This is a genomic window from Paenibacillus sp. 1182, assembly GCF_017833915.1.
GTDB classification, from domain to species: Bacteria; Bacillota; Bacilli; order Paenibacillales; family Paenibacillaceae; genus Paenibacillus; species Paenibacillus polymyxa_D.
Genome location: NZ_JAFICR010000001.1, coordinates 57,672 through 115,342 on the forward strand (window position 1 = coordinate 57,672; position 57,671 = coordinate 115,342).

Annotated in this window: 63 protein-coding genes (2 of these 63 cut by a window edge); 55 read left to right on the forward strand and 8 right to left on the reverse strand. The window is 46.1% G+C overall.

Annotated elements, in window-relative coordinates:
• The 5 genes from JOD82_RS00265 to JOD82_RS00285 all read left to right on the forward strand — a co-directional run.
• A protein-coding gene (locus tag JOD82_RS00265; protein WP_029517236.1) for a copper amine oxidase N-terminal domain-containing protein crosses the window boundary here: on the forward strand, positions 1-871 show its final stretch. It extends 1,352 nt beyond the left edge of the window; only the last 871 of its 2,223 coding nucleotides appear in the window; its start codon lies beyond the left edge, outside the window; the stop codon is at positions 869-871.
• A 253-nt stretch (positions 872-1,124) separates the two neighbouring features.
• Entirely contained in the window at positions 1,125-1,616 is a 492-nt protein-coding gene (locus JOD82_RS00270) for a Fur family transcriptional regulator (protein WP_209947326.1), read from the forward strand.
• 1 nt (position 1,617) lies between these two features.
• Positions 1,618-1,908: a membrane protein insertion efficiency factor YidD gene (yidD, locus tag JOD82_RS00275; RefSeq protein WP_029517238.1), complete on the forward strand. Its 291-nt coding sequence runs from the start codon at positions 1,618-1,620 to the stop codon at positions 1,906-1,908.
• A 414-nt stretch (positions 1,909-2,322) separates the two neighbouring features.
• Positions 2,323-4,341 (forward strand): methionine--tRNA ligase, encoded by a 2,019-nt coding sequence (gene metG, locus JOD82_RS00280; protein ID WP_069012736.1) that lies wholly within the window; start codon positions 2,323-2,325, stop codon positions 4,339-4,341.
• Positions 4,342-4,505: 164 nt separating this feature from the next.
• A complete protein-coding gene (locus tag JOD82_RS00285; protein WP_069012735.1) occupies positions 4,506-5,222 on the forward strand; it encodes a cytochrome c biogenesis CcdA family protein in 717 nt (238 codons plus the stop codon).
• Here JOD82_RS00285 and splB read toward each other — a convergent pair.
• Entirely contained in the window at positions 5,215-6,279 is a 1,065-nt protein-coding gene (splB, locus tag JOD82_RS00290; protein WP_023989268.1) for a spore photoproduct lyase, read from the reverse strand. The two genes, JOD82_RS00285 and splB, sit on opposite strands and share 8 nt — an antisense overlap.
• A gap of 252 nt (positions 6,280-6,531) precedes the next feature.
• Here splB and mntR point away from each other — a divergent pair, with 252 nt between their 5' ends.
• The 3 genes from mntR (at position 6,532) to JOD82_RS00305 (ending at position 9,921) form a co-directional block, all read left to right on the forward strand.
• A complete protein-coding gene (gene mntR / locus JOD82_RS00295) occupies positions 6,532-6,957 on the forward strand; it encodes a transcriptional regulator MntR (protein WP_029517241.1) in 426 nt (141 codons plus the stop codon).
• Positions 6,958-7,093: 136 nt separating this feature from the next.
• Positions 7,094-8,836 (forward strand): family 10 glycosylhydrolase, encoded by a 1,743-nt coding sequence (locus JOD82_RS00300; RefSeq protein WP_209947328.1) that lies wholly within the window; start codon positions 7,094-7,096, stop codon positions 8,834-8,836.
• A gap of 95 nt (positions 8,837-8,931) precedes the next feature.
• A complete protein-coding gene (locus JOD82_RS00305) occupies positions 8,932-9,921 on the forward strand; it encodes a patatin-like phospholipase family protein (protein ID WP_029517243.1) in 990 nt (329 codons plus the stop codon).
• A gap of 119 nt (positions 9,922-10,040) precedes the next feature.
• Here the strand turns inward: JOD82_RS00305 and JOD82_RS00310 are convergent, their stop codons facing one another.
• The 3 genes from JOD82_RS00310 to JOD82_RS00320 form a co-directional block, all read right to left on the reverse strand.
• The gene (locus JOD82_RS00310; RefSeq protein ID WP_029517244.1) at positions 10,041-10,361 is read right to left on the reverse strand and encodes a hypothetical protein; all 321 of its coding nucleotides are present in this window, start codon (positions 10,359-10,361) and stop codon (positions 10,041-10,043) included.
• A gap of 7 nt (positions 10,362-10,368) precedes the next feature.
• A complete protein-coding gene (locus tag JOD82_RS00315) occupies positions 10,369-11,361 on the reverse strand; it encodes a DUF1385 domain-containing protein (RefSeq protein ID WP_069012733.1) in 993 nt (330 codons plus the stop codon).
• Positions 11,362-11,526: 165 nt separating this feature from the next.
• Positions 11,527-12,525, reverse strand: coding sequence for an ABC transporter substrate-binding protein (locus JOD82_RS00320; RefSeq protein ID WP_069012732.1), 999 nt, complete (start codon positions 12,523-12,525; stop codon positions 11,527-11,529).
• 285 nt (positions 12,526-12,810) lie between these two features.
• Here JOD82_RS00320 and JOD82_RS00325 point away from each other — a divergent pair, with 285 nt between their 5' ends.
• The 33 genes from JOD82_RS00325 to JOD82_RS00490 all read left to right on the forward strand — a co-directional run bounded on the left by JOD82_RS00325 (position 12,811) and on the right by JOD82_RS00490 (position 42,782).
• A complete protein-coding gene (locus JOD82_RS00325; RefSeq protein ID WP_069012731.1) occupies positions 12,811-13,392 on the forward strand; it encodes a YqhR family membrane protein in 582 nt (193 codons plus the stop codon).
• Between the two features lie 81 nt (positions 13,393-13,473).
• Complete coding sequence (locus JOD82_RS00330; RefSeq protein WP_029517248.1) at positions 13,474-14,547, forward strand: M24 family metallopeptidase; 1,074 nt, start codon at positions 13,474-13,476, stop codon at positions 14,545-14,547.
• Positions 14,548-14,580: 33 nt separating this feature from the next.
• The gene (gene efp / locus JOD82_RS00335) at positions 14,581-15,138 is read left to right on the forward strand and encodes an elongation factor P (protein WP_029517249.1); all 558 of its coding nucleotides are present in this window, start codon (positions 14,581-14,583) and stop codon (positions 15,136-15,138) included.
• 193 nt (positions 15,139-15,331) lie between these two features.
• Positions 15,332-16,585, forward strand: coding sequence for an aspartate kinase (locus JOD82_RS00340; protein WP_069012730.1), 1,254 nt, complete (start codon positions 15,332-15,334; stop codon positions 16,583-16,585).
• Positions 16,586-16,998: 413 nt separating this feature from the next.
• The gene (gene spoIIIAA / locus JOD82_RS00345; RefSeq protein ID WP_069012729.1) at positions 16,999-17,994 is read left to right on the forward strand and encodes a stage III sporulation protein AA; all 996 of its coding nucleotides are present in this window, start codon (positions 16,999-17,001) and stop codon (positions 17,992-17,994) included.
• A complete protein-coding gene (spoIIIAB, locus tag JOD82_RS00350) occupies positions 17,987-18,505 on the forward strand; it encodes a stage III sporulation protein SpoIIIAB (protein ID WP_069012728.1) in 519 nt (172 codons plus the stop codon). Before spoIIIAA ends, spoIIIAB begins: the two co-directional genes overlap by 8 nt.
• Positions 18,506-18,517: 12 nt before the next feature.
• The gene (gene spoIIIAC, locus JOD82_RS00355) at positions 18,518-18,721 is read left to right on the forward strand and encodes a stage III sporulation protein AC (protein ID WP_010345636.1); all 204 of its coding nucleotides are present in this window, start codon (positions 18,518-18,520) and stop codon (positions 18,719-18,721) included.
• 8 nt (positions 18,722-18,729) lie between these two features.
• Positions 18,730-19,119 carry a stage III sporulation protein AD gene (spoIIIAD, locus tag JOD82_RS00360; RefSeq protein ID WP_013310826.1) on the forward strand — a complete coding sequence of 130 codons (390 nt, stop codon included), beginning with the start codon at positions 18,730-18,732 and terminating at the stop codon, positions 19,117-19,119.
• 12 nt (positions 19,120-19,131) lie between these two features.
• The gene (gene spoIIIAE / locus JOD82_RS00365; RefSeq protein WP_209947330.1) at positions 19,132-20,322 is read left to right on the forward strand and encodes a stage III sporulation protein AE; all 1,191 of its coding nucleotides are present in this window, start codon (positions 19,132-19,134) and stop codon (positions 20,320-20,322) included.
• Between the two features lie 39 nt (positions 20,323-20,361).
• Positions 20,362-21,132, forward strand: coding sequence for a stage III sporulation protein AF (gene spoIIIAF, locus JOD82_RS00370; RefSeq protein ID WP_209947332.1), 771 nt, complete (start codon positions 20,362-20,364; stop codon positions 21,130-21,132).
• A gap of 16 nt (positions 21,133-21,148) precedes the next feature.
• Complete coding sequence (gene spoIIIAG, locus JOD82_RS00375; protein ID WP_029517255.1) at positions 21,149-21,790, forward strand: stage III sporulation protein AG; 642 nt, start codon at positions 21,149-21,151, stop codon at positions 21,788-21,790.
• A gap of 62 nt (positions 21,791-21,852) precedes the next feature.
• Positions 21,853-22,677, forward strand: coding sequence for a SpoIIIAH-like family protein (locus JOD82_RS00380; protein ID WP_029517256.1), 825 nt, complete (start codon positions 21,853-21,855; stop codon positions 22,675-22,677).
• A gap of 138 nt (positions 22,678-22,815) precedes the next feature.
• On the forward strand, positions 22,816-23,307 hold the full coding sequence (gene accB, locus JOD82_RS00385) for an acetyl-CoA carboxylase biotin carboxyl carrier protein (RefSeq protein WP_029517257.1): 492 nt from the start codon (positions 22,816-22,818) through the stop codon (positions 23,305-23,307).
• Between the two features lie 61 nt (positions 23,308-23,368).
• Positions 23,369-24,712 (forward strand): acetyl-CoA carboxylase biotin carboxylase subunit, encoded by a 1,344-nt coding sequence (gene accC / locus JOD82_RS00390; RefSeq protein WP_029517258.1) that lies wholly within the window; start codon positions 23,369-23,371, stop codon positions 24,710-24,712.
• Positions 24,713-24,837: 125 nt separating this feature from the next.
• The gene (locus JOD82_RS00395) at positions 24,838-25,251 is read left to right on the forward strand and encodes an Asp23/Gls24 family envelope stress response protein (RefSeq protein ID WP_029517259.1); all 414 of its coding nucleotides are present in this window, start codon (positions 24,838-24,840) and stop codon (positions 25,249-25,251) included.
• 73 nt (positions 25,252-25,324) lie between these two features.
• Positions 25,325-25,864, forward strand: a complete 540-nt coding sequence (amaP, locus tag JOD82_RS00400) for an alkaline shock response membrane anchor protein AmaP (protein ID WP_029517260.1) — start codon at positions 25,325-25,327, stop codon at positions 25,862-25,864.
• Positions 25,865-25,879: 15 nt separating this feature from the next.
• Positions 25,880-26,113 (forward strand): DUF2273 domain-containing protein, encoded by a 234-nt coding sequence (locus JOD82_RS00405; RefSeq protein ID WP_023989248.1) that lies wholly within the window; start codon positions 25,880-25,882, stop codon positions 26,111-26,113.
• A gap of 136 nt (positions 26,114-26,249) precedes the next feature.
• On the forward strand, positions 26,250-26,699 hold the full coding sequence (gene nusB / locus JOD82_RS00410; RefSeq protein WP_013310817.1) for a transcription antitermination factor NusB: 450 nt from the start codon (positions 26,250-26,252) through the stop codon (positions 26,697-26,699).
• Between the two features lie 37 nt (positions 26,700-26,736).
• The gene (folD, locus tag JOD82_RS00415; protein WP_029517261.1) at positions 26,737-27,594 is read left to right on the forward strand and encodes a bifunctional methylenetetrahydrofolate dehydrogenase/methenyltetrahydrofolate cyclohydrolase FolD; all 858 of its coding nucleotides are present in this window, start codon (positions 26,737-26,739) and stop codon (positions 27,592-27,594) included.
• 12 nt (positions 27,595-27,606) lie between these two features.
• The gene (xseA, locus tag JOD82_RS00420; RefSeq protein ID WP_081317622.1) at positions 27,607-28,971 is read left to right on the forward strand and encodes an exodeoxyribonuclease VII large subunit; all 1,365 of its coding nucleotides are present in this window, start codon (positions 27,607-27,609) and stop codon (positions 28,969-28,971) included.
• The gene (gene xseB / locus JOD82_RS00425; RefSeq protein ID WP_013310814.1) at positions 28,961-29,221 is read left to right on the forward strand and encodes an exodeoxyribonuclease VII small subunit; all 261 of its coding nucleotides are present in this window, start codon (positions 28,961-28,963) and stop codon (positions 29,219-29,221) included. Before xseA ends, xseB begins: the two co-directional genes overlap by 11 nt.
• Positions 29,193-30,116 (forward strand): polyprenyl synthetase family protein, encoded by a 924-nt coding sequence (locus JOD82_RS00430; RefSeq protein ID WP_069012726.1) that lies wholly within the window; start codon positions 29,193-29,195, stop codon positions 30,114-30,116. The genes xseB and JOD82_RS00430 overlap by 29 nt, the downstream gene beginning before the upstream one ends.
• Positions 30,117-30,223: 107 nt before the next feature.
• The gene (dxs, locus tag JOD82_RS00435) at positions 30,224-32,122 is read left to right on the forward strand and encodes a 1-deoxy-D-xylulose-5-phosphate synthase (protein WP_029517266.1); all 1,899 of its coding nucleotides are present in this window, start codon (positions 30,224-30,226) and stop codon (positions 32,120-32,122) included.
• A gap of 76 nt (positions 32,123-32,198) precedes the next feature.
• Complete coding sequence (locus JOD82_RS00440) at positions 32,199-33,050, forward strand: TlyA family RNA methyltransferase (protein WP_029517267.1); 852 nt, start codon at positions 32,199-32,201, stop codon at positions 33,048-33,050.
• 155 nt (positions 33,051-33,205) lie between these two features.
• On the forward strand, positions 33,206-33,682 hold the full coding sequence (locus JOD82_RS00445) for a hypothetical protein (protein WP_029517268.1): 477 nt from the start codon (positions 33,206-33,208) through the stop codon (positions 33,680-33,682).
• A gap of 16 nt (positions 33,683-33,698) precedes the next feature.
• Positions 33,699-34,148, forward strand: a complete 450-nt coding sequence (gene ahrC / locus JOD82_RS00450) for a transcriptional regulator AhrC/ArgR (protein WP_013310809.1) — start codon at positions 33,699-33,701, stop codon at positions 34,146-34,148.
• Positions 34,149-34,206: 58 nt separating this feature from the next.
• Complete coding sequence (gene recN, locus JOD82_RS00455) at positions 34,207-35,925, forward strand: DNA repair protein RecN (RefSeq protein WP_069012725.1); 1,719 nt, start codon at positions 34,207-34,209, stop codon at positions 35,923-35,925.
• A 123-nt stretch (positions 35,926-36,048) separates the two neighbouring features.
• On the forward strand, positions 36,049-37,209 hold the full coding sequence (gene spoIVB, locus JOD82_RS00460) for a SpoIVB peptidase (protein ID WP_069012724.1): 1,161 nt from the start codon (positions 36,049-36,051) through the stop codon (positions 37,207-37,209).
• 216 nt (positions 37,210-37,425) lie between these two features.
• Complete coding sequence (spo0A, locus tag JOD82_RS00465; protein WP_029517271.1) at positions 37,426-38,229, forward strand: sporulation transcription factor Spo0A; 804 nt, start codon at positions 37,426-37,428, stop codon at positions 38,227-38,229.
• Positions 38,230-38,609: 380 nt separating this feature from the next.
• Positions 38,610-39,359, forward strand: a complete 750-nt coding sequence (locus JOD82_RS00470; protein ID WP_069012723.1) for a class I SAM-dependent methyltransferase — start codon at positions 38,610-38,612, stop codon at positions 39,357-39,359.
• Between the two features lie 301 nt (positions 39,360-39,660).
• Positions 39,661-41,361 (forward strand): methyl-accepting chemotaxis protein, encoded by a 1,701-nt coding sequence (locus JOD82_RS00475; protein WP_209947333.1) that lies wholly within the window; start codon positions 39,661-39,663, stop codon positions 41,359-41,361.
• 113 nt (positions 41,362-41,474) lie between these two features.
• Entirely contained in the window at positions 41,475-42,029 is a 555-nt protein-coding gene (locus JOD82_RS00480; RefSeq protein ID WP_245248875.1) for a hypothetical protein, read from the forward strand.
• Between the two features lie 348 nt (positions 42,030-42,377).
• A complete protein-coding gene (locus JOD82_RS00490; RefSeq protein ID WP_209947335.1) occupies positions 42,378-42,782 on the forward strand; it encodes a hypothetical protein in 405 nt (134 codons plus the stop codon).
• A 106-nt stretch (positions 42,783-42,888) separates the two neighbouring features.
• On the opposite strand, the gene JOD82_RS00495 is transcribed toward JOD82_RS00490, so the two are convergent.
• Entirely contained in the window at positions 42,889-43,665 is a 777-nt protein-coding gene (locus JOD82_RS00495; RefSeq protein WP_209947337.1) for a sporulation protein, read from the reverse strand.
• A 170-nt stretch (positions 43,666-43,835) separates the two neighbouring features.
• Positions 43,836-44,432 carry a thymidine kinase gene (locus tag JOD82_RS00500; RefSeq protein ID WP_023989232.1) on the reverse strand — a complete coding sequence of 199 codons (597 nt, stop codon included), beginning with the start codon at positions 44,430-44,432 and terminating at the stop codon, positions 43,836-43,838.
• A 208-nt stretch (positions 44,433-44,640) separates the two neighbouring features.
• On the opposite strand from JOD82_RS00500, the gene JOD82_RS00505 reads away from it, so the two are divergent.
• The 6 genes from JOD82_RS00505 to lipB all read left to right on the forward strand — a co-directional run bounded on the left by JOD82_RS00505 (position 44,641) and on the right by lipB (position 50,804).
• Positions 44,641-44,874, forward strand: coding sequence for a hypothetical protein (locus JOD82_RS00505; protein ID WP_013310799.1), 234 nt, complete (start codon positions 44,641-44,643; stop codon positions 44,872-44,874).
• A 126-nt stretch (positions 44,875-45,000) separates the two neighbouring features.
• Positions 45,001-46,422 carry a dihydrolipoyl dehydrogenase gene (lpdA, locus tag JOD82_RS00510; protein ID WP_209947339.1) on the forward strand — a complete coding sequence of 474 codons (1,422 nt, stop codon included), beginning with the start codon at positions 45,001-45,003 and terminating at the stop codon, positions 46,420-46,422.
• Positions 46,423-46,562: 140 nt separating this feature from the next.
• The gene (locus tag JOD82_RS00515; RefSeq protein ID WP_025723034.1) at positions 46,563-47,591 is read left to right on the forward strand and encodes a thiamine pyrophosphate-dependent dehydrogenase E1 component subunit alpha; all 1,029 of its coding nucleotides are present in this window, start codon (positions 46,563-46,565) and stop codon (positions 47,589-47,591) included.
• Between the two features lie 2 nt (positions 47,592-47,593).
• Positions 47,594-48,580 (forward strand): alpha-ketoacid dehydrogenase subunit beta, encoded by a 987-nt coding sequence (locus JOD82_RS00520; protein WP_039270974.1) that lies wholly within the window; start codon positions 47,594-47,596, stop codon positions 48,578-48,580.
• Between the two features lie 88 nt (positions 48,581-48,668).
• Positions 48,669-50,060: a dihydrolipoamide acetyltransferase family protein gene (locus JOD82_RS00525; RefSeq protein ID WP_209947341.1), complete on the forward strand. Its 1,392-nt coding sequence runs from the start codon at positions 48,669-48,671 to the stop codon at positions 50,058-50,060.
• Positions 50,061-50,105: 45 nt separating this feature from the next.
• Positions 50,106-50,804: a lipoyl(octanoyl) transferase LipB gene (gene lipB / locus JOD82_RS00530; protein ID WP_039270978.1), complete on the forward strand. Its 699-nt coding sequence runs from the start codon at positions 50,106-50,108 to the stop codon at positions 50,802-50,804.
• A gap of 120 nt (positions 50,805-50,924) precedes the next feature.
• On the opposite strand, the gene prli42 is transcribed toward lipB, so the two are convergent.
• Complete coding sequence (gene prli42, locus JOD82_RS00535) at positions 50,925-51,029, reverse strand: stressosome-associated protein Prli42 (protein WP_023989226.1); 105 nt, start codon at positions 51,027-51,029, stop codon at positions 50,925-50,927.
• Positions 51,030-51,114: 85 nt separating this feature from the next.
• On the opposite strand from prli42, the gene JOD82_RS00540 reads away from it, so the two are divergent.
• The gene (locus tag JOD82_RS00540; protein WP_039270980.1) at positions 51,115-52,248 is read left to right on the forward strand and encodes a tripeptidase T; all 1,134 of its coding nucleotides are present in this window, start codon (positions 51,115-51,117) and stop codon (positions 52,246-52,248) included.
• A gap of 71 nt (positions 52,249-52,319) precedes the next feature.
• Here JOD82_RS00540 and mciZ read toward each other — a convergent pair whose 3' ends face one another.
• Complete coding sequence (gene mciZ / locus JOD82_RS00545; protein WP_076159536.1) at positions 52,320-52,463, reverse strand: Z-ring formation inhibitor MciZ; 144 nt, start codon at positions 52,461-52,463, stop codon at positions 52,320-52,322.
• A 125-nt stretch (positions 52,464-52,588) separates the two neighbouring features.
• Between mciZ and JOD82_RS00550 the strand changes: the two genes are divergently transcribed.
• The 7 genes from JOD82_RS00550 to JOD82_RS00580 all read left to right on the forward strand — a co-directional run.
• Complete coding sequence (locus JOD82_RS00550; RefSeq protein WP_028540610.1) at positions 52,589-53,200, forward strand: NUDIX domain-containing protein; 612 nt, start codon at positions 52,589-52,591, stop codon at positions 53,198-53,200.
• A gap of 4 nt (positions 53,201-53,204) precedes the next feature.
• Complete coding sequence (locus JOD82_RS00555) at positions 53,205-54,401, forward strand: endonuclease Q family protein (protein WP_209947342.1); 1,197 nt, start codon at positions 53,205-53,207, stop codon at positions 54,399-54,401.
• A 188-nt stretch (positions 54,402-54,589) separates the two neighbouring features.
• On the forward strand, positions 54,590-55,243 hold the full coding sequence (gene spoIIM, locus JOD82_RS00560) for a stage II sporulation protein M (protein WP_209947344.1): 654 nt from the start codon (positions 54,590-54,592) through the stop codon (positions 55,241-55,243).
• A 99-nt stretch (positions 55,244-55,342) separates the two neighbouring features.
• Positions 55,343-55,840: a ferric iron uptake transcriptional regulator gene (fur, locus tag JOD82_RS00565; RefSeq protein ID WP_039270985.1), complete on the forward strand. Its 498-nt coding sequence runs from the start codon at positions 55,343-55,345 to the stop codon at positions 55,838-55,840.
• Between the two features lie 166 nt (positions 55,841-56,006).
• On the forward strand, positions 56,007-56,249 hold the full coding sequence (locus JOD82_RS00570) for a YqzK family protein (RefSeq protein WP_043882230.1): 243 nt from the start codon (positions 56,007-56,009) through the stop codon (positions 56,247-56,249).
• A gap of 105 nt (positions 56,250-56,354) precedes the next feature.
• Positions 56,355-57,299, forward strand: a complete 945-nt coding sequence (xerD, locus tag JOD82_RS00575; protein ID WP_209947346.1) for a site-specific tyrosine recombinase XerD — start codon at positions 56,355-56,357, stop codon at positions 57,297-57,299.
• Between the two features lie 72 nt (positions 57,300-57,371).
• On the forward strand, positions 57,372-57,671 hold the start of the coding sequence (locus tag JOD82_RS00580) for a purine-nucleoside phosphorylase (RefSeq protein ID WP_209947348.1). 525 nt of this gene lie beyond the right edge of the window; 300 of the gene's 825 nt are visible here — the first part of the coding sequence; the start codon lies at positions 57,372-57,374; the stop codon falls past the right edge of the window.

Genomic DNA, 57,671 nt, shown 5'->3' on the forward strand with positions numbered 1-57,671 from the left:
CGGAATTGTGTATCAGGAAACCGGATCAGGAAGCACGCGCATACTCGTCCATCATGTGAATGAAACGGGTCGAGATGTGAAAATGTACGTGATTGCAACCAACAACAATATTACTCCTGCCAACATGAATGTCGAAAATTCCGGTTTTGCCGGACCATCTGAATTTGCAACGGCTGCGGGTAAAGTCTCGATTCAACGATATTTTCAATCCATGCAGGATGGAAGCAAGCGTTCTAGCACAGTTCTAAATCCTGGCGAAAGCCGCGTTATTTTACAGGATCTGAACGCACAAAAAATCAAGCAAAAACAAGTCATTTCTCTGTTATCCGATTTATATACGGATCAACCTATTCAATACACGGTTATTGTGTTAGATGCAAATACAGATCCGTTGACCGTGTTGCCTACTTTGGCAAAACTGCCTAAGGACGGTATTCATAACCGTGGAACGTACGCTAATTCGGATATCTCACTCAATTATACCGAAGAGGTTGGTAAAACAGCTCAACGTATCGTTCTTGGCGATAATAAGGTAGACCCGAACCTGATTGGTACGGATGGTCTGGACGGCTCTTCTGCTTCCAATGCCGGTAATTTTGGTGTTGTATATAAAGTTAAATTGGATCATGTAGCGCCGTATTCACTGATTACGTTCAACCCGCGTGGAGGCGAATATTCCGGCTATGCGATGGTAAACAATCAGGTTGTGGGTATCCCGACAAACGGCTCGGTATGGGCTCCAAATGAGATGAGTGTGCTGTATCGCACAGGGCATATCGAGGAAAGTGTAGAGATGTATTTCACTGCTGCTGCAGGAAGTAACTTGCCGGTTTCCGTAGTAGTTATGCCTTTACCAGCTATTAAAAATTAATATGAATTAACCGGTACTGTTTACCGGCTTAGACCTTGGGTCTCGTCATTCACCGTTTAAAAGTCGATGTCACTTGCAGAATATAGGCGTTCTCCTGCTGCGAATTTGATCGTAGCGCTGGAGAGCGTCTTTTTCTTATGTATAGATGCGAATATCTCTTATAATATTGACTTTAATCGTGGTATAATAAATAGATGCAAGCCTAAGCCTGCATCAGAAAACCTGAAACTACAGACAGGGGAGGGTGAAACGCATGCTGACAAAGGATGAGATTATTGCAACAATGTCCGCTCAGGGGCTGCGTATTACAGATCAGCGCAAAACGTTGGCCACGTTATTTTCCGAGAATGAAGGGTATCTGTCCCCCAAAGACGTTTATGAATATATGGGTAAGAAGTACAGTGGACTTAGCTTTGATACAGTTTATCGTAATTTGCGTGTAATGCAGGAATTAGGTGTGCTGGAACAGGTATCTTTTGAGGATGGAATGAAGTTCAAGGTGAGCTGTAATGAGCATCATCACCATCACCATATGATTTGCTTGAGCTGTCAGAAAACATTACCGATTTCTTTTTGCCCAATGCAAATGACGGATACAACGGATCAATTCCAAATCGTCGAGTACAAGTTTGAAATTTTTGGTTATTGTAAAGAATGTCAACAGAAGAATGGACATACTGATAGTAATTCGGATGGGGGATTCAGACAGACGAGCAGTCACACTCACAGCCACGGGGGCTACTGAAATGAAAATCACCACACGCAGAGTGGTACAGGCTCCGATTAAGTTTTATCGTTCCTATATTTCACCGTTAAAGCCGGCTACCTGCCGATTCTATCCAACGTGTTCAGCGTACGCGTTGGAGGCGGTAGAAGTGCATGGTGCGCTCAAAGGTTCATGGCTTGCTACTAAGCGTATAGCCAAATGCCATCCCTTTCATCCAGGAGGCGTAGATTTGGTTCCTCCTGCAAAAAAGGAGACAGACAGGTCTAGCGAAGATCGTTTGGCTACTCATTCCGAGAAGAGTCTGACTTGACAGCGCTATGCGGATTTGGTTATATTTTGGTTAATATTGTTTTCCTGCGAAGGGATGAGTAGGGTGAATTGTCCAGTACAGAGAGCCGGGGTTAGCTGCAAACCGGTCTGGAGCGAAGCCTGAATATGGTCCTGGAGGAACCTTTTTCGAGCGTATTTGCCACAGTTATTTGTGCACGGGAGGCAAACGTAAGGGGGAGGCGTGTTCCAGCGTTAATGGGCGGTCAGATGTGACCGGTGAAGCCTGTAGTCTGCGAGGATACAGGAAAATTGGGTGGTAACGCGTGAGGTGACTCTCGTCCCATAGGGGCGGGGGTCTTTTTTGTGCCCAATTTGTTCCAAATTCATAAATTGGAGTACCATCATGTCAGCAGGTCTTATCGAGCTGCCGTGAACAAAACAGGAGGCAACATACATGTCCAATGAGAACACATTTTACATTACGACACCGATCTATTATCCGAGCGACAAGCTACATATAGGTCATGCTTACACGACAGTTGCGGGAGATGCAATGGCCCGTTACAAGCGGCTACGCGGTTATGAAGTGCGTTATTTGACAGGAACGGATGAGCATGGTCAGAAGATTGAGCAAAAGGCAAGTGCAGCTGGCAAAACGCCACAACGTTTCGTAGATGACATTGTGGCAGGCATCCAAGACCTGTGGCGGAAGCTCGACATTTCCAATGACGATTTTATCCGTACTACGGAGGAACGTCATAAGGCTGTCGTACAGGAAATTTTTGATCGTTTATTAAAACAAGGCGATATTTACAAGGGAGAATACGAAGGCTGGTACAGCATCCCTGACGAGACGTACTACACAGAAACTCAGCTGGTTGACGTGGTGAAGGACGCTAAAGGCAATGTGACTGGAGGTAAGAGCCCGGATAGTGGACACCCTGTAGAATTGGTCAAGGAAGAGAGCTACTTTTTCCGCATGAGCAAGTATGCTGATCGGTTGCTGCAATTTTATGAAGAGAACCCGCAGTTTATCCAACCGGAATCCCGGAAAAAAGAAATGATTAACAACTTCATCAAGCCGGGGCTAGAGGATCTGGCTGTTTCCCGTACAACTTTTGACTGGGGTGTTAAGGTCAAGGGGGACCCGAAGCATGTCGTATACGTTTGGATTGACGCACTTTCCAACTACATCACAGCCTTGGGATATGGTTCTTCTAATACTGAGCTGTACGATAAATTTTGGCCAGCAAATGTGCATATCGTGGGTAAAGAGATTGTACGGTTCCACACGATATATTGGCCAATCATGCTGATGGCATTGGATCTTCCGTTACCTAAAAAAGTATTTGCACATGGTTGGTTACTTATGAAAGATGGTAAAATGTCGAAATCTAAAGGCAATGTGGTAGACCCGGTAACGTTGATTGACCGTTATGGTCTGGACCAACTTCGATACTACTTGCTGCGCGAGGTGCCTTTTGGGGCAGATGGAACATTTACACCAGAAAGTTTTGTAGATCGAGTTAATTCGGATTTGGCAAATGATCTGGGCAACTTGTTGAATCGTACCGTGGCGATGGTAGATAAATATTTTGACGGCAAGGTTCCGGCTTATGAAGCAAATGTAACAGAATTCGACGGAGCTCTTGAAGACATGGCAACATCGACTTATAGCAAAGTAGAAGAAGCCATGGAAAACATGGAGTTTTCCGTGGCATTAACGGCGATTAGCCAATTTATTAGCCGTAGCAACAAATATATTGACGAGACGCAACCATGGAATTTGGCTAAGGATGAGGCAAAACGTCGTGAATTGGCATCGGTTATGTTGCATTTGGTAGAAAGCTTGCGCATCGCTTCCATCTTACTTCAGCCATTCTTAACCCGTGCTCCTCATAAAATTTGGGAACAGCTCGGTATTAGCCAAGGTGAGCTGACTACATGGGATAGCGGCAAGCAGTTTGGTCGTATTCCGGAAGGAACACAGTTGGTCAAAGGTAATCCGATCTTCCCACGTCTGGATTCAGAGCAAGAGGTTGCTTTTATCGTGGAAGCAATGACAGGAGGTAAGAAACCAGAGGAAGCTACGACACAAGTTCAACCACAGAATGCATCTGAGGCGAGCCAGGAAGCGCCGGAGGCAAAGGAAGAGATTGGCATTGAGGATTTTGCCAAGGTGGAACTGCGCGTTGCTCAGGTCGTCGCCTGCGAGCCTGTAAAGAAGGCCGATAAACTGTTAAAGCTCCAACTTGATCTTGGTTATGAGCAACGGCAGGTAGTATCAGGGATTGCGAAGTTTTATACACCTGAAGATATCATTGGGCGCAAGGTGATCTGTGTGACCAATCTTAAGCCAGTAAAACTTCGGGGAGAGCTGTCGCAAGGTATGATTTTGGCAGCTTCACATGGAGATCAGCTTACGCTCGCCACCGTACCGGAAGGTATGCCGAATGGTGCAGTAGTAAAGTAGTACGCTAGTTAAATAAAAGAACGTAATGAGCGTATGTCCGGGAATCATTCTTCCTGGGCATGCGCTTTTTGGCGTGCATCATATTTTGCTCCCGCTATACGTATGTTTTAGTAGGCAGGGCTTGTTTGCTCGTGTTCACTTAAGACAGGTGGGAGGAAATGAGGATGACAGATATTAACGCCGGATTGGCGATCGTAGCCGGACTGTTTTCTTTTTTTTCACCGTGTTGTTTACCACTGTATCCATCTTATTTATCGTATATGACAGGGATGTCTGCGCGTGAACTGGCTGAAGGACGGCATAAGGCCGAGGTTCGTTATCGTACGATGGGGCATACACTTGCTTTTGTACTGGGCTTTTCGGTCGTTTTCTATTCACTGGGTGCAGGTGTCGGGTTGCTTGGAGAATGGTTTGCCAATTATGGGGATACGCTAAGAGTGGTAGCAGGGTTACTTATTTTACTAATGGGACTGGTATCTCTTGGTGTGGTAAGTCCTTTGATTCTAATGAGGGAGCATAAGCTTCGCTGGACATGGAAGCCTGCCGGGTACGCCGGTTCCTTTGTAATCGGAATTGGGTTTGCGGCAGGCTGGTCGCCCTGTATTGGTCCCATGCTAACAGCTATTATCGCTTTGGCTGCAGTAGAGCATCACATTTGGTTCAAACTGATTACAGGCTATGCGCTTGGGTTTGCGATTCCATTTTTTGTATTAGCTTTGCTGGTAGGCTCTGTTCGGCTATCCTCTCGCTATACCTCCATCCTCATCAAAACAGGTGGCATACTACTTGTTATCACTGGCATTTTACTGGTAACGGATCATATGACCGATGTAACGCTATTTTTACAACGGATTACCCCGGGTTGGATGCTAGTTATGTGAAATACTCAATACGACTTAAAGGAAAATGTTCAAAAATACGCTCTGTGATAAACTCTCGCAGTGCATTTTGCTGTTCATCGGGATAAACGTATTTGTTTTGTCCCCAGCGTCCCCATTTTTTCTTGCGTTTCTCTATGTCCATCTCCAGCTTGGTTTTCGGATAACGTTTCTCGATGACAGCTTTGGATGTTTTGGTGAAGCGATGCTGTATTAATTCGAACGTCAAATCTTTTGTAGCATGCTGGGGCAAGGTTTCTCCCAATTTGCGTAGTAACTCGCCGTAACCTTCTTCCCAGCCGTCATACCAGATGATGGGTGCAATGATGAACCCAAGCGGATAACCGGCTCGTGCGATTTTGCCCGCGGCTTCAATACGTTCCTCGAAGCGGGAAGTTGCAGGTTCAAACTGTTTAATAACATAATCGGAATTAATGCTAAAGCGGATGCGAGTATGACCATTATGTTTAATATCCAGCAATGGATCAACATGATGATATTTAGTAACAAAACGCAGACGGCCAAATTCCTCATCTGCCATGAAACGAATCAAGTCTCCAAGCGTTCCGGTGATATGCTCCAAACCAACCGGATCGGAGGTGCAAGCTGCTTCAAAACGGGTAATTTCAGGCGCACGCTCCTCGATATAAGCTTTAGCTGCTGATAAGATATCGTCAGTGTTGACATATACACGAATATACGGCTTTGCTCCCAAGGTTGTTTGTAAATAACAGTAGTGACAATGCCCCATGCAACCAGTCGAAATGGGGATGGCATATTCAGCAGAAGGCTTGGATTGATCAAAAGTTAACGTTTTACGGATACCAACTACCAAAGTTTTTTTTGCCATTCGGTACTTTTCAACTTCAGTTTCACCTGGTAAATTGGTAATTCGGTTGTGAGAGGTAGTCATCCGGTACGGAATATCCTTGGCTTTAACCCAATCCATAATACGCTGGCCCTTGGGATAATTTAGTGCGTCTGGCTCAAAAAACACCAGGTCAGGCAAAAATGGCTTGGTTCCTCTGGTTTGGACAGGAGTACGCTCAAGCGTAGACATGGCTAACGCTCCTTTCAAAATAAATCCACAGTGCTCTGGTGTCCAACTTTAACATATTGCCGCAGAAGTAAACGATACAGGGACGACGATATTAGTGTACCCGGCTTAAATTGAACAAATCGTGGCAATAGATGTGAGTGAAGGGATGAGACTTGCCAATGGGCAATGATAACATGTATCATTACATAGTAGGTTTAACGCAGGAAATGAAGGCGGTAAGCGCCCGTTCAATAACAGAAAAGAGGGAAACAAGTGCCAACGCCAAGCATGGAAGATTATTTGGAACGCATTTACCAACTGATTGATGAGAAGGGATATGCTCGTGTCTCGGACATCGCAGAGGGTTTAGAGGTGCATCCTTCGTCCGTCACCAAAATGATTCAGAAGTTGGATAAGGACGATTATCTTGTATATGAGAAGTATCGGGGACTGATTTTGACACCAAAAGGGAAAAAGGTCGGCAAACGGTTGGTTGATCGCCATCAGTTATTAGAGCAATTTCTGGATATGATTGGGGTTGAGAAGGACCTGATATATAAAGATGTGGAAGGTATTGAGCATCATTTGAGCTGGGATTCCATCACCCGTATCGAAACATTGGTTGAATATTTTCGTCGGGATGAAGATCGCTTGCGCCAGCTTCATGACATACACAAGGAATTGAGTGGAGATTCCTAAAAGCATCTGTCCTTATGGACGATGCTTTTTTATTTGTCCCGACCGCAACAAATATCCGGTGATTAGCGTCTATCCATTATATAGCAGGACAAGATAGGGGTTAAAATTAACAGGGTTAGCGGAGGATTGTAATAATATGAATCGAAAGAAAATAGTGGCATTGGCTGCAGGCCTACTCTTAGCAGTGCAGACTGCCATCGTTCCTGGAGTTCAAGCAGCTCCAACTGGTGATATTGAAATTATATTGGACGGACAGTCCCTGCAAAGCGACGCGTCACCGTATATTGTACAGGGAGCCAATGTTACGATGGTTCCTTTGCGCGTGATTAGTGAGGGAATGGGCGCTCAGGTCAACTGGTCGGAATCGTCCGGTATGGTAACGATTACGGCTCAGAACAAAAATATATCTATGGAGAACGGTGCACAAAGCGCTACGGTGAATGGCAAGTCAGTTCGACTGGATGCATCTGCCCGTATGACAAGCGGGAGAGTCATGGTGCCTCTGCGTTTTGTTGGAGAAGAGTTGGGATTAAAAGTGGATTGGCAAGCTTCAGAGCGAGTCATTACGTTAAGCAGTGGTAAGGAAGGTGTCTCAACGGGTGGGAGTAGCTCAGCGGGAAACAGTGCTTCCACATCAGATACGTCTGCATCTGGCAATCAGGAGAGTGTAAGTACGGATCAGGGAGCCAGCGATAATGAGCAGACGGTTGTCACTTCACCGTCAACGTCTACTAGTGAGGACGGTTCAAGTTCTTCACAGGCAAATGTTGTTCAGGTAAAGGCTTCAACTTCCATGCGTGGGGCATGGATTTCTACCATCAATGGAGATTGGCCTTCTTCCGCTGCCCGAAGCAGCTCCGAGAAGCAAAAGCAGGAGTTTACTAAAATGCTCGATGATTTGCAGGGGATGGGCATCAATGCGGTATTTGTTCAGGTTCGTGCCAGCGGTGATGCGATCTACCCGTCGAGTCTCGTACCCTGGAGCAAGTATTTGACCAACACCCAAGGTAAAAATCCAGGCTATGATCCCTTGAAATTTATGATTAGCGAATCGCATAAGCGAGGGATGGAATTCCATGCCTGGTTTAATCCGTTCCGTGCGAATTCTACAGGAACAACCAGCGGTTTGGCTGCAAACCATGTGGCTAATCAGCACCCGGACTGGATTGTTAAGAATGGTAGCCAATTGTACATCAATCCAGGAATTCCGGCTGCACGTCAGCATGTCATTGCGGCGATTATGGAGGTCGTGGACGGATATGATATTGACGGCGTCCATTTGGACGATTATTTTTATCCTTACAGCGGGACTTTTGATGATGATGCGACCTTCAAAGCATATAATGCCAACAAAATCTCTAATAAGGGCGACTGGCGGAGAGATAATGTGAACAGTTTTGTTCGCGATTTGGGCAAAAGCATTCATGCCAGCAAGTCTAAAGTTCAATTCGGAATTAGCCCATTTGGAGTGTGGCGCAACAAATCTCAGGACTTAACGGGTTCAGACACGAAGGCAGGCGTTACAGCGTATGATACGACGTTTGCGGATGTGAGAACCTGGATTAACAAAGAATGGATTGACTATGTAGCTCCACAAATTTACTGGAGTATCGGTTTCCCTGCGGCTGGATATGACAAGCTTGTCGCATGGTGGTCCAATGAGGTCAAAAATTCAGATGTTAAGCTATATATCGGTCATTCTCCGTATAAAATCGGCACCCCTGAAAAGGGCTGGCAAACGGCTCAAGAGCTAATTAAGCAGCTTGAACTGAACAAAGATTATAAACAGGTCAAAGGGGATATTTACTTTAGTGCACAGCATTTGCGTAAAAATCCATATGGACTCATTCAGCTTCTTCAAAATTATTATCAAATGTGATATAAATTGGATCATATAGGTTCTATTTGGGCCTCCGTTCTCATAGATAAGCAGTAGAACTGCTTACTCCCAAGAGAACGGAGGTTTTTTGATCTATGCTGATCAATGCTGTGTTCCAGGGTGGAGGGGTTAAGGGAATTTCGCTGGCGGGTGCAGTTAAGGCTGCGGAGGAGCATGGAATTGTATTCAATCGTTTAGCAGGTACATCATCAGGTGCTATTGTAGCTGCTTTATTGGCTGCGGGATACTCTGCGGATGAAATGAAAGCCGTAATAGAGAAAACCCCCTTGGTTAAGTTGTTACGACGTTCTCCAGTGTTCAATATTAAGTGGGTTGGACCAGCAGCTCGTATCTTTCTTAAAAAAGGTCTCTATTCAGGGGAGGCACTGGAGCACTGGGTACGTGAGCTGTTACGAGCTAAGGGAGTGCGTACGTTTGCGGATTTACCTCCTGGCAAACTGCGCATTATTGCATCAGATATCACGAATGGACGCATTCTGGTGCTTCCTGAGGATATCAAACGTTTTGGTATAAATCCTTCTTCACTGGAGGTAGCAAAGGCCATTCGGATGAGCACAAGTATCCCTTACTTTTTTGATCCCGTTATGTTAAGACTTGATTCTGCACTTGCCAAGGGAAAAACCTTTTCCCAGCAATTTGTATTTGTAGTTGATGGGGCTTTACTAAGCAATTTGCCTTTGTGGCTTTTTGATGAGCCTGTAAATGAACGTGAGGCCAAAACGATTCCAACGGTAGGGTTTCAAATGGTGGGCAAGACGGGTACGGAGACCAAAGTTTCTTATATACGGGGTCCTTTGACCATGCTGCAGGCTATTTTCGATACCATGCTATCAGCACACGATGAACGATATATTGAGCAGGAGAATCGGTATCGGACGATTAAAATTCCAACATTGGGGATCCGCACTGCACAATTTAACATTTCTACAGTGCAAAGTGATTTGCTGTATGCTTCCGGTGTGCAGGCAGGGGATGCTTTTTTCCACAAATGGAGCATCACTTCTTACCAGCAGCAGTATAGCAAATACCAATTGATGAAGGATACCATGTACGCTATGAAATGAACACTAATTGGCAGTTAAAGTAATTTAAAAGGGTGTGAAAAAAGGAGCCTCTTCCCGTCATATTTTAATACGCGGGTGACGGCTCCTTTGTGTTGCATTTTAAAGGATGATTATTATCGTTAATGATATTTAGGTTGTTCTTCTTCATTTTTGCCCTTGGAACCTTCAATCACATGAAAAGGATACGCTTTGCGCTTGCCCGTAGTCTGCTGCTTACGTGCGTTGGCTGTTTTGGCCATGGTGCGCACAGAGGGTTTGATTTTGGGAGTACGATTGCTTTGTCCTGGCAGGTATTTGTATAGCAGAAATATAACTGCAAAAACAAGGACGGGAATGAGTAAACTCATGAGAAAGCCCCAACTTCCTCTCCACAGCATATCCACAATCCCATATGCACCCAAAGCAAGGGTAAGCCAGAAAATAACAGCATGTCTGTTCATTATTCACTCATCCTTTCACAGGATCAAGGGCAGGACTGTTGAAGGTCTCCTTTACAGGTACATTTTCCAACTCAGCATCCAATTCAAGCATACGCTTAAATGAGGCAATGGATACCTCCACTTGATCATCAGTCGGTTCTTTGGTGGTAAGTAGTTGCAGCCACAGACCGGGGTAACCTAAATAACGAAGTACCGGAATTTCACGAAGAGCATTGGTCAGCTTGAGAAATTCAAAAGAAAGCCCCAGTACGATCGGAAGCAGTAGAAGCCGTTGCCCCATACGCTCCCACAGATTATCGTAGGTGAATAGGGAATAGACAAGTACCCCGATGATCACGGTCAGCATAATAAAGCTGCTACCGCAGCGGTAATGCAGACGGCTGTATTTTTGCACATTGGCCGGAGTTAGTTCTTCCCCAGCTTCGAATGCCGTAATTACTTTATGCTCTGCACCGTGATATTGAAACAATCGTTTAATTAACGGAGTTTGGGAAATACCCCATAAATAAGCCAGCAGCAGAATCAGCTTAATGGCTCCTTCGGCGAGGTTATGCAAAATTTGGCTGTGAAATAAGCTGCCGAACAGGAAATTCTCTACAATAACCGGAACGAGGGTTAACACAATTTTGCCGAACAAGAAGGAGATAATCCCGACTGCCGCTACACCGATCATCATACTCAGACTCCAGCGAGATTCTTCTTTTTTCTTTTGCTCAGCGCGTTCTTCCGGATCTACTTCATCATCAGCATACGCATCGGCTGAATAGTTCAAATGCTTGGTACCTTTGGCGCTGGAGTCGATGATGCTTACAATCCCCCGCAATAAAGGAATTCTGCGGAATTTGGATACCCAGGATTGCTCCTTGCGTGGTACTTCCAAATATGTGATTTCGCCAGTTTTGCGGCGAACTGCCGTGACATTGACACGCTTGCCGCCGAACATGACACCTTCAATGACTGCCTGACCACCGTAGCTCACAGGCTTGGATGCTTGTGACAACCGTCTCACCTCTCTTAATACATGCTTTTTTGTATATTGTATCGAATTTGGAAGGGAATATCTAGTTAGATGAAACTGGTGTAACCACAGGCTTATAAAAAAAGCATTTATGGAGCGTCAGACTGCTCACATAAATGCTACTCATTATAAAACTTCGGAAACAACCTATTGCGTAATTGCCCCAACAACCTGATCAACCAGTCCTTTTGATGAGAGAGGGCCGCCAAATGTCCATGTCGTACCGTTCAGTGGATAGGTGCGTTTTTCTTTAACGAAATTCAGACCGTTCCAGACCGAATTATTTTTCATAGGTGCCCCGAAAACATCATCGTCCGGCTGCACAATATAGATAAAGTTGCTGTTCTGAACAGCAGACAGAGCTTCAATACCGACGGTTGTAAAGCCATACGGTTCAACTTTGCTTGGTTTCCAATCATTAATCATACCGATCTTCGCCAGTGTTGCCACGACGACTGAGTTATCCGAAAACATACGGAGGCTGGCCGCATTTTGCGAAGTGAAAGCTTGTGTCAGTACATAATGAAAATCCGACTTGCCAGCAGCGGCGAGCTTTTCTTTGGCTTCAGCATAATGCTGATCCAGTTCGGCAAGCACCTGCTTAGCTTTTTCTTCTTTTCCCAGAGCAACTGCGATGCTATTAAAAATTTCTACCATTTTATCATGATCGTAGCCATTACCATTGTTCAGATTATATTCGATCGTAGGAGCGATGGCCTTAAGTTGCTCATAGATAGCTTCATTCCCATCAACATTGGAAATGATCAGATCCGGCTTCAATGCAGCAATCGCTTCCAGATTCGGTTCGTTACGCGTGCCGACATCGACCACGCTACTATCCAGAGCCGCCTCCGGTGTCACGTACACCTTGTAGTTGGCATTGTCAGCATTACCCACCGGCTGAACGCCCAACGCAACCAAATCCTCTGTAAATGTCCATTCCAGCACTACGACACGCTGTGCGGGCTTGTCGAGCGTGACCTCACCACGATTATGCTTTACCGTCACAGGACCGGTCGCTGTGTCAGTCGGTTTACTACCCGTGGCTACCTGATCTTTGTCCGATGCATTGTCGGCTGCTCCGCAACCTGCCAGAGTGAGCGTAAAAACCATTAACAATAAAATCCCGATGAATCCCTTTTTCATAGAAGCGTTCTCCCGTATATATGTTTTTATAAAATGATAATGATTATCATTTTCACCATTATATTATGATAGAGGATTGAAATTTTGTCAATGTAAAAAACGGGTCCGTGCACTCAAGTCGAAAGCTGCCATTATTCAGCATTCCTGTTCATTGTTAAACTCTCCCCCCTTGGAGCATACTACCAGCAAAATGGAATGCAGAATCCGATGGAAGTACATGCATTTCCGATTGCAATAGTCTTTACGATGGGAAAAAGTTTTCATAATGAAAGGGGATTAAACAACATGAGCGAAACCTTCTCTATACCCAAGATAGGACATGAACAGGAGCAGCCTCGTGGATCTCAGGATCCACGTAATCATAACGACAGTGGTAGAGGCAGGCAGCAGTCAGGCAAAATACATACGCCTCTCATTCCTTTTGCGCTTGAGTTGGGTTTTTTTTCGGGTTTGCTCTGGGGATTGCTGCGCTGGCTGTTTTATAAGTTGCACTTTACCGTAGTAGCGCCTGGTTTTCTCGCAGAGCCTTTTTTCAAGCATTCATTTATGAACACCATGGCGGGACATCTGGTAGGGCTACTGTTTTTTATTGGATTATCCGTCGTAGCTTCACTGGTGTACACTCTGTTGCTGCGCAGATTTAAGGGTCCTTTACCCGGCATTGTGTATGGCCTGATTTGGTGGGTTGTTTTATTTGTATTAACAGGTCCTAAGCTAGGGATGATGAATGCTCCTGATCGGTTAACATGGAATTCCTTATATACGGAAATTTGTGTGTTTTTACTGTGGGGACTATTTATCGGATATACCGTTGCTGTCGAGTATACGGATGAAAGAAAGCGCGAGCCTGAGAAAGCTGAGAGCTGAACGTAACAAAAACTTCTCAAGCGCCTATTCCCTGTGTTAAAATAGCATTTGGTTATTTGACAGAGGGGAGCGGAATGAAAGATGAAGAATGACCGGGTGTTAAAGCTGCGGCTGGCGCTGGGCGAGCATAATCTGCGGGCTATGCTGATTACTAGCCCTGTCAATCGTCGATATTTGACAGGCTTCACAGGTTCGGCAGGTTATGTGCTGATTACGGAATCCCATAGCTATTTGCTGACTGACTTTCGCTATATGACGCAAGCGACCGAACAAGCCGAAGGCTTCACGGTAGTGCAGCACGCTGCACAGGTCATGGAAACGGTGAAAGAATTGCTGTCTTCCCATCAGATCAGCGAAACAGGCTTTGAGCAAGACGCTGTAACTGTTGCGACGCATAAAGCTTATAGCGAAGATTTGTCACCTATTTCACTGGTTCCGGTGTCGGGCATTGTAGAGAAATTACGGGTGTACAAGGATGCGGAAGAGCTGGAAGTGATGCAGCGGGCAGCGGATTTGGCAGATGCTACTTTTGCACACATTTTACCTTACATCAAACCAGGTGTCAGCGAGCGTGAGCTGGATCTGGAAATGGAATTCTTCATGCGCAAGCAGGGAGCTACATCCTCTTCATTTGACACAATTGTGGCTTCTGGAGTTCGTTCGGCATTGCCTCATGGCGTAGCCAGTGCTAAGTTAGTACAAGCAGGCGAGCTGATTACGTTTGATTTTGGTGCGTTGCTGGATGGCTATTGCTCCGATTTGACACGTACAGTGGCCACACAAGGGGATTTAGCGCCCCAGTTGCGTGAGATCTACGATATTGTACTTAAGGCGCAACTTCACGCACTTGAACATATTAAGCCGGGCATGACAGGCCGTGAAGCGGATGCACTGACCCGGGATATTATTGCAAGCCATGGCTATGGAGACAATTTCGGGCACAGTACAGGTCATGGTCTGGGTCTTGAAGTACATGAATCTACACGCCTGTCGAAGGCGAGTGATGATATTCTGGAGCCGGGTATGGTGGTAACGGTCGAGCCAGGTATCTATGTGCCTGGATTGGGCGGTGTACGGATCGAGGATGATATCGTTATTACAGATAGCGGCATCAAATTATTAACACATTCGAGCAAAGAATTTACAGTCGTTTAATAACGATAACAGTCCTGTAGGAGGGGTATTTTAGTGATTAACGTTAATGATTTTAAAACAGGTTTGACCGTCGAGGTAGACGGAGATATTTTTACGGTGCTGGATTTCCAACACGTAAAACCGGGTAAAGGTGCAGCATTCGTACGCTCCAAGTTGAAAAACTTGCGTAACGGTAACACTGTTGAACGTACATTCCGTGCGGGTGAAACGATCGGTCGTGCGCAAATCGAAAATCGCGGTGTATCTTATCTGTATGCTAGTGCAGACGATCATACATTCATGGATAATGAAACATATGATCAATTCACATTGTCCAGCGATCAATTGAAATGGGAACTTAACTTCCTGAAAGAAAACATGAATGTAAATATCGTCAGCTATAACGGCGAAATCTTGGGTATTAACCTGCCAACCAGCGTGGAACTCAAAGTAATCGAAACAGAACCAGGTATTAAAGGTAATACAGCTACAGGTGCTACCAAAAATGCCAAATTGGAAACGGGTTTGAATGTTCAAGTTCCTTTGTTCATTAACCAAGATGACGTATTGTTAATTGATACACGTGACGGTAAATACATGTCTCGCGCATAAAATTTGCTGCTTTTAGATTTCCTCTGTCCTTGTAAGGGCAGGGGATATTTTTATAAGCACTAATATTAAAAAACAATGGCTCCGCACAGCACTTTCATATTATACTGTACTAAAGTTATTCCGCAGGATGTCACGTTCAAGTCGTTGGGTGCCATCTCAAGGTTACATACTGAGTCTGAGGGAGTGAATATCGTTGTCTTTGTATGTCATGAAATTCGGAGGCAGTTCCGTCGGTGACACGGAGCGCATGAAACGCGTGGCAAAACGCGTTGTTGAGAAACAGAGTGAAGGGCATCAATGTGTAGTGGTCGTTTCCGCAATGGGAGACACGACAGACGAACTGATTGACCAGGCCAAATTGTTGAATGAGCAGTTGCCTGCACGTGAGTTGGATATGTTGATGACGACAGGTGAGCAAATTTCAATCGCCTTGTTGTCGATGGCTATTCAGCAGTTGGGTCATGAAGCGGTATCGTTTACGGGATGGCAGGCTGGTTTCCGTACTGAATCTGACTTTGGTCGAGCACGAATTACGGACATTCAACCTCAGCGAGTGCTGGAAGCACTGAGCAGCAACAAGATCGTTGTTGTAGCTGGCTTCCAAGGGATGTCTGCAGAGGGAGACATTACAACGCTGGGACGTGGTGGCTCTGATACGACGGCGGTTGCGCTGGCGGCGGCGATTCAAGCGGATGCCTGCGAAATTTACACGGATGTGGACGGTATATATTCAACTGATCCACGGATCGTAAAAGTTGCTCGTAAGCTAAAAGAAATTTCTTATGATGAAATGCTGGAATTAGCCAATCTGGGTGCAGCTGTATTGCATCCTCGTGCGGTAGAATATGCTAAACATAACCGGGTACCGCTGATTGTGAGGTCCAGTTTTAACCATAATGAAGGAACGGTCGTAAAGGAGGATGCAGTAATGGAACAAGGCGTTGTAGTCAGTGGGATTGCATATGATAAAAATGTAGCAAGAATCAGTATTTTGGGCGTCGCCGATATTCCCGGCGTACTGGCGAAAGTATTTGGAACACTGGCGGCAGCCAAAATTGATGTAGACATTATTGTACAGAGCGGGGTTGAAGCTGGTAAAGCGGATTTCTCCTTTACAGTAGCTCTGACGGATCGTGAAGCGGCACTGAAGACGCTGGAAGGTATTCGTGGAGAGCTTCCGTACCGTGAAGTAACGTCTGAGGAAAACTTGGTGAAGGTTTCCATTGTAGGTGCAGGAATGGTTAGCCATCCGGGTGTTGCTGCGCAAATGTTTGCCGTACTGGCAGAGCAAGGCGTTAGCATTAAAATGGTAAGCACATCTGAAATCAAAGTATCGTGTGTAATTGAAGCGGGTAAGCTTCATGAGGTTATTCAGGCGTTGCATACAGCTTATAACCTGGACACCGAGGAGCAAGCGTTTGTGGGTGGACCGCAAGACCGTCGTTAATAACTGCAACGTGATCTAGACACTGAATATGGCTAATGTGAACGATGCTTATGACAGATAAAGGTTGATACATTATATGCCCTCTATTTATAGTTTGATAAATCATAGAATACAGCAGTAGGTTAAGAGGTTGTTCCATCAGTGAGAGTTAAACTGAGGGGCAGCCTCTTTTTTTCTGAATCTATCTTTTCTACCCAAGGGTTTCCCTTAGCCGACAAGGCTTTGAGAGGCCCTTTTTTATTTGTGCAAATTAGAGAATGGTGCTTAAACAAGCGGGAGAAAGGTCTGTTGAGCGTTGATAGGAGTTAGCAAAAGTTTGCCTAGGTTTTCAATATATTTTCGGCATAAAAAGCGAGAGTCAACCATAGACTTGTCTTAAAGAAAAAGGACAACTGTGAGGGGGCTGCATCGGTATGGAATGGCTGGAGTTATTTCCCGAACCGTTGCACGGTATACTCGGAAGGCTTCCAGAAACGGTATTTGAGCAACTGGAAGAAATCCGGGTCAGGGAAGGAAGGCCGTTAGAAATTAATGCAAACGGTGAACATCATTTTGTAACGTCTGCTGGTCAGCTGACTTTGAACCATGTGGAAGCCTATAAGCCTGACCGTGAGGATGCCCACCGACTGCTGGATTTTATCAGCAATCATTCCCTCTATACGATGGAAGAGGAGCTTCGTAAAGGGTTTATTACGATCCCTGGCGGTCATCGTATTGGCTTGGCAGGGAGAACCGTGCTCAACCGAGGACGAGTGGAGCATTTGAGGGATATAAGCAGCTTTAATGTAAGAATTGCGCGTGCAATTCCCGGCATAGCTGATCGGATATTGCCTTATGTAGCAGATCGAATGTCCGGGAAAATCCGGCATACCCTCATTTTGTCCCCTCCTCAGCATGGCAAAACGACACTGCTTAGGGACTTGGCTCGGCAACTCAGTTACGGAGGGATGGAAAGCCATGGGGGGCGACGGAATGGACTCAAGGTAGGCATTATAGACGAACGCTCTGAGATCGCTGGTAGTCACAAAGGTATCCCGGGTTTTGATGTCGGGCCTCGCACCGATGTATTGGACGGATGTCCGAAAGCAGAAGGCATGATGATGATGATCCGCTCGATGTCACCGGATGTCCTCATTGTTGATGAAATCGGACGACCGGAAGATGCGGAGGCGGTGCGCGAAGCGCTCCATGCAGGCATTGCAGTCATTGCTTCCGCACATGGTCGCGATGTGGCTGAAATGGCGACCCGGTCTGCTTTTGCTGGATTAACTACAGGACAAGAGCTGTTTCAACTCTACGTCATGCTGGAGCGGACGAGCCGGGGCGTCTCATTCCGACTGGCAGATGCCAAGCAACGCAGGATTACACTGTCTGGAGAAGGGCAGAATGGGGGCATCTCCTATGCTTAAGCTACTGGGGGCAGCCTTGGTTATACTGGCCGCTACGCTGGCAGGTTGGCAACGGGCAAGGCAGTTTGCAATGAGGCCGCGGCAAATCAGGGAGTTGATTCTTGCGCTGCAAAGATTGACCACCGAGGTTTCGTACGGGGTGTCTCCGTTACCAGATGCTTTCGCCAAGACAGGAGAGCCCCTGCGAGAGCCCTTACGCAGTCTGTTTCAGCAAGCCTCACGCTGGATGCACCCCTCTTTTGGCCTGACTGCCAGAGAAAGCTTGCATAAAGCCATTGAAGACTCGTGGAGCCGTTCCTCTATGAAGCAAGCCGAGAAGGAAGCGATGCGGCAGCTTGCTTACAGTCTTGGAACCAGCGACCGTGAAGACCAGATCAAGCACATTGCGTTGACCATCCAGCAGTTATCCCATGAGGAAGCGCAGGCGCAGGCAGATCAGGTGAGGTACGAGCGTATGAGCAGGAGCCTGGGACTGCTGATCGGAGCATTGATCGTCATTTTGATCTATTAGCGGGGTGCTCGAATGAATTTAGAAGTGAACGCAATTTTCCAAATTGCCGGAATTGGCATTATTATCGCTATGATTCATACCGTATTAAAGCAAATGGGCAAAGAAGACATGGCGCACTGGGTAACGGTCATCGGCTTCGTCGTAGTCCTGTTCATGGTGGTGCGAATGCTGGATAACCTTCTGCAAGAGATCAAATCTATCTTTCTTTTTCAGTAGGTGGACACATGGAAATTATTCAGGTGGTGGGCTTCGCCCTCATTGCCACAGTCCTTATTTTAGTCATTAAGGAACAGAAGCCGATGTTTGCCTTTTTGATTGCAACAGCTGCGGGAATCGTCATTTTTTTGCTGCTGATTGGGAAGATCGGATCTGTGGTTGCTGTACTGGAGCGACTGGCCCGGTCTTCAGGCATGGATATGATCTATTTTAAAACCGTCTTGAAAATAATCGGTATCGCTTATATTGCTGAATTTGGAGCGCAAATCGTTCGGGATGCAGGACAAGACGGGATTGCTTCCAAAATTGAGCTTACCGGAAAGGTACTCATTATGGTGCTCGCAATCCCAATTATCAGCATTATTATTGATACCATTCTGAAGCTGATGCCCGCCTGAGGGGGTGATGCCATGAAAAGGCTGGGGGGCATGCCGAATCTCAAAGTAATTGCAATGTTGCTGCTATGTTTCTGGTGTGCCTCGGCTGCGTTCCTCTTTGCAGATACACCGACAAACGAATGGATCAGACAGCAGGCGGAGCAAATGCCCAAAGACGAAGTAGAACATTATTGGGACGGGCTCATGCAGCAATACGGCGGATTTTTCCCTGATCAGAAAACGCCTTCCTTCATGGACATGCTGCTTCCAGGCGGTGAAGGGTTCAGCATAAAGGGTGTATTGAGCGCTATAGCTGATTTTTTCATCCATGAAATCCGAGTAAATGCCAAGTTGCTCGTCACCATCGTCATGCTCAGCATTATGAGTATGGTGCTGGAAACGCTACAAAGCGCTTTTGAAAGCAAACAGGTCAGCAAAGTGGCCTACGCTATCGTATACATGGTCATTATCATTTTGGCGGTTAATAGCTTTAGTGTAGCGATTGGTTATGCCAAAGAAGCGATTGATAGCATGATTCACTTCATGATGGCAATGTTGCCTTTGCTGTTTACTATGCTAGCCTCGATGGGGAACGTCGTAACAGTTTCGGTGACCCACCCGCTGATTGTATTTATGATCAACACAGTCGGAACAGTCATTCATACGCTGGTTTTCCCGCTGCTGTTCTTCTCGGCTGTGCTGTACTTGGTCAACTCGCTGACGGGCAAATACAAGCTGACCCAGCTAGCCGATCTGTTGCGGAACGCTGGAGTAGCAGTGCTGGGAGTGCTGCTGACCATTTTTCTAGGAGTCATTTCGGTACAAGGCTTGACATCGTCCGTTACTGACGGATTAACGATCCGTACAGCCAAATATATTACAGGTAGCTTTGTTCCGGTGGTCGGCAAGGCGTTGGCAGATGCGACAGATACAGTTATTTCGGCTTCGCTGCTCGTTAAAAATGCCATTGGTCTGGTAGGAGTCATTATTATTTTGTTCCTGTGCGCCTTTCCCGCCCTCAAGATTCTGACGCTGGCGCTCATTTATAAAGTGACAGCAGCGATCATGCAGCCTTTGGGTGATACGCCTATCGTGGCATGTCTGGATGCGATCGGCAAGAGCATGATTTATGTTTTCGCGGCGCTGGCAGCAGTGGGATTGATGTCCTTCCTTGCAATTACAGTCATGCTCGCAGCAGGCAATATGACAGTCATGATGAGGTGAACCAATGCACGTAAACCAACAAGGGGGGAGGAGAGTGACGTGACCTGGCTGGCAGGCTGGCTCAAGGAACTGGTGCTAATCGTGTTGCTGGCTTCTTTTGTCGATATGATCTTACCGAGCCGATCTATGGAGAGGTATGTCAAACTCGTTCTCAGCCTGCTTATTCTGCTGACGTTGCTGTCTCCGGTCGTGCGCTTACTGAGTACCAGTCCTTCCGAGGTTCTAGGGCGAGCATTGGATCTTCAACGTCAGGCTGAGACAGGCAAGAGAGAACCGACATTGGAGGAGATTCTAGCAAAAGGCAGCCAGTTAAAGCAACAGCAAGAACAAAGCTCCATGCAATGGGCTGGCAAAGAGGTAGCTAAGGAAATGAAAGGACAGTTGGAACAGTATACTGGGTTAGCAATTCAGTCGGTCGAGGTTACCCTTGCAAAGATTCAACAGGAGGAATCAGGACTGGAGGCAGGAACGGGTGTCCAGTCGGTAGTGGTCCAATTGGCAGAACAGCAGCCAGAAAAAGAAAAGAAAAACACAGACGTCTCGCCTGGTGCAGATGTCAAACCGATTATGGTGGAGCCTGTAACTGAAAAGACAGTGAATATTCGTGTAGAGCCAACACATGCAAAAACTTCAGATTTTAATGAAGGAACGCGAGAGAATGATCGTAATCCTGACAAAACTGTTGAGGACGGAAAGCCAACAGATACGAAAGCATTTGGCTTAATTACAGGACTTTTACGTGAAAAATGGGGGATAGATAGCAAAAATGTTCAGGTGCTTTCTTCGCAGGATGGAACACATGAATGGTAACAGGAGGTGAGCAGAAATGAGCAAATGGCTGAAAAAGCTGGAGCAATGGCTGGGTGGAGGGGCGGATGGGGCGAAAAGGTTCAATTCATTTCGTTGGTTGCTTATTCTTGGCCTTATCGGTGTAGCGATTATGCTCTTTAATTCATTCGTTAATGTAAAAAAGGTTGATCCAGAAAACGTAGGGCGTGAGCCGCCTGGCGTGATGAAAAATGAGCCTACGTTAGAGACAACAACAGGTGAAGAAAGTTCCTTTGCCGGGATTGAGAAGGTTTTTGAGGACAATATGAAACAGATGCTGGAGCAGATTGTTGGCGTAGGAACCGTTGATGTCATGGTTACGGTAGACTCCACCGAAGAAGTTATCGTTCAACGCAATGTAAAGGACATGCAGGAAGAGAACAATGAGACGGACGCCAATGGTGGACAACGGCACACTACTCAATATACACGTGATGGCGAAATTGTAACCTATGAATCATCTGGTGGTCAGCACACCCCGATTGTGACAAAAAAAGTAAAACCGCAGGTGAGGGGAGTGCTTGTTGTGGCTATGGGGGCAGAAAACCCTACAGTGAAGCAGCTAATTGTCGATGCTGTACAGAAGGGGCTAAATGTACCTTCCTACAAAATTTCAGTCGTACCGCGCAAGCAGGGATAATTTGGAATTCAGGAACAAAGAAGTTTATATTTTAAACCATTAATGAATATGGAGGACGGAACATGAATAATAAAAGACAAACCGTTTGGCTGGTGTCCATGCTGAGTTTAATGGTCGTGCTGTCTGCGTATTATTTGTTTACGGAGGACTCAAGCCCTGCAAATCCACCAGTAGCCGATAGTGAACAAGTGAGCAAGGTTAAGCAGGATGCCGCACAGGAAGCAACGACGAAGGCAGAGGAACAATTGAACGAACTGAAGGTAAACGAAGTAGTGACGAATGGAGAAGTAACTGATGGAGCATCAGCAAATTCCACAAAGTCGGATACGGCTTCTACAACTGACCCAGCAACAGAAAACTCAAAAGGCGACAAAGGTACGGCAGCTACCCCTACTACTGAACCGGCGACATCCAATCAAAACACAACAGCGACTAAGACGGACGCGACAGCACAAAATGACGACAAAGCAGCCTCTACAGCCAAAACCGACCAGCAGGTACTGGATCAAGTGGCAACTGATCAAGCTGCCCAACCTACAGCAGCAGCTGTGATTGACAACTATTTGCTGGAACGGGACGTGGAAAATCAGAAGAAAAATGATGAACTGACTACCGCAATGAACGACAGCACACCAAAGAAAGCTGCGGAGGCTCAAAAGGAATTACATGTACTTGAAGATAAGCAGGCTAAAATTACTGGAATTGAAGAAGAGCTTCAGCAACAGTTCGCCAATGCGGTCGTCCGTGAGGAAGACGCTGATAAATACAAAGTAGTGGTTCTGAGTGAAAAATTGGATGCTAAGCAAGCGGTAACAATTGTCGACAAAGTCATGAAGGAACTGAATGTAACGCAGGATAAGATCAGTGTCCAATATGTTACACAATAAGACAAAAAACGCGAAAAAGCCCGGATTTCTGCATTATTCCGGGCTCTTTCTATTTTTAATGATTGTGATATAATACATAAAGCTGTTTCAACAATGTTATCAGCAACCGGCAAAATGCTGAAGGAGTGATTAATAGAGATGTTTAAATTAAGCGAGATTAAGGAATTGATCAAGCTGGTGGATGAAACGTCTGTGCATGAGCTTGAAATTGAAAATGAAGGAACTCGCTTGTTGATCCGGAAACCGGGCAAAAGCGAAATCGTTACAGTACAGGCTCCTGTGGCAACACCTGCTTATGCAGTGGCACCACAAGCTGTTATTCCAAATCCACAAGTACAGTCCGATGTTGGATCTACAACTGCTGGAGAACCGAGGGAATATGCAAGCAATCTACATAAAATCGTATCTCCGATGGTAGGCACTTTCTATAGTTCTTCATCACCGGATACGGCTCCGTATGTGAGTATCGGCAGCAAAGTGGGCGAAAAAACAACGGTATGTATCATTGAAGCGATGAAGCTGATGAACGAGCTGGAAGCTGAAGTGAAGGGCGAAATTGTGGAAATTTTGGCCGAAAACGGACAGTTGGTCGAGTATGGCCAGCCATTGTTCCTTGTGAAACCGGAGTAAAAAGCTTGTTTGCACCCTCTTTTGAGGGTTCGGCAAGACTGCTCCCAGGGAGGATAAAGTCATGACATTTCAAAAAGTATTGATTGCGAATCGTGGAGAAATTGCGGTTCGTATCATTCGCGCTTGCCGCGAAATGAATATTTCGACAGTTGCTGTATATTCGGAAGCTGACAAGGATTCGTTACATGTGCGTCTCGCAGATGAGGCTTACTGTATCGGACCGACGCTATCTAAGGACAGCTACCTTAATTTTACGAATCTGATGAGCGTTGCTACATTGACTGAATGTGATGCCATTCATCCAGGTTACGGATTTTTGGCGGAAAACGCAGACTTCGCTGAAATTTGCGAATCGTGTAATATTACGTTTATTGGTCCTTCTCCTGAAGCCATTAACAAAATGGGAGATAAGGCCGTAGCTAAGCAGACCATGAAGGATGCCGGAGTTCCAGTTATTCCGGGTTCAGACGGGCTGGTTGAGGATTTGCAGGATGCGATCGGCATCGCACGTGATATCGGATATCCGGTAATTATCAAGGCCACAGCAGGAGGCGGAGGTAAAGGTATTCGTATCGCCGAAGATGAGGATAACCTCATTCAGCAAATCACTACCGCTCAGCAGGAGGCGCAAAAAGCATTTGGCAATGCGGGTGTGTACCTAGAAAAATATTTGACCGGTATGAAACATGTGGAAATACAGATCATAGCGGACAAGCATGGTAATGTTGCCCATTTGGGCGAACGGGACTGCTCTGTGCAGCGTCGTCGTCAGAAGTTGTTGGAGGAAGCACCATGTCCTGTACTTTCGCAGGATGTCCGTGAAGAAATGGGTCAGGCAGCTGTTCGTGCAGCTTTGGCCGTTCAATACTCTGGTGCAGGTACTCTCGAATTTTTGCTCGGCCCGGACAACAATTTCTATTTCATGGAAATGAATACACGTATTCAGGTAGAACATCCCGTAACAGAAATGATTACTGGTGTAGACCTGATTAAGGAAATGATTTCTGTCGCTGAAGGGCATCCGCTTTCCTTTACGCAGGAAGAAGTCACCATCAATGGTTGGGCGATAGAGTGCCGTATTAACGCTGAGGATCCGGATCGTAATTTTATGCCTGCACCGGGTAAAATCGGATTTTATCTGCCTCCAGGCGGTCCTGGGGTACGGGTAGACAGTGCAGTATATCCAGGTTATAGCATTCCTCCTTATTATGACTCTATGATCGCCAAGCTGATTGTGTGGGCACCTACACGGCAGGATGCAATTGCCAAAATGAAGCGGGCTTTGACTGAGTTTGCTATTGAGGGCATACCCACAACGATTTCTTTTCATCAGCGCTTGCTAGAGCATCCGACCTTTATTAAAGGCGATTTTGATATTAAATTTTTGGAGGAAAACGAAGTTTAATCGGTATATTTCCTCCGTTTGTCATAATGAACGCCAAATGATATAGTATGGATAATAAGTGAGCATGTCTGCTTTGAAATCTAAAGCTGGAATGAAACTTATTTTGACCGAAAGGTGTTGAAGGTATGAGCACAGTGCCAACCGAATTCGAACGTACAGAAATTGGGGAGATTCAAATTGCCCCAGAAGTTATTGAAGTCATTGCCGGACTGGCTACCGTTGAGGTACCGGGCGTGGCGGGAATGAGTGGCGGATTTGCTGGTGGGTTTGCCGAACTGCTAGGCCGCAAAAATTTATCTAAAGGTGTAAAAGTGGAAGTCGGACAGCGTGAAGCTGCTGTAGACGTCTCCGTCATTATTGAGTACGGTAACCGTCTGCCTGAGGTGGCTGCTGCTATTCAGCATAATGTTAAGCGTTCGATTGAGAACATGACAGGTCTTAACGTTGTTGAAGTGAACGTGCAAATTCATGATGTTCAATTCAAAAATGCCGATAAAGTAGAAGAGCCGGAAGTGCTGGGCGCCGGACGGGTTAAATAGAGCGATACTTTGTACAAACCCCCGACCCTTATGGGTCGAGGGTTTACTCTAATTTAAGGAGGCTGTGCGTTTCGTGGCTAAAGTTATGGACAGACTTCTGCTGTTCTTGTACAGCTTAAGTATCGGAATTATTTCCATTCTCGCCATCCTCCTCCTGAGCGGGGCCATTCCGTATGTTTTAAGTATTGAGGATGAGCGAGTAGTGTGGTTTACCAGCCTGATTATTGCAGGGGTTCTGTTGTTATTGAGTCTTCGTTTTTTTTATATCTCTATTCGACGGAACCAAACCGTACAGCATTCTATTGATCAACGAACGGAATACGGTGACATTCAGATTTCAGTGGATACCATTGAAAATCTGTGCCTCAAAGCAGCTTCCCGATTTCGCGGGATGCAGGATTTGAAAGCACGCGTTCGTGTGTTGGATTCGGGACTTGATATTACGATTCGGGCGGTTGTAGACGGGGAAAGCTCCATTCCGGTGTTAACCTCCGAGGTACAAAAGGGGGTACACGATCATGTGGAAGAAATTACAGGAATTCCTGTGTCCAATGTATCGGTGTACATCGCTAATGTTTCTCAGTCACCCAGCTTTAAGAGTCGTGTGGAATAGAGGTGATTTTCCCTGATGCCCTGGAAAGAAATATGGGGAAGTTACAAGGGCCGGATCATGGGGATCACGGCTGGTATTTTTTTCGGTTTTATTTATTTGTGGGCAGGCTTTTGGAATATGTTGTTCTTTGCATTGATGGTGTTCATCGGATATACGCTAGGAAGACGTAGCGATTCAGCGCTCGGTTCATTCCTCCCTTGGAAGGAATGGGGCGATTGGTTGTCGCAACGTTGGCGTCCTTTTAAATGAACCCTGTGATACGTGTTCTCCAAAAATAGAGCTGTAGCTTCTTTGCGCCCAACGTTTTGGAGGATGCGTTCACAGGTTTTTTTGTGGAAATTGGTTAGAATGAAAAATAGATATAGGCAAGCGTAGGAGGCAGGGCATGAAAAGACGTCTGGCGAGGGAATTAGCGGTACAGAGTATGTACCATATGGAAATGAATGAAGTGGATGCGGCAGCAGCCGTGGACATGTTGCTTCAGGAAGCCGCTGAGGAAAACGAAGCGGAAGTTGTCGTTAAAAATGCAGCAGTGTTAAGAGCGTATGTCTTGGAGCATGTGCGGGGTACGTGGGAGCACAAGGAAGCCATTGATGGGCTGCTGGTGGATTATCTTAAAGGCTGGCAGATCAGCAGGCTTTCACGTGTAGATCGTCAAATTTTAAGGCTTGCGGCATATGAGATGATTTTCCGTGAGGATGTTCCAGCCAAGGTAGCTGTTAATGAAGCGATTGAGTTGTCGAAGCACTTTGGTACCGAGGAATCCGGTAAATTTGTTAATGGCGTACTGGGGCGAGTGATACAAGAACTGGAGCAATTGAAAGCACGTTTTTAAGTAGAGACTACTGAATCAGGTTGGAGAGTGGTAAAACATGTCAGCACCGATCATTGATGGTAAACAAATCTCTCAGGATATTCGCGCAAGCATTCAGCAAGAGGTCATTCGTTTGAAAGAGCACAGCTTTCAACCCGGACTGGCTGTTGTATTGGTAGGCGAAGATCCCGCTTCGCAAGTGTATGTTAAAAACAAGGAAAAGGCATGCCATGATCTCGGCTATTACTCCGAGGTTCACCGGTTGGCAGCAGATACTTCGCAGGAAGCATTACTGGAACTGGTAAACAAGCTGAACCATCAAAGTACCATCCATGGAATTTTGGTGCAACTGCCGTTGCCAAAGCATATTCATGAAAAAGCTGTCATTGACGCGATTGCAGTGGAGAAGGATGTGGATGGATTCCATCCGGTGAACGTAGGGAATTTGGTCATCGGTGACGATAGTCTATTGCCTTGTACTCCTGCTGGAGTCATTGAGTTAATTAAGCGTGCTGGAGTGGAGATAGCCGGTAAACATGCGGTAGTTATTGGTCGCAGTAATATCGTGGGCAAGCCAGTGTCTTTATTGTTGCAGCGTGAAAATGCTACGGTTACGATGTGCCACTCCCGTACAGCGAATATTGCGGACCTAAGTCGACAAGCAGATATCTTAGTCGTTGCGATCGGCAAAGCCAACTTTATTGATGCTTCGTTCGTGAAGCCCGGAGCGGTAGTGATAGATGTAGGGATGAACCGTCTGGAAAACGGAAAGCTGGCGGGGGACGTTGATTTTGAGAGCGTGAAGCAAGTGTCTGGTCCGATTACGCCTGTTCCCGGCGGAGTAGGGCCGATGACAATTACGATGCTGATGCAAAATACGCTCGTAGCGGCCAAGCGGTCGCACGGTTTGGCATAAGGACAGCTGCCTGTGGCTGAACAACGTATTTACTCTATAAAGGACCTGAATCGTTATATCCGGATGAAATTGGAGTCGGATCAGGTGCTGTCTGATGTATGGATACGCGGGGAAATTTCTAATTTTACGCATCATTCAAGTGGTCACATGTACTTTACGCTCAAGGATGAGGGGAGCCGCATACGTTCGATTATGTTTGCAACCCATAATCAGCGGCTCCCTTTCGTACCGAAAGAAGGTACGCGTGTTATTGCCCGGGGAAACGTATCCGTGTACGAACGAGATGGACAATATCAGTTTTATGCGACTCAAATGCAGCCTGATGGTATAGGAAGCCTTTATTTAGCTTACGAGCAGCTCAAGCAAAAGCTGGATGCAGAGGGACTGTTTGATACTGCTCGTAAGCGTAGCCTCCCTGCCCATCCAGTAACCATTGGCGTGATTACGTCACCGACTGGAGCGGCTGTGCGTGATATTATTACGACACTTCAACGGCGATACCCGCAGGCTGGAATTGTGTTGTATCCTGTGCTTGTACAAGGAAAAGGTGCCGCCCCCTCGATCGTCAAGGCAATTGAAACTATGAATCGTATGCAAGAGGTTCAGGTGATGATTGTCGGACGGGGAGGTGGCTCGTTGGAAGAACTGTGGGCGTTTAATGAGGAAGCGGTTGCGCGCGCCATTTACGCATCGGTCATTCCGGTTATTTCGGCAGTTGGACACGAAACGGATTTTACCATTGCCGATTTTGTGGCTGACTTACGTGCGGCAACGCCAACCGCAGCAGCCGAGTTGGCCGTGCCTAATCAGGCAGAGCTACGGGATCAGCTGCTCCAGCGGGAGCAACGGTTGCGTAACGCCCTCCGGCAGCGGCTGGAAACCAGCCGTGTACGCTTGGCGAGGCTTCAGCGTTCACCAGTCCTGCTGCACCCACGCCGCTATATGCTACAGCATGCAGAGCGAATGGACATGCTGCATCAGCGTCTAATCCGCGCAGCGCGTAACCGTTCTCGTTTGAACGCAGAAAAGAACGCACGTATGCGTCAGGTACTAGAACGGTTTAATCCGCGTGAACAAATTCGTTCAGCACGCAAGCAGACGGATATGGCGCAACGTCAGCTGGAGTCTGCGATGCGTGCTATTACGAAAACGGGACGGCAGCAGTTGCACACGGGAATTCGTCAACTGGATGCGCTGAGCCCACTCAAAGTCATGGCCCGAGGCTATAGCTTGGTATACGATGAGCAGGAAAAACGGCTGATTAAGTCGCTCAAAGACGTACAGCCGGGAGATTCCATCAAGATTAAAGTGAGTGATGGGCAGTTGGACTGCCAAGTATGGGGAATGAAGGAGGACGCGAAGCACGGTGGCGAATGAAACGGAATTGAATTTTGAAGCGGCTATGGCTGCTCTTGAAGAAATTGTCGGACAACTGGAGCATGGAGACGTTCCTCTGGAGCAAGCCATTGATTTGTTCCAGCGGGGGATGAAGTTGTCTCAACTTTGCAGTCAGAAGCTGGAGCAGGTTGAACGTAAAATTGAAATGATCGTGGAAGAGGATGGAGATTTGCGCAAGAAGCCTTTTGGTGGGGGACTGGATGAAAACGGCGGTGAAGGACTTGAATAGACCGTCGTTCAAGGAATATTTGACCGGGACGACGGATGCGGTTTCGTCCGCACTGACCGAGCAATTCCCGGCCGATTGGGACATTCCCGATGTTCTTCGAGAATCCATGAATTATTCACTCACCGCAGGCGGAAAACGGCTGCGGCCTCTGCTTGTGATCGCTGCTGCTGAAGCATTCGGTGGAAGCAGGGAAGCTGCGCTGCCAGTGGCATGTGCGGTAGAAATGGTACATACGTACTCCCTCATTCATGACGACTTGCCAGCCATGGATGATGATGACTATCGGCGAGGTAAGCTGACGAATCATAAGGTATACGGCGAGGCGGTTGCCGTCCTTGCGGGTGATGCTTTGTTGACCCATGCCTTTTACAGTATTGTGCAAGCAGGACGGCGTCACGGTGTTTCGTCTGATTCGCTATTGTCCATAGTTGAGGATTTGTCCGAAATGAGTGGCGCGCGGGGCATGGTAGGCGGACAGGTCGCCGATATGTCAGGCGAGCAAGGAATGACGGGGATCGAGGAACTGGAATATATCCATCTTCATAAAACGGCTGATTTGATTATTTTCTCGCTCTTGGCAGGTGGACGGATTGGTGGGGCGGACAAGGGTCAATTAGAGGCGCTTCGACGCTTTGGACGAGATTTGGGGCTGGCTTTTCAGATACAGGACGATATACTGGACCTCATAGGCGATGAGAGTAAAATGGGTAAGAAAACGCAAAGTGATGTTGAACAAGAGAAGGTCACCTATCCGTATTTCATTGGTATGGACGCATCTTTGCAGCAGGTAGAGGAACTCACCGCATCTGCTAAAAGAGTGATAATAGAGAGTGGTATCCCCGATTCTTCTCGTTTGCTGGAGATAGCCGATTACCTGATGAAGCGTGATCATTAGTTGCGTTAGAGCTGTTTTGACTTGTCTGCGTTTAAGCACAGTCAAAAAGTGTGATATAATACTTGTTAACTTTACTCACAAACTTGAAGGAAAGCGGGGAGATATGCGTGCTGCTTCCACACATAAAGCAACCAGGCGATCTGAAATCACTGTCGGTTGAGGAGTTGGCTTCTCTAGCCGAGGAAATCAGGAGCTTTTTGATTGAGAAGCTGTCCGTGACTGGGGGGCATCTGGCATCGAATCTGGGAGTGGTTGAGCTCACGATCGCCCTGCATTATTGCTATAACAGTCCGAAGGACAAGATGATTTATGACGTTGGGCACCAAGCCTACGTACACAAAATATTGACAGGGCGAATGGACCGTTTTGATACACTTCGTCAGCGTGATGGACTTTGTGGTTTTGTAAAAAGAAGTGAGAGCGAGCATGATGTTTGGGAAGCCGGTCATAGCAGCACTTCTCTGTCGGCCGCAATGGGAATGGCTTTGGCTCGAGATTTGAAGGGCGAGGACAATAAAGTCATTGCAATGATCGGAGACGGCGCGCTGACTGGGGGGATGGCCTTCGAAGCGTTGAATCATATCGGACATGAGCGCAAAAATTTAATGGTAATTCTGAATGACAACGAAATGTCCATAGCACCTAATGTAGGGGCCATGCATAATTATTTGAGTAAAATCCGCTCGGACCGCCATTATTTGCGGGCAAAAGATGAGCTGGAAGTTTTGCTGAAAAAAATACCCGCGATCGGCGGTAAACTTGCCAAATCGGCTGGCCGTGTCAAGGACAGTCTTAAATATATGATGGTGCCTGGTGTACTGTTTGAAGAGCTGGGACTTACGTATCTCGGTCCAGTGGACGGACATGATTTGCCGAAGCTAATCGAAACCTTCCAGCAGGCTGATAATGTCACTGGCCCTGTATTGGTGCATGTCGTAACCACCAAGGGCAAGGGCTATAAACCTGCGGAAGCAGATTCACACAAATGGCATGGAATCAGTCCCTACAAAATTGAATCGGGTCAGGTACTCAAAGCTGTAGGTAATCCGATGTATACGGAAATTTTCGGTCGAACGTTGATTGAGCTGGCTGAGCAGGATGAGCGCATCGTTGCGGTCACACCCGCTATGCCTGGCGGATCAGGTTTGGTACCGTTTAGTAAAGAGTTTCCTAGCCGTATGATTGACGTCGGCATTGCTGAACAGCATGCAGCTACCATGTGTGCTGCGTTGGCAATGGAAGGGATGAAGCCGGTGTTTGCGGTGTACTCCACTTTTATGCAGCGTGCTTATGACCAGATTGTGCATGATATCTGTCGTCATAATGCGAACGTAATGTTCGCGATTGACCGTGCAGGTTTTGTTGGGGCTGACGGGGAAACTCATCATGGCGTGTTTGATGTGGCATTCTTACGTCATATCCCCAATCTTGTGCTTATGATGCCAAAGGATGAGAACGAGCTACGTCATATGATGAAAACAGCGCTCGACTATGAAGATGGTCCAATTGCTTATCGTTACCCACGTGTTAATGTGGTTGGCGTGCCGTTGGATAAAGAATTACAGGCTATTCCCATCGGCAGTTGGGAGCTCCTGCGTAAGGGTGAGGGCTTTGCTGTAATTGCATCAGGACCGATGCTCCAGGTGGCGACAGAGGCTGCGGAGGCGATGAAACGGGAAGGTTTGCAAGTGGGCGTCGTGAATGCTCGTTTCCTGAAACCTTTGGACGAGGATATGTTGCGTGAGCTGGCTCGTCAGCATACGAAGCTGATCGTATTGGAAGAAGCTTCTGAAGCAGGAAGCTTGGGTAGCGCTGTACTGGAATTTTACGCTAAAGCCGAAATACAAGAGGCACAGGTGCGCCTAATGGGGATTCCCGATCTGTTCGTGGAGCATGGCTCCATCAAAGAGCAGCGTGCTGAAGTAGGTCTCACCATTGAAGATGTATGCTTAAAGTTGCGTAAATGGGCTGCTGAGCCAGCATATGGCATGGGACAATCTGTATAGGGTAACTTGAAGTGAAGACCATGACGTTTATAAAAAGTATGACAAGAGCAGCCTGGCTGCCTAAAGGGAGATTAACATGTCTGTTCCGAAGGAACGCATTGATGTATTACTTGTAGAACAAGGCTTTTTTGAAAGCCGTGAAAAAGCTAAAGCTGCGATTATGGCTGGGCTAGTGCTGGCGGACAGCGAACGGATCGAGAAGGCGGGGATGAAGGTACCACGCGCCAGCGAGCTTAAAGTTAAGGGTTCGGTGCATCCGTATGTAAGCCGTGGAGGATTGAAGCTGGAGAAGGCCATCCGTCAATTTGAGCTGGATATGAAGGGCAGGACAATGCTGGATATTGGCTCGTCCACTGGAGGTTTTACGGATTGTGCGCTTCAGCATGGAGCTGAATACGTATACGCCATTGATGTGGGTTATAACCAGCTGGATTGGTCGCTTCGTAATGATGAACGAGTATGCGTAATGGAGAAAACGAATTTCAGATATATGACACCCGCGGATTTGAATGGTTCCGTGCCGAATTTTGCTAGTATTGACGTTTCCTTTATTTCATTACGTATTATTTTGCCCCCGTTGCTTGCCTTGTTGCATCAACCTGCTGATATTGTAGCTCTAATCAAGCCGCAATTCGAAGCTGGACGCGAAAAGGTCGGAAAATCCGGTGTGGTCCGTGATCCTGCTACGCATAAAGAAGTGTTGCAGACCATTCTGATGTTTGCACATGAGCTTGGACTTACGCTGCAAGGTTTGGCTTATTCACCTATTACAGGTGGAGAAGGCAATATTGAATTTTTAGCGCATTGGCGTTTGGATGGGTTTCCTGCTGCAGAATCGCAGCTGGAGAAGATGGATTTCAGACCACTGATTGAACGTACCGTTCAGGAAGCAGGTCAGACTTTTAATAATGGTCCATCGCGTAAGTAACATTCAGGGGTTCTCCATGAGTTCTGTGAACTTAAGGGAACCTCTTTTTGGTGTGAGGGATTGATTATAGAACTCACGTTCGCCTATAATGAGATGTACAAAGGAAAAGGGATTTTACATCTTGTCCTAGAATATGTCCATGAGGTGATCGGTCCATGGACACAAGATATGATACGGTTATCATCGCTGTGATCGGGGTGATATTAGGAATATGGGCTTTGTATAGCCTACGTGCCTGGTTGAAGGAGCCAGAGCCGCTTGTGCTAAAGACGATACCGATTAACGAGGACTTGGACGAAGGACCTGCCACACACCTACTCGAAGAAGCAGGATATGAAGTAGTGGGCGGGAAGATGAAAATACCGCTTGCTTTTAAAGTGAACGGACATACCGTGTATAGCCGTTTGTTTATAGACTACGTGGCTGTACGAAACGGTTCGACATATATGGTCAAAACGTCACGCCGCAAGAAACCAATGGAGTGGAGTGGTCCTGATTTAAGGGACAGGCTCATGCCGTATTTATTGCTCTATCCGGGTTGCGCGGGTGTATTGTACGTTGATACGGACGAGCGAAGTATTCGCCTTATTACATTAGTGGAAGACCTCGAAGAAGAGGAATATGAAGGTTAATCCATAGGAGGATTATATGAAGGGTCAACGACATATTAAAATTAGGGAAATTATTTCACAACATGAGATTGAGACGCAGGATGATCTGGTTGAAGCATTGCGTAAGGCTGGTTTTCAGGTCACGCAGGCGACCGTATCGCGTGATATCAAGGAGCTACTGCTCATCAAGGTCCCAATGGACGATGGCAGATATAAATATTCGATGCCTTCAGATCAGCGCTACAATCCAGCCCAGAAACTGAAACGTACGTTGGTTGATAACTTTTTGCATATTGACTACACAACCAATCTGATTGTGATGAAGTGTCTGCCGGGAACAGCCAACTCGATTGCTGCTTTATTGGACAATATTGAATGGTCCGAAATTATGGGTACGATTAGCGGAGATGACACCATTTTGATTATTTGCCGATCGGAAGAAAACAGCGAAGCTATCGTGAATCGTCTTATGGGCTACATTTCCTAATTATAATGGCTACGCATATTAGGCGTTTTAATTTGTACATCATAGAGGTGAAAGAACGATGCTGGTCACTTTGTCTATACGGAATTTGGCGGTCGTAGAGGCCGTCGATGTTCATTTTTATAAAGGGTTTCATGTGTTGAGCGGGGAAACAGGTGCTGGTAAATCCATTATTATCGATGCGCTTGGGCTAATTGCAGGCGGTAGGGGCTCTGCTGATTTAGTGCGTTACGGTTGTGATAAAGCAGAGATGGAAGCCTTGTTTGAACTGCCAGTAAAACACCCCGTTTGGAATACACTTGAGGAACAAGGGATTAAGGCTAATGCGGAGGAGCATTTGCTAATTCGTCGTGAACTTACGGTTCAGGGAAAAAGCTCTTCTCGAATTAACGGCCAGATGGTTAATTTAACGATGCTGCGTGAGGTAGGTGAGCAACTCGTCAATATACACGGGCAGCATGAGCATCAAAGCCTGCTACGTGCAGATCGCCATCTGGCGCTGCTGGATACGTTCGGTGATTCGGTGATCGGTCCGGTCAAAACGCTTTATCGGGAGCGTTACAATGCTTTTGTCAAAGCGGAAAAAGAAGTAAGAGAACTGCAAAGCTCCAGTCAAAAGGCTTATCAGCTTTTGGATATGTACCGATTTCAACTAGAAGAGATCGCTGCGGCGGAGTTGAAATTGGGAGAAGATGAATTATTGGCAGAAGAACGGGTCAAGCTATCCCATAGTGAGAAAATGATGGATGGGATATCAGGAGCATACGAACTCTTAAGCGGCAGAGGTGGACTGGATACGATCAATAACGTGTTGACCAGATTGAACGATGTCCAAAACTATGACAGCAAAAGCCTTCAGCCCATTGCAGAGCAGATTCAGTCTGCTTTTTACCAGTTGGAGGACGCAGCATTCCAATTACGTTCTTATCGTGAGGATATTGAATTTAATCCAGGCAAGCTGCATGAAGTGGAACAACGTTTGAATCAAATTACCGGATTACAGCGAAAATATGGTGATAGTATAGAGCAGATTTTGGAATACTATAGCCGTATTGAGCAGGAAACCGATCTGCTGGAAAATAAAGATGAGCGGCTGGAGCAGCTCATTGCAAAACGGGACGAGTTGCTGTCCGATTTGCTTGAGATTTCGGAAGAGCTTACAGAAGCACGTGAAATTTGCGCTGAAGAGCTTGCAGAGCAAGTGGAGCAGGAGTTAAAAGACCTACAGATGGAAAGAACGTCACTCAAGGTGCGCATTGATCCAATTGAAGATCCACGCGGATATGAGTACAAAGGTCTGAAGGTAAGACCTACCAAGCAGGGCATTGATAATGCTGAATTTCTTATTTCCCCTAATCCAGGTGAGCCATTACGTCCACTTGGTAAGATCGCTTCAGGCGGTGAGCTATCACGTATCATGTTGGCGATGAAAAGTATTTTTGCGCGTCATGATCAAATTCCAGTACTCATTTTTGACGAGGTGGATACCGGGGTGAGTGGTCGTGCAGCTCAATCCATTGCCGAGAAGCTATATCGTTTATCTTCCGTTTGTCAGGTGTTCTCCATTACTCATTTGCCACAGGTGGCATGTATGGCAGATCATCAGTACCTTATTGAGAAAAATGTTCATGACGGACGGACCATGACTCAAATTGAGGGACTTACGGAGGACGGGCGTGTCAAAGAATTGGCACGGATGCTGGGCGGTGTGGAAATTACCGAAAAAACATTGCATCACGCACAGGAAATGCTGAATTTGGCGGAAGGAAAGAAAGCCTGAAAAGAGCGGCCGGCGTAATGTTTAACAGTTATAAAAGCCTGGGGGCAAGGTTACCTTATAGGTACGCAATTGGCGACCACCTTTACTCGTCAAGCGAAAGAAGCAAAGGGAGCGTGACAGCCATTGAATTTTTACTCCAGGATCAAATTGCTCGGTCTTTTGCTTGTTTTTCTTATGTGTTCTATCGGTAACGCTCAGCATGTGCAAGCAGCGCTGCCTCCACAAGCTTCTTTGGATTTGTTCGGTTCTAAAAGCGTGAGGACAACCCAAGAAAGTGTAATTCCCGATTTAAAAGTATACCCGGGAGGGCAGACGATTGGGGTTAAAGTAAAATCTTCAGGAGTGCTTGTCGTCGGTCACCATATCATTCAGGAAAGTAATGATCGTAAGGTATCACCTGGTGAAACAGCGGGGATTCGCCTAGGGGATCGGATTACACACATGAACGGCAAACCACTCAATAGCCTGGCAAGGGTTGCTGAAGTAGTAGACGAAGCAGGTAAGAATAAAAAGGCGCTCGACATTACGCTTTGTCGAGGTGAGCAGACCATTTCCACCAAGTTAACACCAGCATATGATCAGGATGATAAAGCATGGCGGCTTGGGTTGTATATTAGGGACTCGGCTGCAGGTGTAGGTACATTAACGTTTTACGCACCAGACCAAGGTGTATACGGGGCCTTGGGCCACGTAATTACCGATATGAATACCCAAACCCCTATTGTCGTGGGAAGCGGAGAGATTGTGCAGTCCAATGTGACATCAATTGCGAAAAGCCAAAGTGGGGAACCAGGAGAAAAACGCGCTCATTTTCTCAAAGATCATCGGGTATTAGGAAATATTGAACGAAATACGAATTTCGGAATCTTTGGGAAAATGTCAGATGAGCCGCAATATGGATTGTATTCGACTCCTATTCCGGTGGCTCTTGCGAATGAAGTAAAGGAAGGACCTGCAGAAATTTTGACTGTACTGGAAGGTCAACAAATTCAGCGGTTTCAGGCGGAAATTGTACACATTTCTCAGCAGGACAAACCGGCAACCAAAGGACTTGTGATTCGTATTGTAGATCCAAAGCTGTTGGATAAGACCGGGGGAATCGTGCAAGGAATGAGCGGTAGTCCGATCATCCAAAATGGTAAGCTTATCGGGGCTGTAACACATGTATTTGTGAATGATCCTAAATCAGGTTACGGTTGTTTTATCGAATGGATGCTGCGCGATGCAGGAATCATGCAGAATAACGTAAGCTTAAAATCATCTTCTAATCTTAAGGCGAGCTAGTGGCCTTAAGATTTTTTTGTCGAAAAGCAGGGGAATAGCTCATAATTGCAAGATAAAGAATCAATTATAATAGAAACTATAAAAAAAATAAATAAAAATAATTTTCGACAGAAGGAATTCATAATTCGATGTCGAAATCATATACTCCGACAAGAAATATTTATATACTGTAAACAGATATCACAATGGAATATCACTCAATGAGGAGGAAGTACATTGCAAAAAATTGAGGTATTGTTGGCTGATGACAACCGGGAATTTACGAATTTGCTTGCTGAATATATTTCCGATCAGGAGGATATGGAAGTTACAGGAATCGCCTATAACGGTGAAGAAGTGCTCCAACGCATCGCAGAATCCCGCAACATACCTGATGTACTTATTTTGGATATTATTATGCCTCATCTGGATGGTCTGGGTGTATTGGAGCGTTTGAGAGAAATGAACCTGACTCCACAGCCGAAAATCATTATGCTGACTGCATTCGGTCAAGAAAATATTACACAGAGGGCCGTACAGCTCGGGGCATCTTATTATATTTTGAAGCCGTTTGACATGGAAGTGCTGGCTAACCGTGTTCGCCAATTGGTGGGACCTCAGTTAGTTAACAGCAGTCCGGTGACCATTTCATCCATGCGGTCCAACGTTGTACCTATGGGTAAGACGAAAAACCTGGATGCCAGTATCACGGCCATCATACATGAAATTGGTGTACCAGCTCACATCAAGGGCTATCAATATTTACGTGAAGCCATTACGATGGTGTACAATAATATCGAAATTTTAGGAGCCATCACCAAAACATTATATCCGGCAATTGCCGAAAAGTTCAAAACGACGGCATCTCGCGTAGAACGCGCCATTCGTCATGCTATCGAGGTAGCATGGACCCGCGGAAATATCGACAGCATTTCACACCTGTTCGGTTACACCATTAATATCAGTAAGTCCAAACCAACCAATTCAGAGTTCATAGCGATGGTGGCAGATAAGCTGAGAATTGAGAACAAGGTGTCCTGAAAGGGCCAGAATGATTGATGAAGCAAGGAATTCTTGGGTTTTGACGTTTATCAATGATAATTGTAGGGACGGCTACGAATCTCCACAACAGCCGTCCCGATACCGATATACTTCTGAATAGTGGACAACTAATACCGCCTTTTTATTGGTTCTTCCAGACACCAGTAAAGGAGCGGTATTTTTTATAATTAAAACAATCTTTCAAATGAGGTGAATCGGATGTCTTTCCGTACTGTTCGAAGTATTTAGTTTCCGGGTTGGAAAAAAACGCGTACCAGCCGTCAAGGGGGGAGTCTATCCTTTTGACTAAACAAACTAAAATTTTGAATATCGGTCTGCTAGCCCGTAGCTTTTATCCTTATTTGGAAGGTGAAAAGTAAATGAATTCAATAGAGTATAAAGAGTTTTATGATAAGATTGGAAAAATCAACGGATGGGATTTCAGTAAGGTGAAATGTATCTCCAAAGGCGTAAAATGGGACTTCTACAATGAAGTAGCGAAGACATGCAAGAAGTCGGACATATTGCTTGACATCGGTACTGGCGGCGGGGAAGCCATTTTATCAATAGCAGATTCTGCATTACTTCTAGTTGGGATTGACCATTCCACCGGAATGATTGAAACAGCAACCAAGAATTCTGCTGAATCAGACATAGCAAATGTTCGTTTTCTCCAGATGGGTGCTGAAAATCTAAATTTTCCTGAGAACTTCTTTAATGTAATCTCTTCTCGACACTCATGTTTTTATGCAAAAGAAATAGAAAAGGTGTTAGTAAAGGGTGGTATGTTCCTGACACAGCAAGTAAGCGAAAACGACAAATTAAATATTAAAGAAGCGTTTGGAAGAGGACAGGCATGGGGTGCTAAGAAAGACTCGTTAAAAGCTAAATATATTACGGAATTAAGTGATGCGGGCTTTAACGACATACAGTCATTTGAATTCAATGCAACCGAATATTATCAGACTCCTGCAGACTTAATATTTCTCTTGAAATACACTCCAATTATTCCTAACTTCGGAGAAAAAGAAATTGATTTTCAAATACTCCAACAATTTATTTTGGAAAACCAAACCGAAATAGGAATAAGGACAAATTCAGAACGATTTATGGTGATTGCTAGGAAGTAAAACATAAAGAGATACCCGTTTTGGGTATCTTTTTTTTAAACTTAGAAGTTTGATGCAATAAGTGAATAAAGATTTTCAGCACCTCTCTTGCTATATATGACGGTACAATTGTTGGGAATTATAAAACATAATGCTCTACAAGAGGTATATAATATAAACCTGAATCAGTTGCACTAACTATCACGAAGAGAAATCTCCCTTTTGTAAACAGTTCTGAAATTCTCTTTAAATTTGATATAAACAATGTGTCGTTTCTTGTCGATATAGTATCTAATTATAAAGAGAGCTGAGGAGCGAATATATGAAATTTAACATTCGAACAAAATTGATATTAGGTTTTCTTGCGGTAATAATATTATTGATTGTCATTAGTACAACATCTATCTCCAGAATGAAAAAATTAGGTGACACTTCGATGGCAATCGATAGCCATTGGATGCCAAGTGTGACTATCCTGGGAACACTAAATGGTGATATATCTGACGTAGAGCGGATCTCATTAAACATTATTGTAGAACGTGACCCAGAAGAAATGGAGAAGGTTCAGGCAGAATATGATAAGGTTTTAAAAAAGGTTGAGGACGGTCGAAAAACATACGAAAAATTAATTGCTACCCCTAAAGAACGTGAAATGTATGAAGAATTCTCCAAAAATTATGCGGAGTATTTGGCTAAGTTGCCAGAAATGATTGAAGCGGGGAAAGCTAATGATTACACTCAATCAAGCATCCTTCATCAAGAGTCCTATAAGTTATGGTATAGTTCAAACGATATGATCGGTCAGCTCATTAAATTGAATGCAGATGGATCTAAACAGACTACGAAAGAAGCTGTTGACAACTTTATTTCAGGTAGACAACTGGTCATCGTTTTGAGCGTTGTAGCCGTTATATTAGCATTGATCATGGCAATCATCATAGCCCAAATTATTTCTAAACCTATCTTGCGAATCAGTCGTGCTGCTGAAAGTATCGCATCGGGTGATCTTACAAGTGAAGCTATCATTGTGAAGGGCAAGGACGAAATCAGTACGTTGGCACATTCTTTCAATGTCATGGTTGAGAACCTTCGTGAACTGATTCAATCTGTGAGTAAGACGACTGAGCTGGTAACCACTTCCTCAGAAGAATTGACGGCCAGCGCAGAGCAAAATAGCCAAGCTTCTGCACAAATAACCGAAACGGTGCAAGAAGTAGCTACTGGAACAGGAGATCAGGTAGATATGGTGACGAAATCGTCCCAAGCTATTGAAGAAATGTCTATCGGTGTTGAGCAAATCGCCATCCGCGCGCAAAATGTATTCGCATCTGCGCAAGATGCGGCCCATAAATCGGCTGAAGGTAACCAGATGATTCAACAGGCAGTTACGCAGATGAATGCCGTAAATGATTCGATGAATGGATTGGCAGATCTCATGGCTGGATTGGGAGAGCGCTCAGACGAAATTGGCAAGATCATTGATGTTATCACCAATATTTCTAGTCAGACCAACCTTCTTGCCTTGAACGCTGCGATCGAAGCGGCCCGTGCAGGAGAACATGGTCGCGGATTTGCTGTAGTTGCAGGCGAAGTTCGCAAGTTGGCTGAACAATCGGCTCATTCTGCTCAACAAATTACGGAGCTTGTGGGATTGATTCAAAAGGATACTACCCATGCTATTGAAGCGGTAGCGTCCAACGGGAAGGATGTCATGACAGGTCGTGAAGTTGTACAAAATGCAGGCGCATCCTTTGAACTCATTCAGGAAACTGTAAATAAAGTGGCCAGTGAAATTGAAGAGGTTTCTGCCGGATCAGAACAAATGTCTGCAAGTACTGATGAGATTGTTGGTTTTGTCAGACAAATTTCAGCGATTGCTGAAGAAGCCGCAGCAGGGACACAACACGTATCTGCCGCAACTCAGGAACAGCTGGCATCTATGGAGGAAATTGCTTCTTCTGCAAGAAATCTGTCCCAAATGGCGGAAGACCTGCAAGGGCAAATTGGTAAATTCAAAGTATAATTCGTATACTGCTTTTTATGTTTCAGAGGAACTAGCTGCTCTATTGTGAGCGGCTTTTTTCTTTTTTTATTAATATATTGTGATTAAAGGGTGGAGATATGAGGAATCTGTAATTGGAAAGATATGATATAATGGTGGGAACTTCTTTGGGTTGGAGTGACATGATGGACAATAAGACTGAACTTAAAGCAAATGACCTACGTCAGTTAGCGATAGAAAAAATCATAGCTACACCATTTTTGAATGATTCTAAATATCTGAAAAGCAGAAAAGTTTTGAAAAAAGAAACCAAGGAATTTATATTTGAAATTAGTTTTGGTGCGACGAAATATGGTGCATTAAAAGTTTATATTATCGTAGAATCCAAAAGAATAAAAAAGAAGTATAATACTGGCGCTTGTTTTCACAGTGAGTTGATTGCTCTCACCAAGAAATATACGGAAAACAGGGATTACCTTGTGTCCACAGAAGCTGAAAGAGAACGGGTGATCCAAGAGATTATTGAAGATATTTACACTTTCGCGTTGCCCTTTTTCAAGCGATTTGAACATGTAGAAACACTAGCAGAACAAGTACATAAGTCAGGCTTTTTACCGCACCGCAAACGCTTTGATAAGTTTAATCCGTTGACGAAAAGATTCATTGATTTTTATTATCAAGGGGAGTAATGTAGCCATCTGGGCCATTTTTATTCTCACCATTGGGCTATGATAAGGAGAACGATCTTCATAGAGGGGATATTATCGTTTTTCAAAAGGATGATGTACAATTTGTAAAACGGGTCAATGTACTCCTCAGGAAAAGATGATTTACCTAATATGCTCAGTTTCTTGCTTAGAGACGAGTTGGAGTTGCACGGGAGGGTACGATTTTTATATGGAGACAATCGGATGAACAGCACAGAGGCTGTATACACGGGTATATTTCAATGAATAAAGCTATAGGCTAAGTCATCGCATTGAACGGGCTAGTGGTATTAACCCAATTGATTCTAAAGCAAAGGCGGGGATGAGAGTATGTGGGATAGTCTGACTTGGATATTCTTCGGCGTGTTGTTGGTGGCGTTGGGTTGGATTATTAAAGTAAGGCGTAGTCGCAGCAGCAACAAACAAGTGAATGAACAGCGGGACAGTAATGTCGTTGAATTTCGTCCTCGTAAGTCCGCTCGACAATCCCGCACCGGTAATGAATCTAAGTCTAAAGTGTCTTCCGGTCCACGCACGAATGCAAAAGCAGCAGGTATTCAGGCCCAAACTGGGTTTGGACTGTCTGACTCTATCCAGGGCACAGGCAAGCAAAAATGCTCCTTTTGTAAAAAAGAAGACAAATTAACCTTCTATGCGGATGACAATGGATCGCTGTATGGGGTATGCAAAGAGTGTAAGCATAAGGCGGAAAGACAGGATATGTTGCCACTTTAGTCTATACAGACGATTGATGACCATCATTAAAGAATTCTTTTATTTAATAAAAACTCCCAACCGATGTAGTAAATTGGTTAGGAGTTTTTTGTTTGGCTTTACATCGTTATCTAATTTGCCTGTCAATCAGTTCCTCGAGCGCATCTGCTATGTGATCGGGTCCATAGGAGAGATCTTCCCGGCTTAAACTCAACCAGGCATGACGCTCATCCATATCAAATGCAGTCTCAAGCCAACCAGATAACCCTCTTCCCCTGCGGTCTACTTCTACAAGCACATGCACACCCTCGGGTTCCAACTGCATAATCAGCTCTAGCTCCTCGATATCACGTGCATATTCTGATCCGGGCGTAAATTCAAATTCCTGTACGTACGGAACGCCGCGTCCCAGCTTAGGATGACGTTCGCAGGTGGAGGAGCGGAATCGGAAGCCCAGCAGGTTAACCGCCTCAAACACTGTATTCATATAGGGATGTGGCTCGATTTTGAGTGAATCACGATCGGTCGGGTCCAAAGCCATGCCAATATCTAATGCTGTTTCCAGCCAGACGGGCTGTTTGGCGTGAGTAACAGGAGTTTCCAACGGCAATCTGAAGGAAAAAGGAATTTCAAGCTCCTGTCCTTGTTCTAGATGAAAGCCGTCAGATACCTTAATCCGTGCAATGCAGCAGGTGCTGATAGTTTTTTTATCATCGTGCTCCACGATATATTCAGTCTTGAGCTCGATGTCAATTTTGCCGATTTCCTGATCAATTTTGCCGCCTTTGATGCGCATGATCCCACTAAGTTCTTCCCCAGGCACATATACGGCTTGATCCACCAGCGTATCGACTTTAGCTGAACCGATTCCTGCGCTTGCTAAGATTTTGTTGAAAAAACTCATTATTCCGTCCCCCCAGATAATCTCATGGTCATGATATACAAACGAAAACTAAAAACTTGTACAGCTTAACCGGATATACGGGGCAATGGTTCGATTCGTTCCAAAAAAATGCAAGAAAAAAGTCACTGGTACTCACGTAGCATATTGCAGCTTGTCGATCTATCTGTCCACTAATCGCAGTTCACTTTATGAGGAGGTATAAAGCAATTTCGACAACGAGGCTCATAAGCCTCAGAGTCGCCGATCATCACAATAGGTCCCACAGTGGAAGGTTTACCATTTACCATACGTTGCGTAAATACTGCTTCCGAGCTACCGCAGACAGCGCAAAAGGAAGTCAGCTTCTCGATGTCATCCGCCATGGCGAGCAGACCACCGACATAGCCGAACTCTTTGCCTCGATAATCCAGATTCAGCCCATCGGCAATTACATGCTTGCCGCAATAAGCTAGCTCTTGTACAAGCGACATAATATGACGACTGAAAAACTGGACTTCGTCAAAGGCAACCACGTCGGCATCTTTTGTTTCTTGCAAAATACGCTGAACGAGCTCATCTGTAAGTTTTCTTGGGATAGAGATAGCGGGCAGCCGATATCCGATCCGGCTTACTATTTCGTCCTCGGCATAGCGGTTATCTTCAGCGGGTTTGTAAGCTACCACTTTACGATGCCCGTATTGGATTAGTTTTTGACAGCGGCGAATCAATTCGCCGGATTTTTCACTGAACATGGGGCCTGTAATAATCGTAATTCGTCCTGTAGGCAAAGCGAATTCCCCTCTCTGTAACATGTACATAACACTGTAAATCTTCTTCTCCGAAAGAAAACGCCATTATAGATTACCATAACCAGCCGTATACAGACTAGAGAAAATATATTGATTTTCGACATGTTTTTGTATGTTCATTCCTAAAACGTAAATGTGGTCGTCATTGCTCTGCCGCCGCGGGCATGATATGGTGAAGCGTAGTGGAATGAAGGGAAGAGTGAAAGGCATGGACGAAAAAAATACGGATTATAGTGCCAAAAAAGGAGCATTACTGGAGCAAGGGCTGATCAGTCCGCAAGCTCTAGAACTCATCACTGAGCTGGAGACAGAGCTGAACTTTCTGCGCAAACAAAATGAATCATTTCGCAAGGCGCTGCGAGCCAAATCAGCACAAAGTCCAAGGATGTCTACCAAATTACGAGATGCGCTGTATGAATGATGTGGAAAGATATCTGGATTAAAGGGTTAGCTTTTTTGTAGCCTATGCCTAAACGCTATATTTTGTACAGTGAAATAAAGAGAGTACAATAAGCTATATATAATCAATTGTTAATGGAGGAGAAACATGACTATACATTGTGATGTCGCTATTTTGGGTGGAGGAACCGGGGGGTATGTAGCAGCCATTCGTGCCGCCCAGCTAGGCAAAGAAGTGGTTATCATCGAAAAGGACAAGCTTGGCGGAACCTGTCTGCACCGTGGTTGCATTCCGAGTAAGGCCTTGCTACGCAGTGCGGAAGTATATGCCACGATTAAAGAAAGTGCACAATACGGTATCGAGACATCGGGAGCACAGCTTGTATTTCCCAAGGTTCAGGAACGTAAGGAAGCCGTTGTGGAACAGCTGCATCAGGGCGTTCAATTTTTGATGCGTAAAAATAAAATTACGGTACTGAGCGGTAAGGGGCGCGTGATTGGTCCGTCTATATTTTCTCCAAAAAGCGGGGCAGTTGCCGTGGAACTAGAAGATGGTGAGATGGAAACGATTGTTCCTGCACATCTCATTATTGCAACAGGATCACGCCCGCGTGTGCTGTCCGGACTAGAGCCAGATGGCGAATTTATTCTGAGCAGTGACGAAGCGTTAACTATGGAGGAGCTGCCAGCATCCCTGATTATCGTGGGCGGTGGTGTTATTGGCGTGGAGTGGGCTTCCATGCTAAATGATTTTGGCGTGGAGGTTACGGTGGTTGAAGCTGCGAATCGACTTATTCCCACTGAAGACGAAGACGTTTCGCGTGAAATGCAGCGCTTGTTAACCAAGCGTGGTGTCAAGGTGCTGACGGGTTCACAAGTGCTGGCTAAAACATACGGCAAAGATGAGGAAGGTGTGCAGATTGACGTGCAAAAAGGGGAAGAAACCGAAACCCTCAGCGCTACCAAACTGCTCATTTCTGTAGGGCGTCAGGCAAATGTGGAAAATATCGGGCTGGAAAATACGGATATCCGCGTAGAGCGTGGCTTTATCTCAGTTAATGAACATTTGCAGACGAATGAACCACATATTTACGCCATTGGGGATTGCATCGGCGGCTTACAACTGGCGCATGCAGCGAGCCATGAAGGTTTGCAGGCGGTTCATCATCTGGCGGGCGAAGATTTTCACAGTGTACCTAACCATCTGATTCCGCGGTGTATTTATACACGTCCTGAAGCCGCAAGCGTCGGCTTAACGGAGCAAGAAGCCCGCGAGCGTGGACATCAGGTGAAGACAGGGAAGTTCCCTTTTCAAGCTATCGGAAAATCGCTAGTATACGGCAGTCGGGACGGCTTCGTCAAAGTAGTGGCCGACGAGAAGACCAATGATATTCTCGGTGTACATATGATCGGTACGCATGTGACGGACCTGATCAGCGAGGCGGCTCTTGCGCAACTGCTGGATGCTACGCCGTGGGAAGTCGGACAGCTTATTCATCCGCATCCGACGTTGTCGGAGATTTTGGGAGAAGCGATGCTGGCCGTTGATGGACAGGCGATTGGCATATAAACGTTTCAAATAAATCGGTGCTTTTCTTTTTGGGGAGAAAAGGATTATAATGGGGTTAGTCAGAGTTTAGTACCAGGTTTTAAGACAAGATGGTACTAGGTAATGGAAGTAGAATGTTTGACACTTAAGGAGGTGCCTCAATGAGTTCTAAAGGCGCTGTAGACGCTGGCTTCAGACATGAACAGCTGGGACTTACTCACGGACAAGTTATTGATATGTACAGATATATGTTGCTCGCAAGAAGATTTGACGAGCGCAACATGCTCCTGCAACGGGCAGGGAAAATTAATTTCCACGTTTCCGGCATTGGACAGGAGGCAGCACAAGTAGGTGCAGCTTTCGGCCTTGACCGGGAAAAGGACTATTTTCTTCCCTATTATCGGGATTATGGATTCGTGCTAGCGGTAGGAATGACGCCGCGCGAACTGATGCTGTCGGCATTTGCCAAGGCAGATGATCCCAATAGCGGTGGTCGCCAGATGCCAGGACATTTTGGTAGTAAACGGTTGCGTATTGTGACAGGCTCCAGCCCAGTAACGACACAGGTTCCGCATGCAGTAGGTGTAGCTTTGGCTGCCAAAATGCAGAAAAAGGATTTTGTATCGTTTGTTACGTTTGGAGAAGGCTCCAGCAATCAGGGAGATTTTCACGAAGGCTGTAACTTTGCTGGTGTACAGAAGCTGCCAGTCATCATTATGTGCGAGAACAATCAATATGCGATATCGGTTCCGATTCATAAACAGTTGGCAGGCAAGGTAAGCGACCGTGCTTTGGGATATGGATTTCCAGGGATTCGAGTCGATGGTAATGATGCATTGGCGGTATATGCGGCGGTGAAGGAAGCACGCGAACGTGCTGTCCGCGGTGAAGGTCCTACGCTGATCGAAGCCATGATGTACCGACTGTCTCCTCACTCCACCTCGGATAATGATCTGGCTTACCGGACCAAGGAGGAAGTGGATGAGAACTGGGCCAAGGATGGCGTAGCCCGTATGAAAAGCTACTTGATCGAATGCGGCATTTGGGATGAGGCCAAGGATGCGGATCTGTCGGCTGAGCTGCTGCTCGAAGTCAAGGAAGCGATTGAATATGCAGATAAAGCGCCTTTTCCAAAGCCCGAAGATACGCTGCTGCATGTGTATGCAGATAGCGATGGGGAGGGCCGATAACGATGGCGATTATGGAATATATTGATGCGATTCGTCTTGCCATGAAAGAAGAGATGGAGCAGGATGAAACGGTTTTTGTATTAGGTGAGGATGTCGGGGTGAAGGGCGGTGTCTTTACAACGACAAAGGGGCTTATGGACCAATTCGGTGAGCAACGTGTCATGGATACGCCATTGGCTGAGTCGGCTATTGCCGGGGTTGCGATTGGTGCGGCCATGTACGGAATGAAGCCGATTGCCGAAATGCAATATTCGGACTTTATGCTTCCGGCGACCAATCAGATTATTAGTGAGGCTGCTAAAATCCGCTACCGCTCTAACAACGATTGGAACTGTCCTGTGGTAATCCGCGCGCCAATCGGTGGTGGGATCTTTGGCGGTTTGTATCACTCTCAGTGTCCAGAATCGATCTTTTTTGGTACGCCGGGTTTGAAAATTGTTGCTCCATTTACCCCTTATGACGCAAAAGGATTGCTGAAAGCAGCCATTCGTGACCCTGATCCGGTGCTGTTTTTTGAAAATAAAAAATCCTACAAGCTGATCAAGGGTGAAGTGCCTGAGGATGATTATATCGTTCCGATTGGCAAGGCTAATCTATTACGTGAGGGTGACGATATTACGGTCATCGGTTATAGCCAGCCTTTGCATTTTGTCATGCAGGCTGCTGAGGAATTGGAGAAGGAAGAGGGCATTACCGCACATGTTGTGGATTTGCGCACACTCCAACCGCTGGACCGCGAAGCCATTGTTGAGGCTGCACGACATACAGGTAAGGTATTAATCGTGCATGAGGACAACAAAACGGGCGGCATCGGTGCCGAGGTATCGGCTATTATTAATGAGGAGTGTCTGTTCGAGCTGGATGCGCCGATTGAGCGTCTATGTGCTCCTGATGTACCAGCCATGCCGATCAGCCCACCGATGGAGAAGTTTTATATGTTAAACAAGGATAAGGTTAAGGAAGCCATGCGCCGTCTTGCAATGTATTAATATAGGGCAGATTGGACGAAAGCATTCCAAAAGTATAGCGGGGGTAGCGGTAAAACGCGCCCTCCTATGATGTTAAGGAGTTGAAAAAATGTCAGACCAAACACAATGGAACGACGTGATCATGCCACAATTGGCAGAATCGCTCGTATCGGCGACAATTGCCAAATGGCTCAAACAACCTGGTGAAACGGTAGAGCAATTCGAGCCGATTTGCGAGGTTATTACAGATAAAGTGAATGCAGAAATCCCATCCACATTGGACGGCATTATGGGTGATTTGTTGGCAGAGGAAGGTCAGACAGTAGCGGTAGGCGAGTTAATTTGCCGTATCCAGACGAAGTCGGCTGCACCTGCGGCGGTAACAGGGGCGACACCTGTTGCACCAGCATCTCAAAGTACCGTACAAACACAATCTCAGCAGAGTGCTGGATCGGATCAGTCCATGAGAGGACGTTTTTCCCCAGCGGTGCAAACCCTGGCTGCTGAGCATAATGTAGACTTAAGCCAAGTACCAGGCACGGGCATGGGGGGAAGAATTACCCGCAAAGACGTGCTGAATTATGTGCAGCAGGGCGGTTCTGCTCCTACTGGAGTATCTGGACAGCCGACTGCGACGACATCAGGACAAGGCTCTCCTTTTGCAGGAAGACAGCAGTCTGCCACTCAGCAAGGTACACCGATTCAAAATATGGACCCTGCTATTCCGGTTCGTAACAGTGGGATTCATTTGACGGAGGCTCCAAAAGCTCCTGTGATCGAAGTTGAAGGTGGCAACAACAACAGATCCGAGTATTTTATTGATGTTACACCCATTCGCAGTGCAATTGCTCGTAATATGCGACAAAGCGTTTCCGAAATTCCACATGCTTGGACGACGATTGAGGTGGATGTGACCAACCTGGTGATGCTCCGCAACAAGATCAAAAACGAATTTAAGCAAAAAGAAGGCATTAATATTACGTATCTAGCTTTCCTCATGAAAGCAGTCGTGAATGCAATCAAGGAATATCCGATTATGAATTCGGTCTGGGCAGTGGACAAAATTATCGTCAAAAGAGACATCAATATTTCGCTAGCCGTAGGTACGGAGGACTCCGTTCTTACCCCTGTTATTAAAAAAGCGGATCAGAAAAATATTGCTGGATTAGCTCGTGAAATTGACGATTTGGCACGTAAAACCCGGGAAGGCACGCTCAAACTGGACGACATGCAAGGCGGAACGTTCACTGTAAACAACACAGGCTCCTTTGGTTCAATTTTATCTTATCCGGTGATTAATTATCCGCAGGCTGCAATTCTTACCTTTGAATCCATTGTCAAAAGACCCGTGGTTATTGATGATATGATTGCGGTTCGCTCGATGGCTAATTTGTGCTTGTCGCTGGATCATCGCATTTTGGACGGAGTGATTTGCGGACGATTCTTGCAACGGGTTAAAGAAAATCTAGAAGGCTACACTTTAGATACGAAGCTGTACTAATCATCCGAACAGTGGGGGAAATGTACGGAGAGGAAGTGACAGGCCGTGAACAGACGACCGCTTGATGTAACCTATACGAATAGGATGGAATATGCCCATGCATGGGATGTCCAGAAGGAGATTGTGGGAAAGCTGGATGCGGGAGAGGCAAGAGAAACGCTTATGCTTCTCCAGCATCCGCCGACCTATACGATTGGTTCTCAGCGGCATCCTGAACATTTGCTCCTCACACCAGAGCAACTGAAGGAGCAGGGAATCAGCGTCTTTCAGATTGACCGTGGGGGAGACATTACATATCATGGGCCGGGGCAGCTTGTCGGATATCCTCTCCTTATGCTCGGCAACCGGGAGGCGCTGAATCTGCACGGATACCTTCGAAGTCTGGAAGAAGTGATCATCCGGTTGTTGGCATCTTATGGAGTTGAGGGAAGCCGTAAGCCTGAATATACAGGGGTATGGATCGGGAATCTTAAAATTGCGGCCATTGGCGTCAAATTCAACAAGTGTAAGCACCGTCGGGGCTTCGTAACCAGCCATGGCTTTGCCTTTAACATCAAATCAGGGATACAGCATGAGGGCTTTGAGGGCATTGTCCCGTGCGGAATTCAGGAATACGGTGTGACATCATTGGAGGACTGCATACAGAAGCCTATATCGGTGGAGCAGATTGCGAAGGAAATTGTACCGTACTTTGAACAGCAATTTTCATTTGTTGCGCAATGGCAAACGCATTCTTTCCAATAAAGTAAGGCGGGCTATTGTGTATCTACACGGAAGCCCGCCTGTTTGCTTTACGTAACAGCTCGTCCACTTCAAGGCTTCAATAGTGCCTTAGAGCAGCTGGATACCTTGAGTGGGATTTTATTATAGTGGCATAATAAACGGCTCAATTACCATGAACAGCGTAGAACCAATCATAGCTGCGAGCATAATGTAGACGAAAAAACGAACCCATTTTTTGTTCGACATGTGTAACTCCTTTAGGATAGGTTTAAGTCATAGATAAGAACATCTATCCGTATTGTAGCGTAATCGGGAAAGAGAGGAAAGTTTAATGACAGTAAAAGTAGTAAAAGACCGAATCGTACAGGAATTTATGGAACTTGTACAGGTGGATAGCGAAACGAAAAATGAGCAGGAAATATCACGTGTTCTAAAAGAAAAGTTTAATGCACTCGGGCTGGAAGTAATGGAAGACGATTCTCGTGAAAGAACCGGACATGGTTCAGGCAATCTGATCGTCACCTGGAAAGCGGAAGGTGTGGAGCAAGCACCCAAATTGTTTTTTACCTGCCACATGGATACCGTTACTCCGGGTAAAGGCATTAAGCCACAGTTGGGTGAGGATGGCTGGATTCGTAGTGACGGTTCAACGATTCTGGGGTCTGACGACAAGGCGGGAATTGCTGCTTTGTTCGAGGCGATTCGTGTCGTGCGCGAACAGAATATTCCCCATGGTCAAATCCAGTTCGTGATTACGGCTGGTGAGGAATCTGGTTTGATGGGTGCACGGGCGATGAAGCCGGAAGTGCTAGATTCTGATTTCGGATATGCTTTGGATTCAAATGGTGAGGTCGGCTCTATTTGTATAGCTGCCCCAACGCAGGCACGTATTGAGATGAAGATAACTGGGAAGTCCGCTCATGCGGGGGTAAATCCCGAAGATGGCATTAGTGCCATTCAGGTCGCTTCCAAAGCAATTTCTAAAATGAAACTAGGACGGATTGATAAGGAAACGACCGCTAACATTGGCAGTTTCGAGGGCGGCGGCGCGACAAATGTGGTATGCGATTTTGTATTGATCCGTGCAGAGGCACGTAGTATTGTGCAAGAAAAGGTTAATCATCAAATCCAGCATATGCGTGAAGCGCTGGAAACCACCACACGTGAATTTGGTGCACAGGGAGAGTTCCGCAGTGAAGTCATCTATCCGGCATTCAGCTTTACGGAGCATGATGAAGTTGTACAGGTTGCTCAGCGTGCGATTCAAAGACTGGGACTGGCAACGCCAACCTTTCATTCCGGTGGTGGCTCAGATGCTAATGTATTCAACGGGCTTGGAATTCCAACGGTGAATTTGGCTGTGGGCTACCAGAACATCCATACAACAGAGGAAAAGATTAAGGCCGATGACCTGGTGAAGGTTGCTGAAGTTGTCGTAGCTCTGATTCAAGAAACCACAAAATAAATTTGTATTATACACTTGCAACATACTGAAAAAAGGTTCAGGTTAAAGACAGGAACAGTGTTCCTTCGTCTTTAGACCTGAACCTTTTTTGGAACAGCTAGCGAAGCGATGGTGGCTGTAGGGCCATGTTCCTTTTGCCATTGACGCAAGAGTGCTTGAATCTGCCAGGCTTTACCAACGATATGGAGGGTGCTTTCAGTACGGTAGCTTTTCATTTCTGCATCTCCTCAGGACAGGAAGTTTGTTATTCTACCACCAGCATATGTACAAAGTGGACAAGTTAGACTAACTTTGGTGATAATTAATAAAGAAAGATAGATATGAAGGAGGAAACTTACCGATGAACGAGCAAACGAACGGACAATTGAACAATCCAACAAACGATGCACATCGCAAGCCTTATTCCAATCCTGCGCTGGAGGAAAAGACCGTGTCCACACAGCCTATCTTTGAGGGAAAGGTCATTACATTACAGGTAGACACGGTAGAGCTTCCCGACGGCTCCACTGGCAAGCGTGAGATCGTAAAGCATCCAGGTGCGGTGGCTGTTTTGGCTCTACATGAAGGGAAAATGCTGGTCGTGGACCAGTACAGACAGGCGATGGGGCGCTGTGAAGTAGAAATTCCCGCAGGGAAGCTGGAGCGGGGCGAAGACCCGATGGAAGCAGCGGGACGTGAGCTGAGAGAAGAGACAGGTTATACTGCCAAGTCGCTGAAGCTACTGCACTCCTTTTATACCTCTCCTGGCTTTGCGGATGAAATCATTCATCTGTATGTGGCCGAAGAACTGGAGTTAGGTGAGATGGAACCGGATGAAGATGAATTTCTGGAGCTGTTTGAGGTGACGCTGGAAGAAGCACAGACGCTCATTCGTGAAGGACGGATTAGTGATGCCAAAACGATTTTGGCCGTCTATGCATGGCAACTCCGCCAACATACAGGGAGCTTCTAAGCGGATGGATGAAAATATAGTAGAACTTAACAACTACTTTGCAGACTTGCATATTCATATTGGCAGAACAGAGAAGGGAAATCCGGTCAAAATTAGTGGCAGCCGCGATCTGACCTTTGCAAACATAGCTAAGGAAGCCTCCGGTCGCAAAGGAATTGGGCTGATCGGTATCATTGACTGCCATGCACCTAATGTACAGGAGGATATTCGTACCTATTTACATACGGGTGAAATGAAGGAAATCAGCGGCGGAGGTATCGCATACCGGGATACGGTCATTCTCCTTGGCACGGAGCTGGAAATACGTGCTGAAGGTCGTCCTGAGGCGCACGTACTGGTCTATTTTCCAGATCTGGCGGCGATGGAGGATTTTACCCAATGGCTGGCCCGGCATATGAAAAATGTTAATCTCAGCTCACAACGAATCTATGCACCGCCACGCGAGTTGCAGCAGCAAATTTACGGACGTGGAGGCATTATGGTGCCTGCGCACGTCTTTACTCCTCATAAGGGCATATACGGCAGTTCAGCGGCTCGTATGGAGGAACTACTGGATATGGAGCTCATTAGTGGGGTGGAGCTGGGGCTGAGCGCAGATTCATCTATGGCCGGTTTGATTTCGGAACTGGATCGCTTCAGCTTTCTAACGAATTCAGATGCCCATTCACTTGGGAAAATCGGACGAGAATACAATAAATTATCACTGGCAAAGCCGTGTTTTGATGAATTCAGAATGGCTTTGGAGCGGCGGGAAGGACGACGGGTGCGTGCCAATTACGGATTAAATCCGAAACTGGGCAAATACCATCGTTCTTACTGTCAAAGCTGCGGTACGATTATTGACGAGCAACAGATGGCGGATGAACGTTGTCCTGACTGTGGTCATACCAAGCTTGTGCGAGGTGTGCTGGATCGAATATGGAGCATTGCCGACCGTGAGCAACCCATGATTCCGTCCCATCGTCCGCCGTACATTTACCAGATTCCACTGGAGTTTATTCCAGGTCTGGGCAAAGCCAAGCTGAACCAGCTATTGGCTGCATTTGGAACAGAAATGAATATTTTACATGAGGTTACACAGGAGGAGTTAGCAGCAGTCGTCGGAAAAGTGCTGGCAGAGCAAATTGTGCTTTCACGCGAGGGGCGACTGTCGCTTGTATCCGGTGGTGGTGGAACATACGGCAAAATAGCTAAGTCCTAGTAAAGTCTTGTCCCTCTAAAGGCATATCAGCGTCTGCTTGTTCATAACCATAAATTATCTATGCCGCTGGCTTGGCACATCATTCGTGATGTTTGATCTGCAGCGAAAGCTGCCCCATTTCTAGCCATCAGCCGTCGGATTACGGTTGTTTTTTGGACAAACAAGCAGATGAAAGGGGCAGGACGCCGATGCAATGGTTTCGTCATACGTTAAAGGATCAGACGCCGTATTATGTTTTCTTGGCTGTGCTGTTTCTGGTGGGAGTCGTCTTTGGCGCACTTATGGTAAACGCACTCTCGCTGGAGCAGTTACAGGATTTGTCCCGTTACCTGAAGGATTTTTTTGTAACGGTCAATCAAAACGAACAGGGCTTCGCTGATTCGCAGGCGGCCTCGACCTTTTGGGATAGCGTATCTTTACATCTGAAATGGGTCGGCCTAATTTGGGTGTGTGGCCTTTCGGTTATTGGTCTACCGGGCATTCTTGTATTAAATTTCCTCAAGGGTGTGCTAATCGGATTTTCAGTAGGTTATATGGTGGGGCAATATTCGTGGAAAGGACTGCTATTTTCTTTGGTTTCAGTTGCTCCCCATAACCTGCTCGTGATTCCGGTGCTGCTCGTCTCCAGCGTGGCTGCGATGACTTTTTCCATCCATATGATCAAAACCAAAATACTCGCTACCCGGCCGTCAGACGGAATGCTGCGTCCGTTGCTGTCTTACGCAGGATTGACTGCTGTGATGATGGTGCTTCTTATTGGTAGCGCGTCCTTTGAAACTTGGATCACCCCGGTTATGATGCAATGGGTCACTCCTATGCTGACAGCCTCCGTGTCATCTTGATCCGTTTCAAAATGTTTGACTTTATTTGTATAGACCCCCTATAATAATAGGAGTGAAAAAAGTGCAGTAGGCAGTAGCTTTGCAGGGGGAGGGAGACACATGGAAGCACGGATCGAAAAAATTAAGCAGCAACTGCAATCCCAGGGCTACAAACTAACGCCTCAGCGGGAAGCCACCGTCAGAGTTTTACTTGAGAACGAAGATGATCATCTGAGTGCGGAAGATGTATTTATGCTCGTCAAAGAGAAAGCTCCCGAAATCGGTCTGGCAACCGTATACCGTACCCTAGAACTGCTAAGTGAACTGCATGTCGTGGAGAAAATTAATTTTGGTGATGGCGTTGCGCGTTATGATTTGCGCGGCGATACAACCAAACATCACCATCACCATTTGATATGTGTGCAGTGTGGCAGTGTAGATGAAATACTGGAAGATTGGCTTGGACCATTGGAGGAGCGCCTGGAACGGGAATATAATTTTACCGTAGTGGATCATCGTTTGGACTTCCACGGTATTTGTTATCGTTGTAAGGCGAAGAACGATACGACCGCTCAGAAATCTTTGGGCAAATCCAAAAAAAACAAATCTCAGGACTAAAAGCTGACTACCCAAGCTCTCACCGACAAAGATGCGTTCGGGAGAGCTTTTTTGGTTCGGAATCTGTTGTTCGGGATTAAGCGGTATAAAAAGGAATAGCTTGTCATACCCTTCCATAGAGAGTCCTAATTAGGACCATATTCTGGGGAAAAGGCGGCTGATCCACATGGTACTATCGTTGCGGAGAGGACTAAAATGGCTGCGTTTGGTAATCTTGTTCGGGGTGCTGGCATGTATGTTCTTTTTTAGCCTCAGGCTGTTTACAGATTGGATAACACCTGTAGATCATTACCGAATACCGGAAGGACATGCAGTGAAGGTATTTGGCGGACAAAAAGTAAATGAAGGGTCCGAGCATCGAATAGCAGTGTTGGAACGTTTACGTTTCTTTTACTGGTATGGTGAATAGTCTAAGTAATCGGTCTTGATGAGCTTATGAAATGAAGGTAGCACACGAAGAAGCAGACGCTGAGACTGAACCGCTGTATGCAGAACAAGGAGACTTTTGGAACTCATGAAAATGTACATTCAACCTTTCGCTCAATATATGGAAGAGGAAAAGGGTTTGTCGCGCAGCACTTTGGAAGCGTATCAACGAGACGTACAGCAGTTTGTCGAGTTCGCAGAAAGCTGTGGTATTAAGCAGCCGGATAATGTCCACCGGTCACATCTGGTACTGTATTTGGGCCATTTGAAGGAACAGGGAAAAGCTGCGGCGACGATATCACGTAGCGTCGCCTCCATTCGCTCCTTTTTTCATTTTCTTATTCGGGAGGGAATTACGATCCATGATCCGTCCGTTCTGCTGGAGTTGCCTAAAGCGACTAAAAAGAAGCCCTCGGTGCTAACGCAGGATGAGATAGAGCGTTTGCTGGCCGCGCCAGATGTGACTGCCCCGCAAGGGGTGCGAGACAAGGCGATGCTGGAGTTGTTATATGCGACGGGCATTCGCGTATCGGAGCTGATTGCCTTAAACGTGCGTGATGTGCGCACCGATCTGCGCTTTGTGCACTGTGGCGGCGAGGCAGGCAAGGAGCGTGTTGTACCGATCAGCCGTGAGGCATCACAGTGGGCACAAGCCTACATGGACGAGCAGCGTCTATTATTGCTGAGATCCGGGCAAGGTGAAGAAGCTCAGGTAGAGCAGGAAGCCATGTTCCTGAACGTATCTGGACAGCGTCTCAGTAGACAGGGCTTCTGGAAAATGATTAAGAAGTACGGCCAGGAAGCAGGCATAAGCGAGGATATCACGCCCCACACGCTGCGGCATTCCTTTGCGGTACATATGCTGGAGGGCGGAGCGGACTTACGCTCTGTACAGGAAATGCTGGGTCATGCTGATCTGTCAACGACGCAGGTATATGCGCAGACGGCAAGACGGAATATGAAGGAAGTATATGAAAAGCATCACCCGCACGGCGGCAACCGCACTTCTCATGAAAGCGAAGATCGAACGTAACGATACTTTACTTTCATAGAAAATGTGTTTATGACTATAACTTTACGATTGTACAAGTCAGGAGAGATACTAATGTCAACAGCCAACCAAGCTACAATTCAGGAAGCAGCAGAATATATCCGTGCCAAAAGCGGAATACGTCCAGAGATTGGTCTTATTCTGGGATCGGGTCTCGGTATTCTGGCCGATTTAATTCAGGATGGAATTAGTATTCCTTATCAGGATATTCCCCATTTTCCTGTATCGACGGTAGAAGGTCATGAGGGAGAATTACTGTTAGGCACGATTGAAGGTCGCGCTGTCGTCATGATGAAAGGGCGCTTCCATATGTATGAGGGCTATGGCCCGCAACTGACGGCTTTCCCAGTTCGG

Bases quoted from the DNA above. Each gene is read 5' to 3' on its own strand.
- JOD82_RS00270 (WP_209947326.1), top strand. From the start codon at position 1,125: ATGCTGACAAAGGATGAGATTATTGCAACAATGTCCGCTCAGGGGCTG.
- yidD (WP_029517238.1), top strand. From the start codon at position 1,618: ATGAAAATCACCACACGCAGAGTGGTACAGGCTCCGATTAAGTTTTAT.
- metG (WP_069012736.1), top strand. From the start codon at position 2,323: ATGTCCAATGAGAACACATTTTACATTACGACACCGATCTATTATCCG.
- JOD82_RS00285 (WP_069012735.1), top strand. From the start codon at position 4,506: ATGACAGATATTAACGCCGGATTGGCGATCGTAGCCGGACTGTTTTCT.
- splB (WP_023989268.1), bottom strand. From the start codon at position 6,279: ATGTCTACGCTTGAGCGTACTCCTGTCCAAACCAGAGGAACCAAGCCA.
- JOD82_RS00300 (WP_209947328.1), top strand. From the start codon at position 7,094: ATGAATCGAAAGAAAATAGTGGCATTGGCTGCAGGCCTACTCTTAGCA.
- JOD82_RS00305 (WP_029517243.1), top strand. From the start codon at position 8,932: ATGCTGATCAATGCTGTGTTCCAGGGTGGAGGGGTTAAGGGAATTTCG.
- JOD82_RS00310 (WP_029517244.1), bottom strand. From the start codon at position 10,361: ATGAACAGACATGCTGTTATTTTCTGGCTTACCCTTGCTTTGGGTGCA.
- JOD82_RS00320 (WP_069012732.1), bottom strand. From the start codon at position 12,525: ATGAAAAAGGGATTCATCGGGATTTTATTGTTAATGGTTTTTACGCTC.
- JOD82_RS00325 (WP_069012731.1), top strand. From the start codon at position 12,811: ATGAGCGAAACCTTCTCTATACCCAAGATAGGACATGAACAGGAGCAG.
- JOD82_RS00330 (WP_029517248.1), top strand. From the start codon at position 13,474: ATGAAGAATGACCGGGTGTTAAAGCTGCGGCTGGCGCTGGGCGAGCAT.
- spoIIIAA (WP_069012729.1), top strand. From the start codon at position 16,999: ATGGAATGGCTGGAGTTATTTCCCGAACCGTTGCACGGTATACTCGGA.
- spoIIIAB (WP_069012728.1), top strand. From the start codon at position 17,987: ATGCTTAAGCTACTGGGGGCAGCCTTGGTTATACTGGCCGCTACGCTG.
- spoIIIAC (WP_010345636.1), top strand. From the start codon at position 18,518: ATGAATTTAGAAGTGAACGCAATTTTCCAAATTGCCGGAATTGGCATT.
- spoIIIAD (WP_013310826.1), top strand. From the start codon at position 18,730: ATGGAAATTATTCAGGTGGTGGGCTTCGCCCTCATTGCCACAGTCCTT.
- spoIIIAE (WP_209947330.1), top strand. From the start codon at position 19,132: ATGAAAAGGCTGGGGGGCATGCCGAATCTCAAAGTAATTGCAATGTTG.
- spoIIIAG (WP_029517255.1), top strand. From the start codon at position 21,149: ATGAGCAAATGGCTGAAAAAGCTGGAGCAATGGCTGGGTGGAGGGGCG.
- JOD82_RS00380 (WP_029517256.1), top strand. From the start codon at position 21,853: ATGAATAATAAAAGACAAACCGTTTGGCTGGTGTCCATGCTGAGTTTA.
- accB (WP_029517257.1), top strand. From the start codon at position 22,816: ATGTTTAAATTAAGCGAGATTAAGGAATTGATCAAGCTGGTGGATGAA.
- accC (WP_029517258.1), top strand. From the start codon at position 23,369: ATGACATTTCAAAAAGTATTGATTGCGAATCGTGGAGAAATTGCGGTT.
- JOD82_RS00395 (WP_029517259.1), top strand. From the start codon at position 24,838: ATGAGCACAGTGCCAACCGAATTCGAACGTACAGAAATTGGGGAGATT.
- JOD82_RS00405 (WP_023989248.1), top strand. From the start codon at position 25,880: ATGCCCTGGAAAGAAATATGGGGAAGTTACAAGGGCCGGATCATGGGG.
- nusB (WP_013310817.1), top strand. From the start codon at position 26,250: ATGAAAAGACGTCTGGCGAGGGAATTAGCGGTACAGAGTATGTACCAT.
- folD (WP_029517261.1), top strand. From the start codon at position 26,737: ATGTCAGCACCGATCATTGATGGTAAACAAATCTCTCAGGATATTCGC.
- JOD82_RS00430 (WP_069012726.1), top strand. From the start codon at position 29,193: ATGAAAACGGCGGTGAAGGACTTGAATAGACCGTCGTTCAAGGAATAT.
- JOD82_RS00440 (WP_029517267.1), top strand. From the start codon at position 32,199: ATGTCTGTTCCGAAGGAACGCATTGATGTATTACTTGTAGAACAAGGC.
- JOD82_RS00445 (WP_029517268.1), top strand. From the start codon at position 33,206: ATGGACACAAGATATGATACGGTTATCATCGCTGTGATCGGGGTGATA.
- ahrC (WP_013310809.1), top strand. From the start codon at position 33,699: ATGAAGGGTCAACGACATATTAAAATTAGGGAAATTATTTCACAACAT.
- recN (WP_069012725.1), top strand. From the start codon at position 34,207: ATGCTGGTCACTTTGTCTATACGGAATTTGGCGGTCGTAGAGGCCGTC.
- JOD82_RS00470 (WP_069012723.1), top strand. From the start codon at position 38,610: ATGAATTCAATAGAGTATAAAGAGTTTTATGATAAGATTGGAAAAATC.
- JOD82_RS00475 (WP_209947333.1), top strand. From the start codon at position 39,661: ATGAAATTTAACATTCGAACAAAATTGATATTAGGTTTTCTTGCGGTA.
- JOD82_RS00490 (WP_209947335.1), top strand. From the start codon at position 42,378: ATGTGGGATAGTCTGACTTGGATATTCTTCGGCGTGTTGTTGGTGGCG.
- JOD82_RS00495 (WP_209947337.1), bottom strand. From the start codon at position 43,665: ATGAGTTTTTTCAACAAAATCTTAGCAAGCGCAGGAATCGGTTCAGCT.
- JOD82_RS00505 (WP_013310799.1), top strand. From the start codon at position 44,641: ATGAAGGGAAGAGTGAAAGGCATGGACGAAAAAAATACGGATTATAGT.
- lpdA (WP_209947339.1), top strand. From the start codon at position 45,001: ATGACTATACATTGTGATGTCGCTATTTTGGGTGGAGGAACCGGGGGG.
- JOD82_RS00515 (WP_025723034.1), top strand. From the start codon at position 46,563: ATGAGTTCTAAAGGCGCTGTAGACGCTGGCTTCAGACATGAACAGCTG.
- JOD82_RS00520 (WP_039270974.1), top strand. From the start codon at position 47,594: ATGGCGATTATGGAATATATTGATGCGATTCGTCTTGCCATGAAAGAA.
- JOD82_RS00525 (WP_209947341.1), top strand. From the start codon at position 48,669: ATGTCAGACCAAACACAATGGAACGACGTGATCATGCCACAATTGGCA.
- prli42 (WP_023989226.1), bottom strand. From the start codon at position 51,029: ATGTCGAACAAAAAATGGGTTCGTTTTTTCGTCTACATTATGCTCGCA.
- JOD82_RS00540 (WP_039270980.1), top strand. From the start codon at position 51,115: ATGACAGTAAAAGTAGTAAAAGACCGAATCGTACAGGAATTTATGGAA.
- mciZ (WP_076159536.1), bottom strand. From the start codon at position 52,463: ATGAAAAGCTACCGTACTGAAAGCACCCTCCATATCGTTGGTAAAGCC.
- JOD82_RS00550 (WP_028540610.1), top strand. From the start codon at position 52,589: ATGAACGAGCAAACGAACGGACAATTGAACAATCCAACAAACGATGCA.
- JOD82_RS00555 (WP_209947342.1), top strand. From the start codon at position 53,205: ATGGATGAAAATATAGTAGAACTTAACAACTACTTTGCAGACTTGCAT.
- spoIIM (WP_209947344.1), top strand. From the start codon at position 54,590: ATGCAATGGTTTCGTCATACGTTAAAGGATCAGACGCCGTATTATGTT.
- fur (WP_039270985.1), top strand. From the start codon at position 55,343: ATGGAAGCACGGATCGAAAAAATTAAGCAGCAACTGCAATCCCAGGGC.
- JOD82_RS00570 (WP_043882230.1), top strand. From the start codon at position 56,007: ATGGTACTATCGTTGCGGAGAGGACTAAAATGGCTGCGTTTGGTAATC.
- xerD (WP_209947346.1), top strand. From the start codon at position 56,355: ATGAAAATGTACATTCAACCTTTCGCTCAATATATGGAAGAGGAAAAG.